Here is a 56932-nt window from a genome sequence, read left to right on the forward strand (position 1 = left end):
ACGCTGATCGTCTGACCTGGTGCTCGCGTCGCACCGAGCGCACCAGCCTGCTGGCTTACGGCAGCCTGCGCGTGTGGGAAGGCAAAGTGGTGCCGGTGGCCAAGAACCTGAAAAACGTCAACATCGCCGCTGTGCCGCAGGAAGTGCTGGAAACCCTGGCCAAGGACATGCCGCGCGTCATCAAGTGGGACGTGATGATCAGCGAAGGCACGATCTTCGTCACTGACGACCGTGGTCAGCACGAAGTCCAGCTGGAATGGCTGGCCGGTGAACGCGGCTGATCCTGCGCCGCTTACTGATTAATCCCACGTATTCAAGAGAAGTTTCCGTTAGCCCATGCGTATTGATCCTCGACCGTTGCCTGCCACGCTGCCGTTTCTCGGTGACCTGCCACCTTTGCTGACCCGTTTGTACGCGGCGCGGGGCGTGCAATCCGAGGCGGAGCTGGATAAAAGTCTGGCGCGGCTGATTCCGTTCCAGCAGCTCAAGGGCATCGAGGCGGCGGTGGATCTGTTGGTGACGGCGCTGGAGCAGCGTCAGCGGATTCTGATCGTCGGTGACTTCGACGCCGATGGCGCGACGGCCAGTACGGTCGGCGTGCTCGGCTTGCGTCTGCTGGGCGCGGCGCATGTCGATTATCTGGTGCCGAACCGCTTCGAATACGGCTATGGCCTGACCCCGGAAATCGTCGAGGTTGCCCTGACCCGCGAGCCGCAGTTGCTGATCACCGTCGACAACGGCATCTCCAGCGTCGAAGGCGTGGCGGCGGCGAAGAAGGCCGGGCTCAAGGTGTTGATCACCGACCACCACTTGCCCGGCGATGAACTGCCGCTGGCCGATGCGTTGGTCAACCCGAACCAGCCCGGCTGCGAGTTTCCGAGCAAGGCGCTGGCCGGGGTCGGGGTGATTTTCTACGTGTTGATGGCCTTGCGTGCACGCCTGCGCAGCCTCGGCTGGTACGAGAGCAAGCCGCAGCCGAACATCGGCGAACTGCTGGACCTGGTGGCGCTGGGCAGCGTTGCCGACGTGGTGCCGCTGGACGCCAACAACCGGATTCTGGTGCATCAGGGCCTCGAGCGGATTCGCGCCGGGCGCGCACGACCGGGGATCAAGGCAATTCTTGAAGTGGCCAAGCGTGACGCGGCGCGAATCACTTCCACCGACCTTGGATTTATCGTCGGCCCGCGCCTGAACGCGGCGGGGCGCCTGGATGACATGAGCCTCGGCATTGAATGCCTGCTCACCGCCGATGCCAATCTGGCCCGGGAAATGGCCGCGCAACTGGACGGCATGAATCAGGATCGCAAATCCATCGAGCAGGGCATGCAGCGCGAGGCGCTGGCCCAGCTCAAGGACTTGCCGGTGGAATCGATGCCGTTCGGCCTGTGTCTGTTCGATCCAGAGTGGCACCAGGGGGTGATCGGCATTCTCGCTTCGCGGATGAAAGAACGTTATTTCCGTCCGACGATTGCCTTCGCCGATGCCGGTGACGGTTTACTCAAGGGCTCGGGGCGTTCGGTGCAGGGTTTCCACATTCGCGATGCCCTGAGCGTGGTGGCGGCGCAGCATCCGAACCTGATTGCCAAGTACGGTGGCCACGCGATGGCGGCCGGTCTGACCTTGCCGCAAGAGAATTTTCCGCTGTTCGCCGAGGCTTTCGATGCCGAAGTGCGTCGGCAACTTCGTGAGGAAGACCTGACCGGGCGCATGCTTTCGGATGGCACGCTGGCGGTCGAGGAATTCCATCTGGAGCTGGCCCGCGCCCTGCGCCATGCCGGGCCTTGGGGCCAGCACTTCCCGGAGCCGCTGTTCCATGGCGTGTTCCAGTTGGTCGAGCAACGGGTGGTCGGCGAGCGGCACCTCAAAGTGGTGCTGAAAAGCGAGTGCGGGTCGGTGAAGCTGGATGGCATCGCTTTCGGCATCGACCGTGATGTTTGGCCGAACCCGACCATTCAGTGGGTCGAGCTGGCCTATAAGCTCGACGTCAACGAGTTCCGGGGCAACGAGACGGTGCAACTGATGATTGCCCACATCGAACCGCGCTGACGCCATTCGCGAGCAGGCTCGCTCCCACAGGCACGGTGTTGACTTTGTGGGAGCGAGCCTGCTCGCGAAAGCACCCTTTCACACACTGAATCACTCTGAACCCTCCCTCATCCCCGGTTGTCGACTAGGCTCTAAGCACTGCTTGATTGGCCTTGTGACGTCTTGTCGATTTTTTTGCCCGCGGGGGCGGGTGCTGCACCTTTTCCTGTCACTCGTCGACTTTTCAAACAGAACCCTGGAGCCTGCCCACTGATTTGAGAGGTGCCCCATGAGTCTGCTGCTCGAACCCTTTACCCTTCGCCAACTGACCCTGCCCAACCGCATCGCCGTCTCGCCGATGTGCCAGTACTCCAGCGTCGACGGTCTGGCCAACGACTGGCATCTGGTGCATCTGGGCAGCCGCGCGGTGGGCGGTGCCGGCCTTATTTTCACCGAGGCCACGGCGGTCACCGCCGACGGGCGGATCACCGCCGAAGACCTCGGTTTGTGGAACGACGAACAGATCGAACCGCTGCAACGCATCACCCGTTTCATTACGGCTCAGGGCGCTGTCGCCGGCATTCAACTGGCCCACGCCGGGCGCAAGGCCAGCACCCATCGGCCATGGATCGGCAAACACGGCAGCGTCAAACCGGAGGATGGCGGCTGGATTCCGGTCGGGCCGTCACCGATTGCCTTCGACCCGCAACACACGCAACCCAAGCAGCTGGATGAAGGGCAAATCGCCGAAGTCATCCAGGCCTTCGTTGCTGCGGCCAAACGTGCGTTGACCGCAGGTTTCAGCGTGGTCGAGGTGCATGCCGCCCATGGTTATCTGCTGCATCAGTTTCTGTCGCCATTGAGCAATCAGCGCCGCGATCAATACGGTGGTTCGTTCGAAAACCGTATTCGGCTGGTGTTGCAAGTCACCGAGGCCGTGCGCGAGGTCTGGCCACAAGAGTTGCCGGTGTTTGTCCGGGTTTCGGCCACCGACTGGGTGGAAGACGGCTGGAACCCGGATGAAACCGTGGAACTGGCGCGCCGCCTCAAGGCACTGGGAGCGGACCTGATCGACGTCTCCTCCGGTGGTACCGCCGCCAACGCCGAGATTCCGGTGGGGCCGGGTTATCAGACGCGCTTCGCCGAACGGGTGCGTAAGGAGTCGGGCATCGCCACCGGCACCGTCGGCATGATTACCGAGCCGGCGCAGGCCGAGCACATTTTGCGCACCTGTCAGGCCGACATCATCTTCCTCGCCCGCGAGCTGCTGCGTGACCCGTACTGGCCGCTGCATGCCGACGATGATCTGGGTGGGCGTAAAGCGGTGTGGCCGGCGCAGTATCAGCGCGCGACGCATCGTGATCAGCCGATTCACGAATCCGATCTGCGCGATTGATTTCAAACCGGCGCAACGTCTATAAACCCGCCATTGAACCGGCGGGTTTTTTCTTGCCTGCCATTTGCCAAGGAAGTCGAGCATGTTGATCGAGCGAGAACTGACCGAACACGACTTGCCGCTGCTGGCGCAGATCGACCGCAGTGAGCTGGTGGAGGAATGTTATCGGCTGGAAAAAGGTGAGCTGATTCTGTACCCGGTACATTTCGACATGCGCGGATGGCCGGAAGGCGAAGCCGAAGAAAATGCGCTGGCGCTGGAGAAGTGCTTGCGGCGCGGTGGCTGGTTGTACGGGGTTTTCGATGGGCAGGCGCTGGTCGCGGCGGTGGTTGTGGATAACCGGGTTATTCACAATCAGGGGTTGAGCATGCGCCAGTTGAAGTTTCTGCACATCAGCCGTGATTACCGCGGGCAAGGGCTGGGGGCGAAGTTGTTTGCGCTGGCTTGTAAGCAGGGTCGGCGATTCGGTGCCCAGGCGTTATATGTTTCAGCGACTGAATCTCGCAACACTGTGGAGTTTTATCAGAGACAGGGTTGCCGGTTGGTTGATCAGGCGGATCCAGAGTTGTTTGATCAAGAACCCAGAGACATTCATCTGTATTGCCCACTGACCTGAAGCAGTTTCTTCAATATCCGATGTTGAATGTTCTGACGCATTCGCGAGCAAGCCCGCTCCCACCCTGGTTTTGTGTCGGTCGCAAACTGTGTGATCGACCGGGATCCAGTGTGGGAGCGGGCTTGCTCGCGAAGAGGCCCTTACAGGCGCCTCAAATCATCAAGGATACTTGCGCTTGTCCAGTGCCGGCGGGAAGTACTGGTACAGCCAGGTCTCGCTCAGTGTGCGGTCATTGGTGCGGATGAACAGGCGCAGTTCCACCGGGTCGACGCTGTCGCTGGTCGGGTACCAGTCGAACAGGATCCGGTAACCCTTGATGTCATCGAGCACCAGCACGCTAAAGTCCTGCACCTTGCCGCTGGAGCAGGTGACCACCGGTTCGATCCCGGTGCCCTGTGGCAGGCGATCCAGGCCGCCACCGGTGAAGTCCACGGCAAAGCGTCGCGCCCAGACCGGCGGGTAATGCTCGCCCGGTGCCCAGCCTTCGACGAAGCCACCCATGCCCGAACGGGTCGCATGCACTCGCGCCAGCGGCGTGCCGACCGGTGGCAGGGCGCTCCAGTAGAGCTTGTAGCCATAGTTCAGCGAGTCGCCGGCGGCCACTGGCTTCTTCGGCGTCCAGAACGCGACGATGTTGTCGAGGGTTTCGCCGGTGGTAGGAATTTCCAGCAGATCAATCGAGCCTTCGCCCCACGCGGTGGTCGGTTCAACCCACAGGCTCGGGCGCTTGCTGTACCAGTCCACGGTGTCCTGATAGTTGGCGAACTCGTGGTCGGTCTGCACCAGACCGAAGCCTTTCGGATCGGTGTCGGCGAACGCGTTGAACTGCAGGGTCGCCGGGTTGTTCAGCGGACGGCAGATCCACTCGCCGTTGCCGCGCCACATCGCCAGGCGATCGGAGTCGTGAATCTGCGGGTGGATGGTGTCGCACATGCGGCGTTCGTGGGTGCCGCAGCTGAACATGCTGGTCATCGGCGCGATGCCCAGTTGTTCGATGGCGGTACGCGCGTTGATGTGGGCGTCGATCTCCATCACCACGCGCTCGGCCTGGCAATCGATGTCGAAGCGGTAGGCACCGGTGGCGCTCGGCGAGTCGAGCAGGGCGTAGACCACAAAACGGGTGGCGTTCTGCTCTGGAGTCTCGAACCAGAACTTGGTGAAGTCAGGGAATTCTTCGCGCTTTTTCGCGTAGGTGTCGACGGCCAGACCGCGAGCGGAGAGGCCATATTGGCCAGTGGCATCGACCGCGCGGAAATAACTGGCGCCGAGGAACGACACCACGTCATGGCGATCCAGCTCCGGCGCCTTGAACAGCTTGAAGCCGGCAAACCCCAGGTCGCCCTTGAGCTGCTGGGTGTCGACTGAGGTGTTCTCGTAATTGAACAGCGTCGGGCGGAAATGCACTTCGCGGGCGGTGCGGGTCTTCGGATCGACGCTGTACATGCGCACCGGTTGACGGAAACCCATGCCGACGTGGAAGAACTGCACGTCCAGCTGACCCTTGTTCTCCTTCCACAGCGAATGATCACCGTCGTAGCGGATCGCGTTGAAGTTCTGCGGGGTCATGGTCGCCAAAGTCGGCGGCAGCACCTGTTTGCTGTCCTGATAGGCCGTTCCGGCCAATTGCTTGGCTTGGCGCTTCAGCGCTTCGAAGTCGAAAGCCTGGGCCTCGCCATCGGCGGCGCCACCATTGGCGGCCCAGGCACGGGCGGCCAGCAGGCCGGAAGCCGAGAGACCGGTGTAAGCCGCAATGGCCATCGACGCTTTGAGCAAATTCCTGCGGTGCATAAATACAACCTGTCGTGAGCAATCCCGCGCCTTTCCTGGCACGTGCTGGATCAGAAATTACGGTTCGGACAAGCCTTCGGCCAAACGCAACGGACTATAAACAGATGCCGGCTAGCTTAAACGGTTCGCTCGCCGAGCAAAATTCGTTGATTCACAGTGACAGAGTGTCAATGAAACAAGACATGTCGGTTAAAAATCTGACAGGGCGTTCTGATTTATGCGGCATATCTGCTTTTTTCGACTAATTACTCTAAAAACCGCTTTTCAGCGCCGATTTAATTTCTATTCTATGGGCATGACCGGTGTTGACCGGTAGGGCACACGGCGCTGCTGTAAGGGGCAGGGCGATGTGGTGGTTTAGCAATTCTTTGAAGTATTGAAGGACATCGTCCATGGCAAAAATACAAGGTATCGCCGAAATGCTCGGCATCTTCCCCTGCCTCGGCAGCGGCCGTAGAAGGCGTCGTTTGAGTTCTGAAGAGCTGAAGCTGGTGGAGCGTTATCGCGAGTTGTCGGAGAGTGACCGGATTGCGATGCGGTATCTGGTGGATGCGATGCGGAGTGTTTCGCGGTTTTGAGTGGAAATAAAAAGGGGCGGACTGAAAGGTCCGCCCCTTTTTATCTGGATCAGCTACACGTTCCCAGGACTGGATACGGCCGCTGGCCGCGCATCAACTCCGGCACATCCCGCCATTTGACCCACGCCTGCTGTTGCCAGTGCAGCAGCGGTACGGTAACGCCTGCCCAATGCATTGAGCTCAAGCTCGGGTGGTTTTCCACAGGGCTTGATTGGGCTTCGCGCAGCATCGGGATCACTTCATGACTTAGCCATTGGCGCAGGTTGCGGTTTTCCGGGACGAAGTGGTGGACAAGCAGGGCGTATAGGCCGGACTCGCTGACTATCGCGCAATCGACGATTTCGCCGTCCTTACGCATGGGGACGTTGCGACGCTGATCGGGATCGAGTTTCAGGGTAAGGCGCTCGTTCAGCGGATAGCCCATCAGGCGACCGAGATCCTGAACGCAGAACCAGGCTTCGTGTTCTTGCATGAATGCGTGGAGGAAGCGGTTGTGGCGGGTGAAGACGGTGGGGGTGAAGTGGGTCGACGATGAGTTTTGGATTTGTGCAGACATGTAGTGACTTCCGATTTGAGTAGGAAAGTCGCCATCAACTCTTCGACAAGTTGGGTGGCGAACCGTATGGCGTTCGAAGTCGGGATACTTCCAGTCAAACACGGAAAAGCCAGAAGGCCCGCGCCACACGGCCCGCCATAAAGCAAAACTGAAGCTACGACAGCCACAGTTCAATGGAGGGCATGCAAGCACCGCGTTGACAGTTTCCGGCTTCGACCCCGGGTCGCTGATTTGGCAGCGACGGGATGAAGCCTATCGGTCAGGCGCTTGCGGCGACAAGTCTACTCTGTGGACGCGCAGCGTAGGAAATTGGGCTTTTTGGGGGAGGCTGTGTCTGTAGGAAATGCCTGTTTTTGCATTGCTTGCAGCCAGGCTGCGTCTGAGGCGCGTTTTTTCATTTATTTATGGAGATTCATGCAACGAACTGCAGGTTTTATCCATGCTGATCGAATTTTCCGTTTCCAATTACCGCTCGTTCCGGGACAGGCAAACGCTGTCCATGGTCGCGAGCCCTCGGCTGAGCAAGGCGCGAAACGTCTTCAGCGCCGGCACGAGCACTGAAAAGCTCCCGGACCTGCTCAAGGTCGCCGCCATTTACGGACCCAACGCTTCTGGCAAATCGTCGCTCATTCGCGCAATGGGCATCGTCGGCAGATTGCTGGCGACACCCGCAGGCATCCATGGCGACGTACTACCGGTTGCATCCTTTCGCTTTGACGAGACGCTAAGAGAAGCGCCCAGCGTTTTTGAATACGACTTTGTTCAAAGCGGGTTGCGTTATCGATTTGTGCTCGCGTTGACAGCGCAGCGCATTGTCCATGAACAATTGCTCTGTTATCCAAAAGGAAAGGAAACCTTGCTTTATAACCGTCAAGTTGATTCCCTCGGTGAGCATTACACCTTTGGGAAAGCCCTTGAAGGCGGTAAGGACGTGCATTGTGCGTGGCGGCGTTTGACCAGTCCCAGGATGCTGTTTATTGCACAAGCCGTTACCCACAGCAGCGAAGAGCTGACGCAGTTGCGCGCACCATTTTGCTGGTTTCAAAGAGGTTTGCTGGTAGTCGAGCAGAGCAATATGCAGGGCCTCTCTACGGCGTCGATTCGTTTTCTGCAGATGGTTGAAAGTCATACCAGTGATCTGCGTGATTTTCTCTGCGCTCTGGATATTCCGGTATCTGCGATCCAGCTCAGTTCGGAGCATTCCACTGCGCCTCCAGACAATCGAAAGATGACGTTGAAGGAGTTTATTGCCGCTGCGCAGGGAGACAAGTTGACCCTGACGCATGCCAGTATCTCAGGCGAGGCTGAATTCGATTTTGCCGAGGAATCGTGCGGCACCAAGAACCTGATCGGCTTCTGGTTGCCGTGGTTCATGATGAATCAGGCTGGCGGCAGCGGCGTTCTCTGTGTCGACGAATTGAACAGCAGTCTGCATCCTGAAATCGTCGGGGTCCTGATTGGCAAACATCTGGACAGCGGGCTGAATACTCAGTTGATTTTCACCACTCACGACACGCACTTGATGAATGAAAAAATTCTGCGACGTGATCAGTTCTGGATTTCGGAGCGTGATGCATATGGCGCGACAAGTCTGTTTTCCGTTCACGACTTTGAAGGCCGGGAAAGCGAGGACGTCGAGAAGCGCTATTTCGAGGGACGCTATCGCGGGCTGCCACTGATCAGGCAGGGCTGACCATGGTGAGTTCGAGCAAGTCGTTTGATCGAAAAGCGTCACGCTTCAAACCACAGCCCAAAGTGCTGGTGCTCTGCGAGGACAGTAAGTCGGGAAAGCGTTATCTGGAGGAGGCCGCGTTTCACTTTCGGGCCCGGGCTCAGGTTGAGATCGTCCATTGCGGCGTGACACACCCGAGCGGTATCGTGGAGCGGGCGGTGATGCGGCAGAAACGCTTTGACAAGGTATTTTGTGTGGTGGATCGCGATACACATCTGTGTTTCGAGCGCGCGTTGAATACAGCCAGATCGCATCCAAAAATCTACGTTATCGCATCGTATCCGTGTTTCGAGTTCTGGCTTCTTTTGCACTTTGGTTTCAGTCGCAAGCCATTCCGGGCCGTGGGGAAAAACTCCCCAGGTGACCTGGTGAGCAAGTGCTTGAGGACGAAACCCGACATGGCGGGCTATGAGAAGGGTAGGGACATCAGTTATTTCACTCAGTTGCTGGGTGAGCCGTTCCAGCGGGCGAGAACGCTTGCGCCGAAAGTGCTTGAGGACGTCGCCGTCAGTGGTGAGCCCAATCCCAGTACGGAAATCCATTTGCTGATGGATGAGTTCGAGACCTTATCCAGGCCGCAACTGATCTAGCACCCTGCCCGCCTCCCTGCGGGCAGGTTGCTGATATTTAGCGACTCACCTTCCACGCATCCCCAGCCGGCGCCTTCCCATGGTCATACGGCTTGCCGATCCACATATAAACCAACCCCAATCCAATCACGATGGCCGTGCTCAGCACCATCGCATAGTTCACATACCACGCCGCATCCGGCGTGCGTGGCCAGGCCATGTTGATGATTGCGCCGACGCCATACACCAGCGCGCCGATGTTCACTGGCCAGCCCCACGCGCCGAGGGTGAATTTGCCGCTGGGTTTCCAGCCTTTGCTGCGGGCGTAGAGGGCAGCCAGCACGATCATCTGGAACGCGAGGTAGATGCCGATGGCGGCGAAGCTGACGATGGTGGCCACGGCGTCTTGCAGGAAGAAGCCGAGGGCGATGATCAGGGCGGGCAGGACACCGGACACGAACAGCGCGGCAACGGGCACCTGAGTGGTAGGAGAAATCTTTTTCAGCAGTCGGCTGCCGATGACCATTTCGTCGCGGGCGTAGGAGTACAGCAGACGACTCGCCGCAGCCTGCAGGCTGATGACGCAGGAGATGAAGGAAATCATCACCACGCCCATCACCACTTTCGAGCCGATCGGGCCGAAGGCGTTATTGAGGATGGTGGTGACCGGGTCTTTGTCGGTGCCGTTGATCACCGCTTGCATGTCCGGCACGGCGAGGATCAACGCCAGGCAGGCGAACATCGCCGCGATGCCGCCGATGTAGATGGTCATGCGCATGGCCACCGGGATTTTTGCGCTGGGGTTCGGGGTTTCTTCGGCAACGTCGCCGCATGCCTCGAAACCGTAGTAGAGGAACATTCCCGCCAGCGAAGCGGTGAGGAACGCCGGCAGGTATGAGCCATCAACGCTGATGTCGAAGGTGTTGAACAGCACGCTCAGCGGTTGGTGACGTTCGAAGATCAGCAGGTACACGCCGACGATCACCGCGCCGACCAGTTCGCAGAGGAAGCCGAACATGGCGATACGCGCCAGCACTTTGGTGCCGCTCAGATTGACCAGCGTGGCGAACAGGGTCAGCACCAGCGCGATGACGATGTTGGTGTTGTTGCTCGGCTCAAACCCGAGCATCGCCGCCAGATACGGGCCGGCACCGACGGCCACCGCCGCGATGGTCACGCACAGGGCGATGGAGTAGATCCAGCCGACCATCCACGCCCATTTTTTGCCGACCAGACGTCGCGCCCATGGATAAACGCCGCCGGAAATCGGGAACTGTGAAACCACTTCGCCGAAGATCAGGCACACCAGCAACTGGCCGCAACCGACCAGCAAGTAAGCCCAGAACATCGGTGGCCCGCCGGCCGCGAGGCACAGGCCGAACAGGGTATAAACCCCCACGACCGGTGACAGATAGGTGAACCCTAAAGCGAAGTTTTCCCACAGGCTCATGCTGCGGTTGAAGTTCGAGGTGTAGCCGAGTTTGCGCAGTTGTTCGGCATCGCTGTCGGCAACGGCGGCCGAGAATTCGGGTGAGGCACTCATGGGTGTTTGCTCCGGGAAATCGGCAGATTTCGGATGGCCGAAGCCGTGGCGGGGCTTTGTGGGCGCCGCCCGGGTCGGTAGTTATTGTTTTGGAATCCTGGTGGTGCGTAATGCCGGTTTTCTTCCTGAAACCGGGGTGACGCCTTCGCGAGCAGGCTCGCTCCCACCTTGGAATGCGTCCCCCTGTGGGAGCGGGCTTGCTCGCGAAGCTTTTAAAGGCTTAGTGCTTGAACATCACATGCCGAATCGTGGTGTAGTCCTCCAGCCCGTACATGGACATGTCCTTGCCGTAACCGGATAATTTCTGACCGCCATGGGGCATTTCGCTGACGAGCATGAAGTGTGTGTTGACCCAGGTGCAGCCGTACTGCAACCGCGCCGACAAGCGATGCGCGCGTCCGACATCCGCCGTCCACACCGAGGAGGCGAGGCCGTAGTCGGAGTCGTTGGCCCACTCCAGCGCCTGCGTTTCATCGGTGAACTTGGTTACTGACACCACCGGCCCGAACACTTCGCGGCGCACGATCTCGTCATCCTGTTGCGCGTCGGCCAGCACCGTCGGCTCGAAGAAGAAACCGTCGCCTTCCACAGCCTTGCCACCGGTGATCAAGCGAATGTGCGACTGTGCCACGGCGCGTTCGACGAAAGCGGCCACGCGGTCGCGATGTTGCGCGGTGATCAGCGGCCCCAGCTCGGTCGACGGATCATCCTGCAAGCCGTACTTGATGCTGCTCACCGCCGCGCCGAGCTTCTCGACAAACTTGTCGTAGATGCCCTGCTGCGCGTAGATCCGGCACGCGGCGGTGCAGTCCTGTCCGGCGTTGTAGAAACCGAAGGTGCGGATGCCTTCGACGGCGGCATCGATGTCGGCGTCGTCGAAGATGATCACCGGCGCCTTGCCACCCAGTTCCATGTGCATGCGTTTGACGCTGTCGGCGGTGCTGGAAATGATGTTCGAGCCAGTGACGATGGAGCCAGTCAGCGAGACCATGCGCACTTTAGGATGCGTGACCAACGGGCTGCCGACGGTAGGACCGCGACCGAATACCAGATTGAGTACACCGGCCGGGAAGATTTCCGACGCCAGTTCGGCCAGACGCAACGCGGTCAGCGGGGTTTGTTCCGACGGCTTGAGCACCACGGTATTACCGGCAGCGAGGGCCGGGGCGATTTTCCAGGCGACCATCATCAACGGGTAGTTCCACGGCGCGATGGAGGCGATCACGCCCACCGGATCGCGGCGGATCATCGAGGTGTGGCCGGGCAGGTATTCGCCACCGGCCGAACCGCTCATGCAACGACTGGCGCCGGCGAAGAAACGGAATACGTCGGCAATCGCCGGGATCTCGTCGTTCAGTGCGGCGCTGTAGGGTTTGCCGCAGTTGTCGGATTCGAGTTTCGCCAGTTCCTCGCCGTGGGCTTCGATGGCGTCTGCGAGTTTGAGCAGCAGCAGCGAACGGTCTTTCGGCGTGGTTTGCGACCACTCGGCGAAGGCGTTGTCGGCGGCGCGCACGGCGGCATCGACCTGGGCCTCGGAGGCTTCGTTGATCTCCACCAGTACGCTGCCGAGCGCCGGGTTGAGCACCGGTTGGGCCGGGCCTTCGCCGTTGACCAGGTGGCCATTGATCAAGAGTCTGGTTTGCATGTCTGTTGTCCTCTTCGAAGCAATTGTTATTTTTCTGAAGAAACCGGGTTCCATTGTGGGAGCGGGCTTGCTCGCGAAAGCGGTGGGTCAGCCGACATCAATGCTGAATTTGATTGCCTCTTCGCGAGCAAGCCCGCTCCCACATTTCGATCCGGTTTCTTCAGTTATTCGGTTATTTGCCGCCACTGCCCGCGACACTCTCGCCACCCCGGGTCAGGTAATACGCGCCGAGAATCGGCAGCATGGTCACCATCATCACCAGCATGGCGACGACATTGGTCACCGGCACATCCCGTGGGCGGCTGAGCTGGTTGAGCAGCCACAACGGCAACGTGCGCTCATGCCCGGCGGTGAACGTGGTGACGATGATTTCGTCGAACGACAGCGCAAAGGCGAGCATGCCGCCGGCCAACAGCGCCGAGCCGAGGTTGGGCAGGATGATGTAGCGAAAGGTCTGCCAGCCATCGGCACCGAGGTCCATCGAGGCCTCGATCAGACTGTGCGAAGTACGCCGCAGACGGGCGATGACGTTGTTGTAGACGATCACCACGCAGAACGTCGCGTGACCGACGATGATGGTGAACATCCCCGGCTCGATCCCCAGTGTCTTGAACGTCGCCAGCAGCGCGATCCCGGTGATGATCCCCGGCAGCGCGATCGGCAAAATCAGCATCAGCGAAATGCCCTGCTTGCCGAAGAAGTCGCGGCGGTACAACGCGGCTGAAGCCAGTGTGCCGAGCACCATCGCGATCAACGTGGCGATGGCGGCAATCTGCAGCGAGAGCTTGATCGCCTCCAGCACATCCGGCCGCGAAAACGCCACGCTGAACCAGTGCAGGGTGAAGCCCTTCGGCGGAAAGCTGAACGCGGCTTCCTCGGTGTTGAAGGCGTAAAGAAAGATGATCAGGATCGGAAAGTGCAGAAACACCAACCCGCCCCAGGCCGCGATGCGCAGACCGAGAGATGCTTTTTCAGAGTGCATCGAAGGCCCCCAGTCGTTTGACGATGGACAGGTAAATGGCGATCAACACAATCGGCACCAACGTGAACGCTGCGGCCATCGGCATGTTGCCGATCGCACCTTGCTGCGCGTAGACCATGCTGCCGACGAAGTAACCCGGCGGCCCGACCAATTGCGGCACGATGAAGTCGCCCAGGGTCAGGGAAAAAGTGAAGATCGAACCGGCAGCAATTCCCGGAATCGACAGCGGCAGAATCACCTGCATGAAGGTCTGGCGCGGCTTGGCGCCGAGGTCGGCGGAAGCCTGCAACAGCGATGGCGGCAGACGCTCCAGCGACGCCTGAATCGGCAGGATCATGAACGGCAGCCAGATGTAGACGAACACCATGAAGCGCCCCAAGTGCGAGGTCGACAGGGTGCTGCCGCCCACTCCGGGAATGCCGAGGATGAACTGCAACACCGGCTCCAGTCCCAAATGTTGCACGAACCACTGCGCGACACCGCCCTTGGCCAGCAGCAACGTCCAGGCGTAGGCCTTGACGATGTAACTGGCCCACATCGGCAGCATCACCGCGATGTAGAAAAACGCCTTGGTCTTGCCCGTGGTGTAGCGCGCCATGTAATAGGCAATCGGGAACGCGACGATGGCGCTGGCGATCGACACGACGATGGCCATGCTCAGCGTGCGCAGGATGATGTCGAAGTTCGACGGCTGAAACAGCGCGGCAAAATTCGCCAGGGTCAGGTCAGGAGTGACCGCCATGGTGAAGTCGTCGAAGGTGTAAAAACCCTGCCACAACAGCACCAGCAGCGAGCCGAGGTAGATCGCGCCGAACCACAGCAACGGCGGCACCAGCAGCAGCGACAAATACAGGTTCGGTTTGCGATAGAGCAGGTTGGAGAACCGCCGCAACGGCGGTGCTTGAGTCATCGCGAGCGTGCTCATTTCACACCCCGCTCGCGACGGTGTCGTGCAGCGGGATCATCGCTTCCCGCGCCCAGCGTGCGCTCAGGCGCTGGCCGGTCTGGTGCTGCGCGCTGCTGTCGATCCACTGATTGTTGGCGTGACTGATGCTCAGGGTCTGGCCGTTTTCCAGCGTCAGTTCATAGCGCGTGGCGCTGCCCTGATACTGGATGTCGTGGAGCAGACCACTGACTTCGATTTCATGGCTGGCGAGCGGCCCTTCGGCGAAACGCACGTGCTCGGGGCGGATCGAAAACGGCTGCGGATGGCCGCTGATTTGCCGTGCGAGATCGCCACGAATCACATTCGAAGTACCAACGAATTCGGCGACGAATGTGGTGGTGGGTTTCATGTACAGATTGCGCGGGGTGTCGACCTGTTCGATGCGGCCCTTGTTGAATACAGCGACGCGATCGGACATCGACAGCGCCTCGGTCTGGTCGTGAGTGACGAAGATGAAAGTGATGCCGAGCTGGCGTTGCAGCTTCTTCAGTTCACTCTGCATCTGCTCGCGCAATTTCAGGTCGAGGGCGCCCAATGGCTCATCAAGCAACAGCACGCGCGGACGATTGACCAAGGCGCGGGCGAGGGCGACACGCTGGCGCTGACCGCCGGACAACTGCACCGGTTTGCGTGCGCCGTAGCCACCGAGGGCGACCATGTCCAACGCGTCTTCGGCGCGCTTGTGGCGCTCGGTTTTGCTCACGCCTTTGACCTTCAAACCGTAGGCGACGTTGTCCAGCACGTTCATGTGCGGGAACAGTGCGTAATCCTGGAAGACGGTGTTCACATCACGTTGATACGGCGGCAGACCGGCGGCTTCGGCGCCGTGAATGCGGATCGAGCCGGCACTCGGTTGTTCGAAACCGGCGATCAGGCGCAGGCAGGTGGTCTTGCCCGAGCCGGAAGGGCCGAGCATGGAAAAGAACTCGCCGTCCTGGATGTCGATGGAAACCCGGTCAACGGCCTTCACCTCGCCGAACTGCCGGGAAACGTTGGCGAACTGGACTGCAAGCGTCATGGTGCGGTGCTCCAAAAAGGCGAAAGCCGTCGCAGCGGCCCCGCCTGGACTTCTGAAAAATCTGAATCCTGTTTCTTTTGTGGCGAGGGAGCTTGCTCCCGCTGGAGTGCGCAGCACTCCCAAATTGGCCACATGCGATTTGAATGGCAGACCGCATTGCCAGGTCTTGGGGCGGCTTCGCCACCCAGCGGGAGCAAGCTCCCTCGCCACAGGTGAGCGGCGTGTCAGCGGCCGCCCATGATCGCGATGTAGTCCTGCGTCCAGCGGCTATAAGGCACGAACTTGCCGCCCTCGGCCTGCGGGGTTTTCCAGAAGGCGATCTTGTCGAACTGGTCGAAGCCATTGGTCTTGCAACCCTCGGCGCCGAGCAGTTCGCTCTCCTTGCACGCCGCGGGCACGGCTGGCAGCGAACCAAACCACGCCGCCACGTCACCCTGGACCTTTGGCTGCAGCGACCAATCCATCCACTTGTACGCGCAGTTCGGGTGCTTGGCTTCGGCGTGCAGCATGGTGGTGTCGGCCCAGCCGGTGGCGCCTTCTTTCGGGATGGTCGAAGCAATTGGCTGCTTCTCGTTGATCAGGCCGTTGACCTGATACGGCCACGCGCTCGACGCCACCACACCTTCGTTCTTGAAGTCACTCATCTGTACCGTGGTGTCGTGCCAGTAACGGTGAATCAATGGCTGCTGCGCGCGCAGCAGATCGAGCACGGCCTTGTACTGCGCTTCGGTGAGTTGATACGGATCCTTGATCCCAAGCTCAGGTTTGGCGGTCTTCAGGTACAGCGCCGCGTCGGCGATGTAGATCGGGCCGTCATAGGCCTGCACGCGACCCTTGTTCGGTTTGCCGTCGGGGAAATTCTGCGCGTCGAACAGTACGTTCCAGCTGGTCGGCGGCGTCTTGAACACGTTGGTGTTGTACATCAGCACGTTCGGACCCCACTGATACGGGGTGCCGTAGGTCTGGTTGTTGACCACGTACCACGGCGCATCTTTCAGCCGTGGATCGAGGGTTTTCCAGTTCGGGATCAACGCGGTGTTGATCGGTTGCACACGCTTGCCGACGATCAGGCGCAACGAGGCATCGCCCGAGGCGGTGACCAGATCGTAACCACCCTTGGCCATCAGGCTGACCATCTCGTCGGAGGTCGCGGCGGTCTTCACGTTGACCTTGCAGCCGGTTTCCTTCTCGAAACCGCTCACCCAGTCGTAAGCCTTGTCGCTCTCGCCACGTTCGATGTAGCCCGGCCAGGCCACGATATCCAGCTGACCCTCGCCGGCGCCGACCGCCTTCAGCGGCTCGGCAGCTTGCAGGCTGGCGCTGGCCAGTAAGGCTGTGGTGATTGCACTGAGCAGTGCGGTCTTGTGCACGAACATGGTTGAACCCTCTTCTTTAAATTATGGTCGGGGCAGTTGTGAACGCGGTGCAGCATGCCGTTGGCGGCTTGTTATTAGCGTAGTCAGAGATGCTGGCCGTGGCGGGCCATGATGTGCCGCACCACGCTGTAGTCCTGCAGCGAATCACTGGATAAGTCTTTGCCGTATCCGGAGCGTTTCAGCCCGCCGTGGGGCATTTCGCTGACCAGCATGAAATGGCTATTGATCCACGTGCAGCCGTACTGCAAGCGGGCGGCGACCTGCATTGCCTTGTCCAGATTCTGCGTCCACACCGACGAGGCGAGGCCGTATTCGGAGTCGTTGGCCCAGTCCACGGCTTGCGCGAGTTCGTCGAAGCGGGTCACGGTGACCACCGGGCCGAACACTTCGCGCTGGACGATTTCATCAGTCTGTTTGCAACCGGCCAGCAACGTCGGCTGGTAGAAGAACCCGGCGCCGGAATGCACCGCCGCGCCAGTCACGCGCTCGATGTGCGGCTGGCCGAGGGCGCGCTCGACGAAACTGGCGACGCGGTCGCGCTGGCGGGTGCTGATCAGCGGGCCGATCTCGTTGTCGGCATCGCGCTTGCCGGCGAAGCGCAGGCTGCTGACTGCTGCGCCGAGTTCGGCGATCAGTTTGTCGTGAATCCCGGCCTGGGCGTAGATGCGGCACGCCGCGGTGCAATCCTGCCCGGCGTTGTAGTAACCGTGGGTGCGCACGCCGTCGACCACCGCTTGAATGTCGGCGTCGTTGCAGACGATCACCGGGGCCTTACCGCCAAGCTCCAAGTGTGTGCGTTTCAGGGTTTTCGCTGCAGCCTGGAGAATCTTCTGCCCGGTGACGATATCGCCGGTCAGCGACACCATGCGCACTTTCGGATGGCCAACAAGGTGGCTGCCGACGCCTTCACCGCCACCGCAGATGATGTTGATCACCCCGCGCGGCAGGATCTCGGCGAGTGCTGGCGCCAGTGCGAGGATCGACAGCGGTGTGTGTTCCGACGGCTTGAACACCAGCGTATTGCCGGCGGCGAGGGCCGGGGCGATTTTCCACGCGGCCATCATGATCGGGTAGTTCCACGGCGCAATCGACGCCACCACGCCAATCGGATCGCGACGCACCATGCTGGTGTAACCCGGCAGGTACTCGCCACTGAGCTGACCGGTCTGGCAGCGCACGGCACCAGCGAAGAAGCGGAACACGTCGACGGTGGCGGTCAGATCGTCCTGCCGCGCCAGGTGCAGCGGCTTGCCGCAGTTCAGCGCTTCGAGGCGGGCGAGGTAATCGGCGTGTTTTTCGACGGCGTTGGCGATGTCCAGCAGCAGACTGGAACGTTGTTGCGGCGTGGTGCGCGACCATTCGCCAAAAGCGCGATGGGCGGCGAGGATCGCGGTTTCGACCTGCTCGGTGCTGGCCTCGGCGATGTGGGTGAGGATTTCACCGCTGGCCGGGTTGAGGATCGGTTCGACAAAACCCTGCCCGGCGACCAGTTCGCCGTCGATCAACAACGCGGTACACATCGGGGTCTGCACGCCAGCCATTTTCCGCGATCTCTTTTCTTGTGTGGTCATTGTGGCTCCCGTGCCCGGGAGCCGACCGTCTTATAGATGCAGCAAGACTAGTGCGCGGCTCCGAGGTCGACAAATTCTAAATACTGAAGGTGGCATTCGATTAAATAGATGGCTTGCGTCCACCGTGCGGCTGCTCGCGGGCCACGGTCAGGAATGGATCGACCAGGGCAGGGCGCGCGGTCCCGCGGCGCCAGGCCAGACCGACATCGAGGGTCTGGTTGAGGTCGGCAATCGGCCGCGCTTCGATGATGTCGCCCTCCAGTGACCATGGGCGATAAGTCATGTCGGGCTGGATCGACACACCCAAGCCCGCCGCCACCAGACTTCGCACGGCTTCGGTAGAGGCGGTGCGCAGAGTGATCTTCGGTTGCAGCCCGGCGCCGCGCCAAAGCCTTTGGGCGTTGCGATCCATTTCATCAACATTCAGTTGAATCAGCGGTTCGCGAGCGACGTCGGCGAGGTTGATGCTGTCGTGTTCCAGCAGCGGATGTTGGGCCGGCAGCCACAGACGGTGCGGCGAGTGGGTCAGCACTTCGGTCTGCAGGGCGTGGCGGTCTTCGAGGTTGGAGAGGATCAGCACGCCAACATCGATTTCGCCGCTGACCAGCAAATGCTCGATGTACGGCCGCTCGTCCTCCATCACCCGGATCTCGACGTTGGGATAGGCACGCTGGAACCGGGTGAGCAGATCGGCGAGGTAATAACCGGCGACCAGGCTGGTTACGCCGACAATCAACTGTCCGGCGACCTGATCGGTGCTTTGTTGCAGGCTGCGCTTGGCATTGTCCACGGTGGCCAGAATCAGGTGCGCCTGGCGCAGGAACTGGTGGCCCTGATGGGTCAGGGTCATGCCCTTGGCGTGGCGGCTGAACAGGCTGACGCCGATTTCCTCTTCCAGTTGCTGAATGGCGAGGGTCAGGGTCGATTGGGAAATAAACGCGGTTTGCGCGGCGGCGGAAATCGAGCCGGTCTCGGCCACCGCGATGAAGTGACGGATCTGACGCAGGGTCATCATGAGGAGGGTACCCGGTGGGCGGTTTTTATAGATTGGCCTGAGTGTATATCTATTTTCGCGAAGGGCTGTTGCCAGTGCTTGTACAGGAAAGTGAGCAACATCTGGAAGCACACTCGCCGGCCGCTCGGGGGCACTTTCGAACTAGGCTGAGGGCCTGATAGATCCGGATAACCCCTGTTTTGGAGGCGGAACATGAACACCCGTGGATTGCTCGATCAACTACTCAAGTCTGGCCAGGATCTTTTGCAGAACAAGGCCGGTGGCGCGCAGAACAAACCCGCGGCTGGCGGGCTGGGCGGTTTGCTGGGTGGGTCTTCAGGCTCCGGTGCGCTGGGCGGCCTGCTCTCGGGGGCAGGCGGTGGTGCTCTGGCGGCCGGGGCCATGGGCCTGCTGCTCGGCAGCAAAAAGGCGCGCAAGGTCGGCGGCAAAGTTGCGGTCTACGGTGGCCTCGCTGCCCTTGGTGTGCTGGCCTATAAGGCTTACGGCAACTGGAACGCCCAGAAAGGCACCGCCCCACAAACCGAACCGCAAACCCTGGATCGTCTGCCACCGGCGCAAGCCGAGCAGCACAGCCAGGCGATTCTCAAAGCACTGGTCGCCGCCGCCAAGGCTGACGGCCACATCGATGATCGCGAACGCCAGTTGATCGAGGGCGAGTTCACCAAACTCGACAACGATCAGGAACTGCAACACTGGCTGCACGCCGAACTTAACAAACCCCTCGACCCCACCGACGTCGCCCGTGCTGCGAGTACGCCGGAGATGGCGGCGGAGATGTACATCGCCAGTGTGATGCTGGTGGATGAGGAGAGCTTTATGGAGAAGGCGTATCTGGAGGAGTTGGCCAAGCAACTGAAGCTGGAGCCGGGGTTGAAGGTGGAGCTGGAGAAGCAGGTGCGCCTGGCATCGCAATAGAACTGCCTGAACACGGTACTTATGTAGGAGCTGCGGCACGCTGCGATCTTTTGATGTTGGCTTTAAAAATCAAAAGATCGCAGCGTGCCGCAGCTCCTACAGGGTTTTGGACTGGACGCCGAAATTAGTAGGCGCGAGCCTGCTCACGATTGCGTTTTCAGCCGCGCATCCACATCAATGGCCGATCCAGCGCCCCTTTTTGCCGTTCCATCGCTGGCACGCCAGCCCCGGATTGTCGGACAGTCCCACCCCAGAGCCTTCCCGCGAACCACGTCGGGCCGGCCCGAGGGTTAAAAAGCGTCTTATAAATGAAACACCGCCCTCGGCTATACTCCCCGCATTTCGACTTAGGCACGAGGAATCACTGTGAAGAACTGGACGTTGCGCCAACGCATTTTGGCGAGCTTTGCGGTGATTATCGCGATCATGTTGCTGATGGTCGTTGTCTCGTATTCACGGTTGCTGAAGATCGAGGCCAGTGAAAGCAGCGTGCGTGACGACGCGGTTCCCGGCGTCTATTACAGCTCGATGATCCGCGGGGCGTGGGTTGACAGCTATCTGCAGACCCAGGAACTGCTCGGTCTCAAGGAAGGGCAGGGCATCAGCAGCGAAGATGCGGCGGATTACAAGGCGTTCGAGACGCGCCTGCAAGAGCAGATGGCCAACTACCGCAACACCGTCACCACCGACGAAGACCGGGTCGAGTTCGCCGCGTTCGAGAAGGATCACGACACCTACATGCAGATTCAGGATCAGGTGCTCGACTTGCACAAGCGCAACCTGGAAGCCGACGCGGTCAAGCTGTTCACCGAGAAGCTGACCCCGGCCTGGTACACCGGTCGCATGAAACTCAACGACATCATCGGCGAAAACAAACGGGTCGCTGATCAGGCCATGGCCAACATCGACGAGGCGGTAGCGGCGGCCAAGGTCAGCATGTTCGTCTCGCTGCTGGTGGCCGTGCTCGCAGCCGGTGCCTGCGGTCTGCTGCTGATGCGCGCGATCATGGCGCCGATGAACCGCATCGTGAAGATCCTCGAAATCATGCGTACCGGCGACTTGAGCAGCCGTCTCAATCTGGACCGCAAGGACGAGTTCGGCGCGGTGGAAACCGGCTTCAACGACATGATGACCGAGCTGACTTCGCTGGTGTCCCAGGCCCAACGCTCCTCGGTGCAGGTGACCACTTCGGTGACCGAAATTGCCGCCACCTCCAAGCAGCAACAGGCCACCGCCACCGAAACCGCGGCCACCACCACCGAAATCGGCGCGACCTCACGTGAAATCGCCGCCACCTCGCGGGATCTGGTGCGCACCATGACCGAAGTGTCCACCGCCGCCGATCAGGCCTCGGTACTCGCCGGTTCCGGCCAGCAAGGCCTGGCGCGCATGGAAGACACCATGCACTCGGTGATGGGCGCAGCCGATCTGGTCAATGCCAAACTGGCGATCCTCAACGAGAAGGCCGGCAACATCAATCAGGTGGTGGTGACCATCGTCAAGGTCGCCGATCAGACCAACCTGCTGTCGCTCAACGCTGCCATCGAGGCCGAGAAGGCCGGCGAGTACGGGCGTGGTTTTGCCGTGGTCGCCACCGAAGTACGGCGTCTGGCGGATCAGACCGCCGTCGCCACTTACGACATTGAGCAGATGGTCCGCGAGATCCAGTCGGCGGTGTCTGCCGGCGTGATGGGCATGGACAAGTTTTCCGAAGAAGTGCGCCGCGGCATGGCCGAAGTACAGCAGGTCGGTGAGCAGCTGTCGCAGATCATCCATCAGGTGCAGGCGCTGGCGCCGCGGGTGTTGATGGTCAACGAAGGCATGCAGGCTCAGGCCACTGGTGCCGAACAGATCAACCATGCGCTGGTGCAGTTGGGCGACGCCAGCAGCCAGACCGTCGAGTCGCTGCGTCAGGCCAGTTTCGCCATCGACGAACTGAGCCAGGTGGCCGTCGGGCTGCGCAGCGGCGTTTCGCGATTCAAAGTCTGATGAGTGAAATCACCGCCAAACGCAGCGCTGCGCCGGTGGCGAAGCAGGCGTTGTTCCTGCTGTTTCGCATCGGTAGCGAGCGTTACGCCTTGCGCGCCACCGAGGTGGCGGAAGTGCTGCCGCGCCTGCCGTTGAAGCCGATTGCCCAAGCGCCGAACTGGGTCGCCGGGGTGTTCGCCTATCGCGGTGCGGTGGTACCGGCCATCGACCTCAGCGCGCTGACTTTCGGCCATCCCGCCGAGGCGCGCACCAGTACGCGGCTGGTGCTGGTGCATTACCGTCCGGATGAACAGCAGCCGTCGCGCTGGCTCGGGCTGATCCTTGAGCAGGCGACCGACACCCTGCGCTGCAATCCCGAGGATTTTCAGCCATATGGCCTGGACAATCGTCAGGCGCCGTACCTCGGCCCGGTGCGCGAAGATGCCCAGGGGCTGGTGCAATGGGTGCGGGTCAACGACTTGCTGGATGACGCGGTGCGCAGCCTGCTGTTCCCCGCGCCACTTGAGGCACAGTCATGAGCAGCGACCAGCGTTTTTTCGATTTCCTCAAGGAACGCATCGGCCTGGATGTCACCTCGGTGGGGCCTGCGATCATCGAGCGCGCGGTGCGCCAACGCACCACGCTCTCGCAAGCGGCGCACAGCGATGAATACTGGCAACTGCTGCAAGGTTCGCGTGACGAACAGCAGGCGTTGATCGAGGCGGTGATCGTCCCCGAAACGTGGTTTTTCCGTTATCCGGAATCCTTCGCCACCCTCGGCAAGCTGGCGCGCAAGCGTCTGGACGAATTGAACAACATGCGCGCACTGCGCATCCTCAGCCTGCCGTGCTCCACCGGTGAAGAACCCTATTCGATTGCCATGGCCTTGCTCGATGCCGGGCTTAAGCCGCATCAGTTCAAGGTCGACGGCATGGACGTCAGCCCGCTGTCGGTGGACAAGGCGCGACGGGCGTTGTACGGCAAGAACTCGTTTCGGGGGCAGGATCTGGATTTTCGCGAGCGTCATTTCACCGCCGAGCAGGACGGCCATCGGGTCAGCGAAGCGGTGCGTGAGCAGGTGCGCCTGCAGGCCGGCAATGTGCTGGATCCGACGCTGCTGGCGGGTGAGCCGCCGTTCGATTTTGTGTTCTGCCGCAACCTGCTGATCTATTTCGACCAGCCGACGCAGAAGCAAGTCTTCGAAGTGCTCAAGCGTCTGACGCACGTTGATGGCGTGTTGTTCATCGGCCCGGCCGAGGGCAGTCTGCTCGGGCGCCTGGGCATGCGCTCGATCGGCATCCCGCAGTCGTTTGCCTTCAGTCGACACGCTGAACCCATGCCCGAACCTGTGGCATTGCCGACCCCGACCCCTTTGCCCGTGCGCCAACCGTTGCGCAGTCCGCCGCCGCTGCTACCGCCGGTGCGTCCGCGGCCGTTTGCCAGCGTTGCACCGTTGCCCGTCAGCAGCAAAAGCACCAACCCGGACGCGGCGACCTTGCTCGCCAACATCGCCGCGCTGGCCAACGAAGGCAAAAGCGCCGAGGCCCGCGCGGCATGCGAGCAGTATTTGCGCAGTCACGAACCGGTGGCGCAGGTGTTTTACTGGCTCGGTCTGCTCAGCGATGTTGCCGGTGCCGCGCTCGAAGCCCAGAGTCATTACCGCAAGGCCTTGTACCTTGAACCGCAACACCCCGAAGCGTTGATGCACCTGGCCGCCTTGCTGCAGGCCCAGGGCGACAGCGCCGGTGCCAGACGATTGCAGGAACGCGCCGCCCGCAGCGGTCGCACCGCCGACAGTGAGCGTAAACGATGATCCCGTCCGACACCTTGAACGTCACCCACGAAGACGCCCGGGCCATCGATGATTGCTGGAACCGTATCGGTATTCATGGCGACAAGTCGTGCCCGTTGCTGGCCGAGCATATTCATTGCCGTAACTGCGCGGTGTATTCCGCCGCCGCCACGCGCCTGCTGGACCGTTATGCATTGCAGCAGGACGAACGCGATCCGGTCGCCGTGGCGGTCGAAACCGATGTGAAAACCCGTTCGCTGCTGATGTTCCGCCTCGGCGAGGAATGGCTGGGGCTGGCCACCCGCAGCCTGGTGGAGGTAGCGCCGCTGCAGGCGATTCACTCGTTGCCGCACCAGCGTTCGCGGGCCTTGCTCGGCGTGGCGAACGTGCGCGGCGCGCTGGTCGCGTGCCTGTCGCTGGTCGAGTTGCTCGACCTTGATGGCAACGCCGCACCAGCCACCGGCGCGCGGATCATGCCGCGCATGCTGATCATCGCCGCCCACGGCGGGCCGGTGGTGGTGCCGGTGGACGAGGTCGACGGCATCCACGCCATCGATGAAAAAATTCTCGACGCCGCGTCGCGTGCCGGCGGTGAGCACAACAGCACGGCCAGCGCCAAATACACCCGTGGTGTCCTGCAATTCCGGGGGCGCAGCCTGCGCTGGCTGGATGAAGAACAGCTGCTGTCCGCCGTGACCCGGAGCCTCACATGACCCCCGAGCAAATGCGCGACGCCTCGCTGCTGGAGCTGTTCAGCCTGGAAGCCGAAGCCCAGACCCAGGTGCTCAGCAGCGGGCTGCTGGCGCTGGAGCGCAACCCGACTCAGGCCGACTATCTGGAATCGTGCATGCGTGCGGCGCACTCGCTCAAGGGCGCGGCGCGGATCGTCGGCATCGACAGCGGTGTCAGCGTCGCCCATGTGATGGAAGATTGCCTGGTCAGTGCGCAGGAAGGTCGGCTGTTGTTGCGTCCCGAGCACATCGATGCGCTGTTGCAAGGCACCGATCTGTTGATGCGCATCGCCACGCCGGCCAATGCTCCGCAAGCGCCGGACATCGAAGCGTATGTGGCGTTGATGGGACTCCTGCTCGACCCTTCGGCAGCGCCCACAGTGGCGCCACCGCCGATGGCCGAGTTGCAGATGCAGGCGCCGCCGCCTGCGCCTGCACCGATTGAAACCCCGGCGCAAGTGATCGAGACACCGCTGGAAACCTCCGACCCGGCACCGCGCAAGAACAAGCGCACCACCGAGGGCGGCGAGCGCGTGCTGCGGGTCACCGCCGAACGCCTGAACAGCCTGCTCGACCTGTCGAGTAAATCGCTGGTCGAAACCCAGCGCCTCAAGCCGCATCTGGCGACCATGCAGCGTCTCAAACGCATGCAGAATAATGGCCTGCGGGCACTGGAAAGCCTCAACGTGCATCTCAAGGAACATGCGCTGAGCCTTGAGGCCCAGGAAGCCCTTGAAGATGCGCGGCGCTTGCTGGCCGAGTCTCAGCAATTACTCGCGGAAAAGAACGCCGAGCTCGACGAGTTCGCCTGGCAAGCCAGCCAGCGCGCCCAGGTGCTCTACGACACTGCGCTGGCCTGCCGCATGCGCCCGTTCGCCGACGTGCTCACCGGTCAGGTGCGCATGGTTCGAGACCTGGGGCGCAGCCTCGGCAAACAGGTGCGGCTGGAGATCGAGGGCGAGAAGACCCAGGTCGATCGCGACGTGCTGGAAAAGCTCGAAGCGCCGCTGACTCATTTGCTGCGCAACGCGGTCGATCACGGCATCGAAACCCCGGAACAACGCTTGCTCAAGGGTAAGTCCGAAGAAGGCCTGATCCGCCTGCGTGCCTCGCATCAGGCCGGTTTGCTGGTGCTGGAGTTGAGCGATGACGGCAATGGCGTCGATCTGGAAAAGGTCCGCCGCAGCATCGTTGAACGCCAATTGTCACCGGCAGAAACTGCCGCGCAGTTGAGCGAAGAAGAACTGCTGACCTTCCTGTTCTTGCCGGGTTTCAGCCTGCGCGACACGGTGACCGAAGTGTCCGGGCGTGGCGTCGGTCTTGATGCGGTGCAGCACATGGTGCGGCAACTGCGCGGCGCGGTGGTGCTGGAGCAGACGGCGGGCGAGGGCAGCCGCTTTCATCTGGAAGTGCCGCTGACCCTGTCGGTGGTGCGCAGTCTGGTGGTCGAAGTCGGCGAGGAGGCTTATGCGTTTCCGCTGGCGCATATCGAACGCATGTGCGATCTGGAGCCACAGGACATCGTGCAGATCGAGGGCCGTCAGCATTTCTGGCACGAAGGTCGGCATGTCGGGCTGGTCGCGGCCAGTCAGTTGCTGAATCGTCCGGCCAGTCAGAGCAGCGGCGAAACCCTCAAGGTCGTGGTGATCCGCGAGCGTGACGCGATCTACGGGGTGGCGGTCGAGCGGTTTATCGGCGAGCGCACGCTGGTGGTGCTACCGCTGGATGAGCGGCTGGGCAAGGTTCAGGATATTTCCGCCGGGGCGCTGCTCGACGACGGTTCGGTGGTGCTGATCGTCGATGTCGAGGACATGCTGCGCTCGGTGGACAAACTGCTCAACACCGGGCGTCTCGAGCGTATTGCCCGCCATGGCAATCAGGCCGCCGAAGTGGCGCGCAAACGGATTCTGGTGGTCGATGACTCGCTGACCGTGCGCGAGTTGCAACGCAAGTTGCTGCTCAATCGCGGCTACGACGTGGCGGTCGCGGTAGACGGCATGGACGGCTGGAACGCGCTGCGTTCGGAGGACTTCGATTTGCTGATCACCGACATCGACATGCCGCGCATGGATGGCATCGAACTGGTCACCCTGTTGCGCCGCGACAACCGCCTGCAATCGCTGCCGGTGATGGTGGTCTCGTACAAGGATCGTGAAGAGGACCGGCGTCGTGGACTAGACGCTGGCGCCGACTATTATTTAGCCAAGGCCAGTTTTCATGACGACGCCCTGCTTGATGCAGTGGTTGAGCTCATTGGAGGAGCGCGGGCATGAAAATCGCAATCGTCAACGACATGCCCCTGGCGGTGGAGGCTTTGCGCCGTGCGCTGGCCTTCGAGCCGGCGCATCAGGTGGTCTGGGTCGCCAACAACGGCGCCGAGGCGGTGCGTCTGTGCGCCGAAAACACCCCGGATCTGATCCTGATGGACCTGATCATGCCGGTGATGGATGGCGTCGAGGCCACGCGACGGATCATGGCCGAAACCCCGTGCGCGATCGTTATCGTCACGGTCGACCGCCAGCAGAATGTGCACCGGGTCTTCGAAGCTATGGGCCATGGCGCGCTGGACGTGGTCGATACCCCGGCCATTGGTGCGGGGAACGCGCAGGAGGCGGCGGCGCCGTTGCTGCGCAAGATCCTCAACATCGGCTGGCTGATCGGCGAGAAAACCCCGCGCTCGCGCCCGGTGCCGACGCCCCACCGCAGTTCGGCGTCGTGCAAGCGGCTGGTGGCGATCGGCTCGTCCGCCGGCGGACCGGCAGCGCTGGAAGTGCTGCTCAAGGGCCTGCCACGCCATTTCTCGGCCGCCATCGTGCTGGTGCAGCACGTGGATCAGGTGTTTGCCGCGGGCATGGCCGAATGGCTGGCCAGCGCCAGTGGCCTCGATGTACGCCTGGCCCGCGAGGGCGAGCCACCGCAGGCCGGCGCGGTGCTGCTGGCCGGCACCAACCACCATATTCGTTTATTGAAAAACGGCACGCTGGCCTACACCGCCGAGCCGGTCAACGAGATCTACCGGCCTTCGATCGACGTGTTTTTCGAAAGTGTCGCCAGTTATTGGAACGGTGATGCCATCGGGGTTTTATTGACCGGGATGGGACGCGACGGGGCGCAAGGGCTTAAGCTCATGCGCCAGCAGGGTTATCTGACCATCGCGCAGGATCAGCAAAGCAGTGCGGTGTACGGCATGCCCAAGGCAGCAGCGGCGATCGATGCGGCCGTCGAAATCCGTCCACTGGAAAAGATAGCGCCACGATTGCTGGAGGTATTCCCCAAATGAACAGGCTATTCCGCAATCCTGGCCCCCGCAGTACTCAGGTGACCGCCCATGAATGATTTACAGATCGACGACATTAAAACCGACGAAAACGCCGCCATGGTGTTGTTGGTGGACGATCAGGCGATGATCGGCGAAGCCGTGCGCCGTGGGCTGTCGAATGAAGAGAACATCGACTTCCACTTTTGCTCCGACCCGCACCAGGCCATCGCCCAGGCGGTACGGATCAAGCCGACGGTGATTCTGCAGGATCTGGTGATGCCCGGCCTCGACGGCCTGAGCCTGGTGCGCGAATACCGCAATCATCCGGCGACCAAGGACATCCCGATCATCGTCCTGTCGACCAAGGAAGACCCGCTGATCAAGAGCGCGGCGTTCTCGGCCGGGGCCAACGACTATCTGGTGAAACTGCCGGACACCATCGAGTTGGTGGCGCGCATCCGCTATCACTCGCGCTCCTACATGACCCTGCTGCAGCGCGATGCGGCGTACCGTGCGTTGCGCGTCAGCCAGCAGCAGTTGCTCGACACCAACCTGGTGCTGCAACGGCTGATGAACTCTGACGGCCTGACCGGGCTGTCCAACCGCCGGCACTTCGACGAGTACCTGGAGCTGGAATGGCGCCGCTCGCTGCGTGATCAGAGCCAGTTGTCGTTGCTGATGATCGACGTCGATTACTTCAAGTCCTACAACGACAGTTTTGGCCACGTCGAAGGCGATGAGGCGCTGCGCAAGGTCGCCACAGCGATCCGCGACGCCAGCGCCCGACCGTCGGACCTGCCGGCCCGCTACGGCGGTGAAGAGTTCGCCCTGGTGCTGCCGAACACCTCGCCGGGCGGCGCACGACTGGTGGCGGAGAAACTGCGCCAGACCGTGGCGGCGCTGAAGATTCCGCACAACACCCCGGGCGACGGGGCGAGCCTGACCATCAGCATCGGTCTGGCGACAATGGTGCCGCAGGCGGGCAGCGATTGCCGGCTGCTGATTTCGGCGGCGGATCGTGGGTTGTACCTGGCGAAGAACAACGGGCGTAATCAGGTGGGTATCGAATAGCCCACGCAAGCTCCCACAATGGATCGGCGGCATGTCAAGTGAATCGCCTTAACAGCCGCCAGACGGGCTGCCGTGACAGCGTGATTACGTTATACTCGCCGGCTTTCAAAAGTTCGCCAACGAGTGCTGCCCGTCATGGAAATCAACCCGATCCTGAACACCATCAAGGACCTGTCCGAGCGCTCCGAAACTATTCGGGGGTATCTTTGACTACGATCAAAAGCATGAGCGTCTGATCGAAGTCAATCGCGAGCTTGAAGATCCTGCAGTCTGGAACAAACCTGAATACGCCCAGGAACTGGGCCGCGAGCGAGCATCGCTGGCGCAGATCGTCGACACCCTGGATGAGCTGTCCAGCGGTTTGGCCGATTCCCGCGAGCTGCTCGACATGGCCGTTGAAGAAAACGACGAAGGCGCGGTAAACGACGTCGTTGAACTGCTTCAAGGACTTGAAGAGTCACTGGCCAAGCTTGAATTCCGCCGCATGTTCAGCCACGAGATGGACCCGAACAACGCCTACCTGGACATCCAGGCCGGCTCCGGCGGCACCGAGGCCCAGGACTGGGCCAACATCCTGCTGCGCATGTACCTGCGCTGGGCGGACAAACGAGGTTTCGACGCGACCATCATGGAACTGTCGGCCGGTGAAGTCGCCGGTATCAAAGGCGCGACCGTGCACATCAAGGGCGAATACGCCTTTGGCTGGCTGCGTACCGAGATCGGCGTGCACCGTCTGGTGCGCAAGAGCCCGTTCGACTCCGGCAACCGTCGCCACACCTCGTTCTCGGCGGTTTTCGTCTCGCCAGAGATCGACGACAAGGTCGAAATCGAAATCAACCCGGCAGACCTGCGGATCGACACCTATCGTTCCTCCGGTGCCGGTGGTCAGCACGTAAACACCACCGACTCGGCCGTACGTATTACTCACGTACCGACCAACACCGTGGTCAGCTGCCAGAACGAGCGTTCCCAGCACGCCAACAAGGACACCGCCATGAAAATGCTGCGGGCCAAGTTGTACGAGCAGGAAATGCAGAAGCGCAACGCCGCTTCCCAGGCGCTGGAAGACACCAAGTCGGACATCGGCTGGGGTCATCAGATCCGTTCGTACGTGCTCGACGCGTCGCGGATCAAGGACCTGCGCACCAACATTGAACGCAGCGACTGCGACAAGGTGCTCGACGGCGACATCGACGAATACCTGGAAGCCAGCCTGAAATCGGGGCTGTAAAAGACGCACACAGGGTCGCTGATGCAACGCGATCCCTGTAGGAGCCAGCTCAGCTGGCGATTCCCGGGCCGCCAGGCCCGGGGGCAACGAACCTGATGGAATATCTGAAGACATGAGCGACCAACAACTCGACCCGCAAGCCCTGCAACAGGAAGAAAACTCCCTGATCGCCCTGCGCAAGGAAAAGCTGGCTGCCGAGCGCGCCAAGGGCAACGCCTTCCCGAACGACTTCCGCCGCGAAAACTACTGCGAAGATCTGCAGAAGAAATACGCGGACAAGACCAAGGAAGAGCTGGCCGAGGCTGCAATCCCGGTCAAGGTTGCCGGTCGCATCATGCTCAACCGTGGCTCGTTCATGGTGATCCAGGACATGACCGGTCGCATCCAGGTCTACGTCAACCGTAAAACCCTGTCCGAAGACACCCTGGCCGCCGTCAAGACCTGGGACATGGGCGACATCATTGCCGCCGAAGGCACCCTGGCGCGTTCCGGCAAGGGCGACCTGTACGTCGAAATGACCAACGTGCGCCTGCTGACCAAGTCGCTGCGCCCGCTGCCGGACAAGCATCACGGCCTGACCGACACCGAACAGCGCTACCGTCAGCGTTACGTTGACCTGATCGTCAACGAAGACGTGCGCCAGACCTTCCGCGTGCGTTCGCAAGTGATCGCGCACATCCGCAGCTTCCTGATGAAGCGCGACTTCCTCGAAGTCGAGACGCCGATGCTGCAGACCATTCCTGGCGGCGCCGCAGCCAAGCCGTTCGAAACCCACCACAATGCGCTGGACATGGAAATGTTCCTGCGTATCGCGCCTGAGCTGTATCTGAAGCGTCTGGTGGTTGGCGGTTTCGAGAAAGTGTTCGAGATCAACCGCAACTTCCGTAACGAAGGCGTTTCGACGCGTCACAACCCTGAATTCACCATGTTGGAGTTCTACCAGGCTTACGCCGACTACGAAGACAACATGGACCTGACCGAAGAACTGTTCCGTGAACTGGCACAGCTGGTGCTGGGCAGCACCGACGTGCCGTACGGCGACAAGGTGTTCCACTTCGGCGAGCCGTTTGCCCGTTTGTCGGTGTTCGACTCGATCCTCAAGTACAACCCTGAGCTGACCGCCGATGACCTGAACGACATCGACAAGGCGCGCGCCATCGCCAAGAAGGCCGGCGCCAAGGTGCTGGGCTTCGAAGGTCTGGGCAAGCTGCAGGTGATGATTTTCGAAGAGCTGGTCGAGCACAAGCTGGAGCAGCCGCACTTCATCACTCAGTACCCGTTCGAAGTGTCGCCGCTGGCCCGTCGTAACGACGAGAACCCGAACGTCACCGACCGTTTCGAGCTGTTCATCGGCGGCCGTGAAATCGCCAACGCCTACTCCGAGTTGAACGACGCGGAAGACCAGGCCGAGCGTTTCATGGCGCAGGTGGCCGACAAGGACGCCGGCGACGACGAAGCCATGCACTACGACGCCGACTTCGTGCGCGCGCTGGAGTACGGCATGCCGCCAACGGCCGGTGAAGGTATCGGCATCGACCGCCTGGTGATGTTGCTGACCAACTCGCCGTCGATCCGCGATGTGATCCTGTTCCCGCACATGCGACCGCAAGCGTAAACGTTTCAGTTAAAAAGCCGCCTAAAACAGGCGGCTTTTTATTGCCTGTCTGGTACAAATGTATCAATTGGTTAATTTTGCAATAGCAGAGGAAGTCCAGTCGTGATGGTTGCAATCGCTCAAGAAGGTGCAGCGGGTATCGCCACTGCGGTCGCTGAAAGTGTTCAGTACCAAGGCCGCAAGGCCAGCCGACAGGGCAGTGAGCAGCGTCGACAGGACATTCTCGACGCGGCGATGCGCATTGTCGTGCGTGACGGCGTGCGCGCCGTGCGCCACCGGGCCGTGGCGGCCGAGGCCGGCGTGCCCCTGTCGGCCACTACTTATTACTTCAAGGACATCGATGACCTGCTCACCGATACCTTCGCCCAGTACGTCGAACGCAGCGCGGCCTACATGGCCAAGCTGTGGATCAACAACGAAGGCCTGCTGCGCGAGATGGTCGTCAGTGGTGACGGCAGCCCCGAGTCGCGCTCGCAACTGGCGGACGACATCGCGCGGCTGATGGCCGACTATGTGCACCGGCAATTGGTCAATCGCCGCGAACACCTGATGGCCGAGCAGGCGTTCCGCCAGGAAGCGCTGCTCAACCCGCGGCTGGCGGATCTGGTGCGCTCGCATCAGCAGATTCTGCTGCAAGGCACCTGCCAGTTGTTCCAGGTGCTGGGCTCGCGTGAACCGCAGCAGGATGCCAAGGTGTTGACGGCGATTATCGGACGGATGGAATATCAGGGCCTGCTCAACGACGCCGAGCCTTTGGCCGAACAGGACATGCTCGGGATTCTGACGCGGTACATGCATCTGGTCCTGGCGTCGGTCTGATAGCCGACGCAGATCCCCTGTGGGAGCGGGCTTGCTCGCGAATGCGGTATCACATTCAACGCTTCAGTTGACTGACCCACCGCCTTCGCGAGCAAGCCCGCTCCCACAAGGGACTGAGCCGATCATCAGGGCGACGCGTGTTCATAGGGAGTATTGAATGAAAGCCTGGCGTGGCGTGCTGATCGCCTTGTCGTTCCTGCTGCTCAGTGGCTGTCTGGTGACCTTCAAGGACCCGCTGCCTGCCAGTGACCCGGCGCCCAAGGGCCTGCTGGGCACGTGGTCGAGCACCAATGCCTGGGGCGAGCCGATGAACCTTGAACTGACCCGCGTCGGCAATGATCGCTATCAGGCCATCACCTGGTTCAAGGCCCGGCCTCACGAGCGTGAGGCGTACCCGTTCACCGTGTCGCGCCATGGCAGTCGCTGGTACCTGTCGGCGAAAGTGCCGGCGCGTTACGGTGGGCAATACACCATCGCCGGTTTCGAACTCACCGACAAACACGAGCTGGTGGTGTACAACCTCGACCTCGAACAGATCAATCAGGCGATCAAACAGCAAGCCCTCGACGGCAAGGCTTTCCAGACCGAGGACGATGGCGACGGCGTGCAAGTCGACAGTAGCCTCGACAAGGTCTTTGCTTACCTCGACGATCCGGCCAATTCCGATGTATTCGTCGAGGCCGCGCGCTATCAGCGCCAGGCCCGCGCCAAATAATTCAGTTTTCTACAGGAGTTTCGGGTGGACGATTACCAGCAGACGATACGCACGCTGTCCGATCGCATTGTGCTGGCGCAGACGCCGATCCGCGTGCTCGATGCGGTGAAGTGGGACGAGAACATCCGCAAGGGTTTTCTCAAGGCCAAAGGCAAGGAAATGCCGGCGGTGGATCGCGACTACTACCTCAATCGGCCGCTGTCCTTCGATTCGAGCAAGGTCAAACTGGAATTCCAGAACATCGAGCGCGACATCACCCGCCAGCTCGGCCAGTTCAACCCGGTCGGGCAGATCATGCGGCGCATGTGCAAGGAATACCGCATGGTGGTGCGCATGCTCGAAGCGCGCGGCACCGAGGATTTCGGCCTGATCTCCCAGGAACTCTACGGCGCCGCCTCCGATGCGTTCCACGCCGGTGACCCGACCCTGGCCGACCTCGGCCTGATGATGTCCGACTACCTGAACAACATCGATGGCCGTGGCGACCTGAAGGACGAACCGAAGATCCTCACCGCCAAGGATGCCGTGCACCTGCTGCAAACCCGGTTGAACAAGGTGTTCGGCGAGGCCGAGGAAACCATCCGCGTGTTCGAGTCCGACGGCATCGTCGCCGACGCGGCGGCAGGCGCCGACTACATCAAGATCCGCACTGACGCGCTGTTCAACGACCGCGACGTGCGTGCACTGGAAGTCCACGAAGGTCTGGTGCACGTCGGCACCACGCTCAATGGCTTGAACCAGCCGATCTGCACCTTCCTGTCCAAAGGCCCACCGTCGTCGACGGTGACCCAGGAAGGCCTGGCGATCTTGATGGAAATCATCACCTTCGCCTCCTACCCAAGCCGTCTGCGCAAACTGACCAACCGCACCCGCGCCATTCACATGGTCGAGGAGGGCGCGGACTTTTTGCAGGTGTTCGAGTTCTTCCGCGAACAGGGCTTTGAAATGGCCGAAAGCTACGGCAACGCCAGCCGGGTGTTCCGTGGTTCGACCCCGACCGGTCTGCCATTCACCAAAGACTTGTCCTATCTCAAGGGCTTTATCATGGTTTACAACTACATTCAGTTGGCCGTGCGTAAGGGCAAGCTTGAGCAGGTACCGCTGCTATTCTGCGGCAAGACCACGCTGGAGGACATGCGTACCCTGCGTCAACTGGTCGATGAAGGTCTGGTGGTGCCGCCGAAATATTTGCCGGAACAGTTCCGCGACATGAACGCGCTGTCGGCGTGGATGTGCTTCTCCAACTTCCTCAATCACCTGAGCCTGGACCGGATCGAGGCGGATTACTCCAATATCCTCTGAACAACCAATATTTCCTGTGGGAGCTAGCCTGCTCGCGAATGCGATTTAACATTCAACATGATTGTTGGCTGACACACCGCTTTCGCGAGCAGGCTCGCTCCCACATTTGATTGCGTTAATTCCACTTTTTCGCGAGGTTTCACCGGATGAGAATCCTCGGCATCCTTTGCCTGCTCCTAACCCTCAGTGGTTGCAGTTCGTTGTTGTTCTACCCCGAGCCGGGCCAGATCTTCACCCCGGAAAAAGCCAAGCTCGAATACCGCACCGTCACATTGGTCACGGCGGATGGTTTGAAGCTGAACGCCTGGTGGCTACCGGCCAAACCTGGCGTCGAAGTCAAAGGCACAGTCCTGCACCTGCACGGCAACGGCGGCAACCTGCCGATGCACCTCGGCGGCAGTTGGTGGTTGCCGAAAAATGGTTATCAGGTGCTGCTGGTGGACTATCGCGGGTATGGCTTGTCCGAGGGCAAGCCGAGCCTGCCGGCGATCTATCAGGACATCGACGCCGCGTTCGCCTGGCTCGACAAGGCGCCAGAGGTCAAAGGCAAACCGCTGATCCTCCTCGGCCAGAGCCTCGGCGGCTCGATGGCCGTGCATTGGCTGGTGCAGCACCCGGAGCGGCAGAAGCAACTCAAGGCCTTCGTGCTCGACGGTGTGCCCGCCAGTTATCGCAGCGTCGGCCAGTACGCCCTCAGCACTTCATGGCTGACCTGGCCGTTTCAGGTGCCGCTGTCGTGGCTGGTGCCGGATAGCGACAGCGCGATCAACTCGATGCCGCAGCTCAACGGGGTGCCGAAACTGATCTTTCACAGCATCGATGACCCGCTGGTGCCAATGGCCAACGCCATCCGCCTGTATCAGGCTGCACCGCCACCGCGCGTGCTACAGCTGACCCGCGGCGGCCACGTGCAGACCTTCGGCGACCCTGTCTGGCGCCAGGTAATGCTGCGCTATCTGGAAGATCCCGAACATTTCAACGGCCTGCGCCGCCTCGGCGAGATCCCGAATTATCCGCAAGCTCCGAATTCTGAAGATGAGAGTCCGCAATGACTGAAGAACGTAACGCCATCCCGCTGATCATCACCGGTATCTGCAGCATCCTCGGCACCGTCGGGGCGCTGTGGTACTACGGTTACCTGCACTTCGCCAAACCCGAGGATGCGCTGCTGCTCAACGAATTCACCATGCTCAAGACCGTGCCGGGCGAAGACTACAAAGTCTCACTGGACCCGGCGCCGCAAGTGGCGCAGTGCATCGATGGCGTGCTGGTGCTGTTCGACACCGAGCAGAAAGGCCTGACCGGGGTGCTGATCAATGCGCAGAAAAAAGCCGTGCGCTGCATGGGCCAGGAAACCCCACAAAAACTCGAACCATAACCCGATAAAAACTGTGGGAGCGGGCTTGCTCGCGAAAGCGGTGTGTCAGTCACTCTATATTCCGACTGATCCAGCGCTTTCGCGAGCAAGCCCGCTCCCACAAGGGGGGAATGTGTAAGGCCAAAAAAAGCCCCGCCTGATCACTCAGGCGGGGCTTTTACGCTAGCGCGTGTTGCTTAGTTCGAGCTGACCGCCGAACGTGGCATCACTGGCTGGTTGTCGTTGGAAATGGTCACTTCCACACGACGGTTCATCGCACGACCCGAGACGCTGCTGTTATCGGCAACCGGGTATTCCTTGCCATAACCCTGAACCACGATACGCGAAGGATCTACGCCCATCTTGATCAGAGCGACTTGTACCGAGGTGGCACGACGCTCGGACAGCGACTGGTTGTACGAAGCCGCGCCGGTGCTGTCGGTGTAACCCTCGACGATCACTTTGCGATCAGGGTTTTCCTGAAGGAATTGCGCCAGTTTGTTGATGTTCACCAGACCGCTGGATTTCAGGTCAGCCTTGTTGGTGGCGAACAGCACGTCACCGAAGGTCACCAGGGTACCGCGATCGGTCTGCTTGGCGTTCAGGCTCTGCTGCAGTTGTTTGATCTGCTGATCACGAGCGTCCAGACGCGCTTGGGCACGTTGCGCGGCAGCGTTTTTCAGGTTGTTTTCAGCGGTGCGCAGGGCGATGGTCTGCTTGGCCACTTCCACGCGCTGGTTGGTCAGGTAGGCCAGTTGGTCAACCTTGGCTGCGTCTTGCTTGTCCAGATAAGCCTTGTCGGCCTTGTCCAGGTAATCGCTGGCGTCCTTGGTTTCCAGGGCAGCGACTTTGCTCGCCTGTGGGTTGGCCTGCAGGCCGGCGTAGTTGGTCCGCGCCTGTTCCAGGTTAGGGTTAGGCGGAGTGGAGCAGGCAGCCAGGGCAACGCTTGCGGCCAGAAGAGCGGGGATCATCAGTTGCTTACGCATAATTTGTCGTCCTTTCTATCGATAAAAGTTTCAGCTTTGCGATTCGGGATGCGCGCTTACTGCACGGTGCGCTGACTTTCCTGACGCAGTTCCTGAACACCTTTCTGGGAATCCTTCACAGCCTGTTCGGCCTTGGCAGCCTGAGCCTTGCGTTCTGCTACGCGAGCGTCCCATTCGGCTTGCTCGGCGAGGGTACGAGCCTGTTCATACTTCTTGTCGTGCATGGCAATTTCGGCTTGCTTGAGCTTGTCCTGAGCCTGCTTCATTTCCACAGCAGCGAACTCGGTACCACCGGCGCTGACGGCGCTGTTGACGGCCGATTGAGTCACGGCGTACTGCTCGGTCGGCGGGTTACCGGCGCAACCGGCCAGAACGAAGCTGGTACCGATAGCCAGAGCAGCCAGTTTCAGGCCGCGCAGGTGGGAGAACGAGGTTTGGGTCTTCATGGTCTTCAACTCCATTGTTTAACTCCTGATAAAACCGAAAATCCATCCTGGTCGAGGAGCCGCAAGCGTCGTGTAAAAGCGCGTTTTTGAAACGCTCGTTCCAGGCGTGGTTACAGCTTCCGACCGGAGGCGTTTTTCAAAAGTTCAGAAAAGATGGCCTATCGCCAAATTTTTTTTGACCAAACGGACAAGGCTCTAAACCGGGAACTTTGGAGGCGGGGAGAGGTACGCGCGGGGAAAAGTCAGACAACTTTTCAAAAGGAAACACGACCCTGTAGGAGTGAGCCTGCTCGCGATAGCATTGTGTCAGTCAGCATCAAAAACTACAGATACACCGCTATCGCGAGCAGGCTCACTCCTACAGTTTGATCTATGTTGTGTCAATGTTTTTGCTTGCCGGCAGCGGCGGATAAATCCTGCAGATGCCGGCGAGAAAGCGCCAGAAAACGCGGTGTCGGCCCGACGTCTTCATACAGCGGATCACCTTCCTCATCAGTCGCCACCACCGTCGAGCCTTTCACATACGGCAGGCTCGCCTCGAACTCTTCGAGCGCGGCGCCGATCAGTTCGCCGAGCAGTTCTTCCGGGTGGCGTTTGGGGTACATCTCGGCGATCGCCGCCAGCCGCGCAGCGGCCTCGACGTCCAGATGAATCGTGTAGCCGGTGTCGGTCAGGCGACCCTTGGCGTTTTCTTCCCAATGCTGGGCGAGTTCACGAATTTTCATGATGACCTCATTTCGCGCCTGCTCGTGGCAGGCCTGGGTGAGTGTCCGGCGGGGCCGGCGGCAAGCCGTTGTACGGCTTACTGTTGAGACTAGCTTCAAGCCCCAAGGTTTAAAGTCCCTTCGTCGTCTGCTTGTAAGAAGCGCCGTAGAGCGGCACTCTCTGGGCAAAGCATTCGTTTCTGCGCCGTCCCGATTAACGCTGGAGAACTGCTGATGACCGATATTGATGCACGCTTGCGCGAGGACGTTCACCTGTTGGGTGAGCTGTTGGGCAATACCATCCGCGACCAGTACGGCGAGGAATTTCTCGACAAGATCGAGCAGATCCGCAAGGGCGCCAAGGCCGACCGCCGTGGCTCGATGGACGCCGAACTCAGCGCCAGCCTCAATCAGTTGAGCGAAGACGAGCTTTTGCCGGTAGCGCGGGCGTTCAACCAGTTTCTCAACCTGGCGAACATCGCCGAGCAGTATCAATTGATTCATCGCCGCGAAGAGTCGCAACCGGCGCCGTTCGAGTCCCGCGTGCTGCCGGAACTGCTAGCGCGCCTGCGCAATGAAGGCCACAGCGCCGAATCCCTGGCCCGGCAACTGGCGCGACTGGAAATCGAACTGGTGCTGACCGCCCACCCGACCGAGGTGGCGCGGCGCACATTGATTCAGAAGTACGACGCGATCGCTGCGCAACTGGCCGCCCAGGATCATCGCGATCTGACCAGCGCCGAGCGCGAACAGATCCAGAACACCCTGCAGCGGCTGATCGCCGAAGCCTGGCACACTGAAGAAATCCGCCGCACTCGGCCGACCCCGGTCGACGAAGCGAAATGGGGATTTGCGGTGATCGAGCATTCGCTGTGGCAGGCGATTCCCAACCATATGCGCAAGGCCGACAAGGCGCTGTATGAAGCGACGGGCCTGCGCTTGCCACTGGAGGCGGCGCCGATTCGCTTTGCCTCGTGGATGGGTGGCGACCGCGACGGCAACCCGAATGTCACGGCCGCAGTGACCCGCGAAGTGCTGTTGCTGGCGCGCTGGATGGCTGCCGACCTGTATCTGCGCGATGTCGATCACCTAGCGGCCGAGCTGTCGATGCAGCAGGCCAGCGATGCGCTCAAGGCCAAGGCCGGCGACAGCGCCGAACCTTACCGGGCGTTGCTCAAGCAATTGCGCGAACGCCTGCGCGCCACGCGCAACTGGGCGCACGCCTCGCTGAGCGCAACAACGCCAGCGCCAGCCGACGTGTTGCACAACAACCGCGATCTGCTCGATCCGCTGGAGCTGTGCTTCAACTCGCTGCACGAATGTGGCATGGGCGTGATCGCCGATGGGCCGTTGCTCGATTGCCTGCGCCGGGCGGTAACCTTCGGCCTGTTCCTGGTGCGCCTCGACGTGCGCCAGGATTCGACGCGGCACAGTTCGGCAATGACCGAAATCACCGATTACCTCGGCCTCGGTCGCTACGAAGACTGGGACGAAGAGCAGCGCATCAGCTTCCTCACCCGCGAATTGAGCAATCGTCGGCCACTGCTGCCGGCGCATTTCAAACCGTCCGCCGACACCGCTGAAGTGCTCGCCACTTGCAAGGAAATCGCTGCCGCACCGGGCGCCTCGCTGGGTTCCTACGTGATCTCGATGGCGGGCGCCGCCTCCGACGTGCTGGCGGTGCAACTGCTGCTGAAAGAGTCCGGCGTGCTGCGGCCGATGCGCGTGGTGCCGCTGTTCGAAACCCTCGCCGACCTCGACAACGCCGGGCCGGTGATGGAGCGTCTGTTGCTGTTGCCGGGCTACCGCGCAAGGCTGCAAGGCCCGCAGGAAGTGATGATCGGTTATTCCGACTCGGCCAAGGATGCCGGCACCACCGCGGCGGCGTGGGCGCAATATCGCGCGCAGGAGCGGCTGGTGGAAATCTGCCGCGAGCAGCAAGTCGAACTGCTGTTGTTCCACGGTCGCGGTGGCACCGTGGGCCGTGGCGGCGGTCCGGCGCACGCGGCGATCCTGTCGCAGCCGCCGGGGTCGGTGGCGGGGCGCTTCCGCACCACCGAGCAGGGCGAAATGATTCGATTCAAATTCGGCCTGCCGGACATCGCCGAGCAGAACCTCAATCTGTATCTGGCCGCCGTGCTGGAAGCGACGTTGTTGCCACCACCGCCACCGACGCCCGAATGGCGACACCTGATGGATGAACTGGCCGCCGATGGCGTCGCCGCGTACCGCGCCGTGGTGCGTGAAAATCCGCAGTTCGTCGAGTATTTCCGCCAATCGACGCCGGAGCAGGAACTGGGGCGCTTGCCCCTTGGCAGCCGTCCGGCCAAGCGCCGTGCCGGTGGGATCGAGAGCCTGCGGGCGATTCCGTGGATCTTCGGCTGGACGCAAACGCGGCTGATGCTGCCGGCGTGGCTCGGCTGGGAAACTGCGCTGAGCAAGGCGCTGGAGCGCGGCGAAGGCGAACTGCTCGGGCAGATGCGCGAACAGTGGCCGTTCTTCCGAACCCGTATCGACATGCTGGAAATGGTCCTGGCCAAGGCCGACGCCGACATCGCGCTGTCGTACGACCAGCGTCTGGTCGAGCCGGACTTGCTGCCGTTGGGCGCGCAGTTACGCGACCTATTGTCGCAGGCGTGTGCGGTGGTGCTTGGTCTGACCGGGCAGTCGCAGCTGCTGGCACATAGCCCGGACACCCTGGAATTCATCCGTCTGCGCAACACTTATCTTGATCCGCTACATCTATTGCAGGCCGAGCTGTTGGCCCGTTCACGGCAGCAGAATGTCGAGCAGGGCAGCCCGGTGGAGCAGGCGCTGCTGGTGTCTGTGGCGGGGATTGCCGCCGGGTTGCGCAATACCGGCTAAGGTTTTTGCGGTGGCATCAGGCACCCGGTGCACAGGCCGGGTGCCGCTTTGTACACAGGGAGAAAGTGCGGTCAGGCGACAGTTAGTGATGGGGTTGCGACTTGGGTTACCGCGTCGCAAGGTCGCGGCGGGCGCCGGTTTCTCCGACTTTTGGCGTCTTGTGTGGGCGCAGCCTGCTGTGTATCTTGATCAGCCTTTGGCCGTTTGTGCGGCCACGACCCGTTTTTTTGAGATTGGCCCAAAGAGGCGAATCCCGTTGTTTTCTATATAAAAAATTGAGGAGCACATCGATGCGCGTCATTCTGCTGGGAGCTCCCGGGGCCGGTAAAGGTACTCAGGCTAAGTTCATCACCGAGAAATTCGGCATTCCGCAAATCTCCACCGGCGACATGCTGCGTGCAGCGGTCAAGGCTGGCACTCCGCTGGGCGTTCAAGCCAAGAGCATCATGGATGCCGGCGGCCTGGTGTCGGATGACCTGATCATCGCGCTGGTGCAGGATCGCATCGCTCAACCAGACTGCGCCAACGGCTTTCTGTTCGACGGTTTCCCGCGCACCATTCCACAGGCCGAAGCGCTGGTAACTGCCGGTGTCGAGCTGGACGCCGTGGTTGAAATCGCTGTTGAAGACGAAGAAATCGTTCAGCGTATCGCCGGTCGTCGCGTTCACGAGGCCAGTGGCCGCGTTTACCACATCGTCTACAACCCGCCGAAAGTGGCTGGCAAAGACGACGTTACCGGCGACGATCTGGTGCAGCGCAAGGACGACACCGAAGAAACCGTGCGTCATCGCCTGTCGGTCTACCATTCGCAGACCAAGCCGCTGGTGGATTTCTACCAGAAGCTCTCCGCTGCCAACGGCAAGCCGAAGTACAGCCATATTCCGGGCGTAGGTTCGGTTGAAGCGATCACCGCCAAGGTGCTCGAAGCGCTGAGCTGAAAAAGCTGATCGGCTGCATCATCCACGGCCCGCTTGCGGGCCGTAGTTGTTTATACTGACGCACTTTTTCCCCCACCTGTTTTGGATACATCGATGAGCACCTTGCTGGCCCTGGACACCGCGACCGAAGCTTGCTCCGTTGCCTTGCTGCATGACGGCAAGGTCACGAGCCATTACGAGGTGATCCCGCGTCTGCACGCGCAGAAGCTGCTGCCGATGATCCAGCAACTGCTGGCCGATGCCGGCACCACGCTGCAAGCGGTGGACGCCATCGCGTTCGGTCGTGGGCCGGGTGCGTTTACCGGTGTGCGGATTGCCATCGGCGTGGTGCAGGGGCTGGCGTTCGCGCTGGATCGTCCGGTGCTGCCGGTGTCCAACCTCGCCGTCCTGGCGCAACGTGCATATCGCGAACACGGCGTGAGCCAGGTCGCAGCGGCTATCGATGCGCGGATGGATGAAGTGTATTGGGGCTGCTACCGCGAGACGGCTGGCGAGATGCGTCTGGTCGGCGTCGAGGCGGTACTGCCGCCGGAAGTGGCAGCGCTGCCGGGCGATGCCAGCGGTGAGTGGTTCGGTGCAGGTACCGGTTGGGGCTATGGCGAGCGGATCGCGGTCAACCTCACCGGCTCCGATGCCGGCATGCTGCCTCACGCCGAAGACCTGCTGACCCTGGCGCGGTTTGCCTGGGAACGCGGCGAGTCGATCCCTGCCGATGATGCGCAACCGGTTTACCTGCGCGACAAAGTCGCCACCCCCAAGGCTCGCTGAGGCCTGACTTCTGGCGGGGAAGCTTCTGTGGTGAGGGGATTTATCCCCGATGGGTCGCGAAGCGGCCCCAAAATCGGCGACTGCTTCGCAGCCGATCGGGGATAAATCCCCTCACCACAAAAGCCCTCCACAAACTCCGTGTCTTATTCCAAATTCTGCCAATCGTCAGTTTCCAACCCCGCGCTTTAAACCTTTTGCGCTTTATGTGTTCTAGTTATCACTCGGCAATTTGCTAAGTCGGTCAAGTGCCGCTAAATTGCCATCATCGATACCGAGCATGAAATTATGCGTATAGACGGCCTCTCCTCTCAGTCCTACCCCATCAAGCGCAAGCCTCGCAAAGGCAATGTGGCGCTGGATGAATCCGTCGACGATATCGACGGCGAGCTGGAATTCCCGACTGAAGAGCAACTGGCCGCCCGCGCTGCCAAAGCCTCCGCACAACGCCTGGCCAATCTGCCCGCCCGTCAGCAAGACATGATTTATCACCGTGCCATGAGCAAAAGCGTAGCGATGGCCTTGGCCAGCTACCTGAGCACCGCCGGTTTTGTCGATTGGGATGCGGATGTGCTGGGCCTCGACCTGTACATCTGATGGATCTGCCTTACTATCTCGGTTGTCCGTCTTGGAGTGAAAACGCCTGGCGCGAGTATCTGTACCCCGAAGACGCCAAGACTTCCGACTTCCTCGCTCTCTACTCCCAAGTATTCAATGCCGTCGAAGGCAACACGACCTTCTACGCCAGCCCCTCGCCGGCCACCGTGCAGCGCTGGGCCGAGACCATGCCCGAACACTTTCGCTTCACTGCCAAGTTTCCCGGCGACATCAGCCACAGCGGTGATCTGCGCGATCAACTGACCGCCGCCGAAACCTTCGTAAACCTCCTCAGCCCGCTCGGCGAACGTGTTTCGCCGCTGTGGCTGCAATTGTCGAAAAGCTTCACCCCGCATCGACTGCCGGAGCTGACCGCGTTCATCGACGCGCTGGACCGGCCACTGGCGGTGGAAGTGCGCCACGAGCAGTTCTTCGCCAAGGGCGAGAGCGAGCGTCTGCTCAATCGCCTGCTGCTCGACCGTGGCGTGGAGCGCATCTGCCTCGATCCACGGGCGCTGTTCAGTTGCCTGTCGACCGAGTCTTCGGTGATCCACGCGCAATCGAAAAAGCCCCGGGTGCCGACGCGGCCGGCGGCGTTTACCCAGTTCCCGCAGGTGCGCTTCATCGGCCACCCGGAGCTGGAAGCCAACGATCCGTTTCTGGTGCCGTGGGTGGCGAAAATCGCCGAGTGGATCGAAGAGGGCCGCACGCCGTACATCTTCCTGCACACCGCCGACAACGTCATGGCGGCGAAGCTGGCGCAACGTTTTCACGCACAATTGATGCAACGTTTGCCTGGCCTGCCATCCCTGCCTGAGCTATACAGAGAACCCGCCGCCGAGCAACTCGGCTTGCTCTGAAGGCGGATTTTTCCCCTGCCCAGGAGCCTGCCGATGGACGCCCACGCCCTTCAAGAACAAACCCGCAAAGCCCAGGCCTTCAAGGCCCTGCATGAAGGTGCGGGGATTTTCGTGATTCCCAACCCGTGGGATGCCGGCTCGGCGAAGATGCTCGCCAGTCTGGGCTATCAGGCACTGGCAACCACCAGTGCCGGTTACGCGTTTTCCCAGGGCAAGGCCGATGGCGCCTTGAGTCTCGATGACACCCTGGCCAACGTCCGGTCGATTGTCGCGGCGACCGATCTGCCAGTGGCGGTGGATCTGGAAAACGGTTTCGCCGATGACCCGGCCGAGTGCGCCAAAAGCTTGCTGCGTGCGGCCGAGGCCGGCGCGGTGGGTGGTTCGATCGAGGACGCCACGGGCCGTGCCGACGCACCGATCTACTGCTTCGAACACGCCGTGGCACGCATCGAAGCCGCCGTCGCTGCGGTGCGCACGCTGCCATTTCCCTTCATCTTGACCGCCCGCGCGGAAAACTACCTGCACGGCAATCCCGATCTCAACGACACCATTCGCCGCCTGCAAGCCTTTGCCGAGGCGGGCGCCGACGTGCTGTATGCGCCGGGTTTGCGTAGCGCCGAAGAGGTGTTGGCGGTGGTGCGCGCGGTGGCGCCAAAACCGGTCAACGTGCTCATGTCCGGCGGTTTGAAACTGACCGTACAGGAGTTGGAAGAAATGGGTGTACGCAGGATCAGCACCGGCTCGGCGCTGGCCTTGGCAGCGTTCGGCGAGTTCTTCCGCGCGGCTGAAGAGATCCAGCAGCACGGCACCTTCGGCTTCACTGCGCAATCGATGCCGTACGCCAAGGCCAATCAGTTTTTCAAAGGCTGAGCATGGGTCGCTGGATCGCGCTGTCGTTACTGCTGATCATCGCGGGTGCCGTGCTCAGCGTCTGGCGCGGCTGGCTCGACGTCCCGGCCGAGTGGAACCCGTGGGCGCCGCTGGACGTGAAGGCCGCGCCGAACTGGTTGACCGGTTTCAAGCTGATGCGCCTGCGCGGCAATCCCGAATTATGCTCACAAGTCCTGAGCAACTCGGGTCTGCGCGTCACCGCGCAAGCCGACAGTCCCGATGCCAAGTGCCCGCTGATCGGCACCGTGCGCGTGCAGGGCGGCGAGGTGGCGCTGAGCAGCAGCTTCCTCGCCAGTTGCCCGCTGGCGGTGGCTTACGCGATGTTTGAACGGCATAGCCTGCAACCCGCCGCGCAATCTGTTTACGGGCAGAGGGTGGCGCGGCTTGATCACCTCGGCAGCTTTGCCTGTCGCAATGTCTATAACCGCGAGAGCGGGGCGCTTAGCCGGCATGCCAGTGCCGATGCGCTGGACATCAGCGGTTTTCGGCTGGCGGACGGGCGCAGCATCAGCGTGCTCAAGGACTGGCCGAAGCAGAATCAGGATGCGCAGTTTCTGCGGCAGGTGCGCGATGGCGCCTGTGAGGCGTTCAGTGTGGTCTTGAGTCCGGATTACAACGCCGCCCACCGCAATCACTTTCATGTCGATGTCGGGCGCTGGAGCGTGTGTCGCTGAGGGATCAGGCGGCGAGGCGCAGGTTCTGCAACACGATCGGGCGCGCCCAACCGTTATCGAAGTCCAAAGCCTTCTGCTGCTCGACGATTTCTTCCGGCGGGAACGGCGGATAAGGTTTTTGCAGCAGATCGAGGTCGAATTCGGCAATTGGCAGGTACAGCGGCTTCTTCTGCGGCGCCGGGCCAGGCTCGGGAAGCGGCTGACCATTGTTGATCACGATTGGACGGACCCAGCTGCTGTCGAAGTCCTGCTGCTCTTGCTGAGCCTTGAGTTCTTCTGGCGGGAACGGTGGGAACGGCTTGTCCAGCAGATCGGTTTCGAACTCGGCGATCGGCAGGAACAGCGGCTCCGGCGGACGCACTTCGGTGTCGACCACGTCGCACTGACGCTGCTCGACGATGTGCGCGTGCAGCTCGCTGCCCAGGGTAGGTTCTTCCGGGCTGTTCAGGTCAACCGGTGGAAAGGTGCCACAGGCCGGCACCACATCACTCGTCTGTTCGGCCAGAGCCTGGGCAAAGAAATCCTGCCACAGGTGACTGACGCCGCCCAATGCTTGAGTGTTATGACGGCTGAAGTCGCCCTTGGGCGAAATGTAGCCAATCGATGTGGGAAGAATGCCTGACATTTTTTTCGGTTGACGCTCAGCTCTGGCAAAATGCGCGTTGATTGGTTTATCGGCCACTTTTTGCCGATCCTTAACTTTTTTGAGCGTGTTTTCATGATTGAGCAACCCGCGGCCTGCCGCATCCATGTCCAGGCCCTCGGCCCGACGTTTGAAGCGCAAGCCGAGCAGTGGGCCGAGCGTCTGGGCCTGCCGCTGCAGGTGGACGGCGGCGAGTTCGCCTTGCAGGTCGGCGAGCAGGGTTTGCAGCTGCAGCAGCTCGGCCCGGATGCACCAGGGCCGGTGCGGGTGGACTTTGTCGAGGGTGGCGCGGCGCATCGGCGTCTGTACGGTGGCGGCAGCGGGCAGATGATCGCCAAGGCGGTCGGCATCGCTCAAGGCGTGCGCCCACGGGTGCTGGACGCCACGGCGGGGCTGGGCAAGGATGCGTTCGTGCTGGCCAGTCTGGGTTGCGAGATGAGCCTGATCGAGCGTCAGCCGTTGATCGGCGCGTTGCTGGAGGATGGTCTGGCGCGGGCGGCGGAAGATTTCGATGTGGCGCCGATTGTCGCGCGGATGAAGCTGCTCAAGGGCAACTCGATCGAGGTCATGCGCAACTGGGAGGGCGAGCCGCCGCAGGTGATCTACCTCGACCCGATGTTCCCGCACCGCGAGAAAACCGCGCTGGTGAAGAAGGAAATGCGCCTGTTCCGGCCACTGGTCGGGGATGATCCGGATGCGCCGGCATTGCTCGAAGCGGCGCTGGCGTTGGCGACGCACCGGGTGGTGGTCAAGCGCCCACGCAAGGCACCGTGCATCGAGGGGCCGAAGCCGAGCCATGCGCTGGATGGCAAGTCGAGCCGGTATGACATCTACCCGAAGAAAGCACTCAAACCCTGAGACCGCGTCGCCGCCTTCGCGAGCAGGCTCGCTCCCACATTGGAATGCATTTCAAATGTGGGAGCGAGCCTGCTCGCGAAGGGGGGTAGACCAATCACCAGGTCTCTAGGGTCTGTAAGCCCGCATGAACAACCCCACTACCTCCTGCACATGACTCTCTGAGGCCTCTTCGCTCAGCGGCTCACCGCAGCAATACAGCAAACGAAAATTCCCTGCGCCCTTGATCAGGCAGAAGAAATGCTCGGCCGCATTACGCGGCAGGTCGATGCTCAGCGCGCCGGTCTCGTCGATGCGTTTCAGCAGCCGCTCCATGCCTTGCACCATGCGCTCGGGGCCGGCCTCGAAGAAAATCTGTGACAGCTTCGGATCCTGCGTGCCCAGCGCCATCATCAAACGGTGCAGATTCACCGACTCGTCGCTGTTGATCAGCTGATGAAAGCCTCGGGCAATGTTCAGCAACACATTTTCCACGGGGATTCCGGCGGGCAATTCGAAGAACAGCGGCGGCAACTGCTCCTCGCATTTGGCCATCACTGCGGAGGAGAACAGCGTCTCCTTGTCGTTGAAGTGGCTGTAAACCGTCAGTTTCGACACGCCAGCCTCAGCGGCGACTGCGTCCATGCTGGTGTTGGCGTAGCCGTGACTCAGAAACAGGGTTTTCGCCGCGTCGAGGATCGCCCGGCGCTTGGCCGGATCCTTCGGACGGCCCGGGCCGTTTGGAGCTGCAAGATTGTTCGACATTCTTCGCTTTTAATACTGGACTGGTGAGTTTGCTATTAATACCATACCGGCCAGTATAAATATTCCAAGCACCATTAGCGAAAGGTCCGTCACCATGTTCCGCCATGCGTTGTCGTTTGCCGTGCCAGTCAGCCTGGCTGTTTTATTGTCCGCATGCGGTCAGGAAGAGGCGACGCAAGTCAGCATTCGACCGGCCATGGTGGTGCAGCCAGAGCCTTCAGCGCAGGCGATGGAAAGTTATCCGGGCGAGGTGCGCGCCCGTTACGAACCGGATCTGGCATTCCGCATTGGCGGCAAAGTCAGCCGACGACTGGTCGAGGAAGGCCAGCGCGTCAAGGCCGATCAGCCACTGGCCGAGCTCGATCCGCAGGATGTGCGCCTGCAACTGGAAGCCACCCGCGCACAGGTCGCCGCCGCTGAAGCCAATCTGAATCTGGTACGCGCCGAGCGTGACCGCTACAAAACCTTGATGGAGCGGCAGATGGTCAGTCGTTCGGCCTACGACAACGCAGAAAACCTCTACCGTTCCGGCGAGGCGCGCCTCAAGCAGATCAAGGCCGAATTCAACGTCTCGACCAACCAGGCCAGTTACGCCGTGTTGCGCGCGCCGCAGGACGGCGTGGTGGCCAAGCGTTCGGTGGAAGTCGGGCAAGTGGTTGCCGCCGGGCAAACCGTGTTCACCCTCGCCACCGATGGCGAGCGTGAAGTGTCGATCAGCCTGCCGGAGCAGAGCTTCGGACGGTTCAAGGTCGGCCAGCCAGTCACCGTTGAACTGTGGACCCAACAGAACCAGCGCTTCGCCGGGCAGATTCGTGAACTGTCGCCGGCAGCCGACCCGAAATCCCGCACCTTCGCCGCGCGCATCTCGTTCACCAGCGGCAAAGTCCCGGCTGAGCTCGGGCAGAGCGCCCGGGTGTTCGTGCAATTGGCGGATGCTGTGCCGCTGTCGGTGCCGCTTTCGGCCCTGACTGCCGAGAACGGCGCGACCTACGTCTGGGTCGTCAACGCCAACAACACCTTGAAAAAGACCCCGGTGCGCATCGGCCCGTTCGGCGAGAAAAGCGTGCCGGTGCTCGAAGGCCTGAATGCCAGCGACTGGGTGGTGGCCGCCGGTGTTCACGTATTGCTCGAAGGTCAGCAGGTGCGGCCTGTGGATCGCTCCAACCGAGTGGTCAATCTGGCGGACAAGGAGTAAGTCCCGATGCGCTTCAACCTTTCCGAATGGGCGCTGCGTAATCGCCAGATCGTACTGTTCCTGATGCTTTTGCTGGCCATCGTCGGTGCCTTGTCCTACACCAAGCTCGGCCAGAGCGAAGACCCGCCGTTCACCTTCAAGGCCATGGTCATTCAGACCCGCTGGCCGGGGGCGACCGCGCAGGAAGTCTCGCGCCAGGTCACCGAACGCATCGAAAAGAAACTGATGGAAACCGGCGAGTACGAACGCATCGTGTCGTTCTCCCGCCCGGGTGAGTCGCAGGTCACGTTTATTGCCCGCGATTCGATGCATTCCAAGGAAATCCCCGACCTCTGGTACCAGGTGCGCAAGAAGGTCAGTGACATTCGTCAGACCTTGCCGCCGGATATTCAGGGGCCATTCTTCAACGATGAATTCGGCACTACGTTCGGCAACATCTATGCGCTGACCGGCGACGGTTTTGACTACGCGGTGCTCAAGGATTACGCCGACCGTATCCAGATTCAGCTGCAACGAGTCAAAGATGTCGGCAAGGTCGATCTGCTCGGTTTGCAGGACGAGAAGATTTGGGTCGAGTTGTCCAACGTCAAACTCGCCACCCTCGGTTTGCCACTGGCGGCCGTGCAGCAAGCGCTGCAAGAGCAGAACGCGGTGTCCACCGCCGGGTTCTTTGAAACCGGCAACGAGCGTGTGCAACTGCGGGTCTCGGGGAATTTTCAGACGGTCGAGGAGATCAAGAACTTCCCGATCCGCGTCGGTGACCGGACGTTCCGCATCTCCGATGTCGCCGATGTGCATCGCGGTTTCAACGATCCACCGGCGCCGCGCATGCGCTTCATGGGTGAAGATGCCATTGGCCTCGCAGTAGCGATGAAGGACGGCGGCGACATTCTGGTGCTGGGCAAAGCGCTGGAAGGCGAGTTCTCGCGCCTGCAGAAAAACCTCCCGGCCGGCATGCAACTGCGCAAGGTGTCCGACCAACCGGCGGCGGTGAAAACCGGTGTGGGCGAGTTTGTCCAGGTGCTGGTCGAGGCGCTGGCAATCGTGTTGCTGGTGAGCTTCTTCTCCCTTGGCGTGCGCACCGGGATGGTGGTCGCGCTGACCATTCCGCTGGTGCTGGCGATGACCTTCGCCTGCATGTATTACCTGGGTATCGGTCTGCACAAGATCTCGCTCGGCGCGCTGGTGCTGGCGCTGGGCTTGCTGGTGGACGACGCAATCATCGCCGTGGAAATGATGGCGATCAAAATGGAACAGGGCTTCGACAGGATCAAGGCCGCGAGCTACGCCTGGACCAGCACTGCGTTCCCGATGCTTACCGGTACGCTGATTACCGCCGCGGGTTTTCTACCGATCGCCACCGCGCAGTCCGGTACCGGCGAATACACCCGTTCGATCTTTCAGGTGGTGACCATCGCGTTGCTCGCCTCATGGGTGGCGGCGGTGATGTTTGTGCCGTATCTGGGGGAAAAACTCCTGCCGGATCTGGCGAAAATTCATGCGGCCAAACACGGCACAACTGACGGCCAGGCCGACCCGTATGGCACGCCGTTTTATCAACGGGTTCGACGTCTGGTGGAGTGGTGCGTGGCGCACCGCAAAACCGTGATTGTGCTGACAGTGGGGCTGTTTATTGCGTCGGTGATGCTGTTCCGTTTCGTCCCGCAGCAGTTCTTCCCTGCCTCCAATCGACTGGAATTGATGGTCGATCTGAAACTCGCTGAAGGGGCGTCGCTGGCCAACACCACGGCCGAGGTCAAACGCCTGGAGGCGATGCTCAAGGATCACGCCGGCATCGATAACTATGTGGCGTATGTCGGCACCGGTTCGCCGCGCTTCTACCTGCCGCTGGATCAACAACTGCCGGCGGCGAGCTTCGCTCAGTTTGTGGTATTGGCGAAAAACATCGAAGAGCGCGAGACCCTGCGCACCTGGTTGATCGAGACCCTTAACGAGCAATTCCCGACCCTGCGTTCGCGGGTCACGCGTCTGGAAAACGGTCCGCCGGTTGGCTATCCGGTGCAGTTCCGCGTCACCGGTGAGCACATCGAGGAAGTCCGTGCGCTGGCGCGTAAAGTGGCAGCCAAGGTTCGCGAAAACCCGCATGTGGTCAACGTGCACCTGGATTGGGAAGAGCCGAGCAAAGTGGTGTACCTGAACATCGATCAGGATCGTGCGCGGGCGCTCGGTGTGAGCACGGCCAATCTGGCGAAATTCCTCCAGAGTTCGCTGACCGGCTCGAGTGTCAGCCAGTACCGCGAGGACAACGAGTTGATCGAGATTCTGCTGCGCGGCACGGTGCATGAGCGCACCGAGTTGACGTTGCTGCCGAGTCTGGCGGTGCCGACCGATAACGGTCGCAGTGTGGCGCTGTCGCAGATTGCCACGCTGGAATACGGGTTTGAGGAAGGGATCATCTGGCACCGTAATCGTCTGCCGACCGTGACTGTGCGTGCCGACATTTATGGCAAGGAGCAGCCGGCGACGCTGGTCAAGCAGATCGAGCCGACGCTGGATCCGATCCGTGCCGAATTGCCTGACGGGTATCTGCTGGATGTTGGCGGTACGGTTGAAGATTCGGAGCGTGGACAGAAGTCAGTGAATGCCGGGGTGCCGATGTTCATTGTGGTGGTGCTGACGTTGCTGATGGTGCAATTGCGCAGTTTCTCGCGTACGGCGATGGTGTTTCTGACGGCGCCGCTGGGGTTGATCGGGGTGGTGTTGTTTCTGATGGTGTTCCGCCAGCCGTTCGGGTTTGTGGCGATGCTGGGGACGATCGCGCTGTCGGGGATGATCATGCGCAACTCGGTGATTCTGGTGGATCAGATCGAGCAGGATATTGCCTCTGGTCTCAAGCCTTGGCAGGCGATTATCGAGGCGACGGTGCGGCGGTTTCGGCCTATTGTCTTGACGGCTTTGGCGGCGGTGCTGGCGATGATTCCTTTGTCGCGCAGTGTGTTTTTCGGGCCGATGGCGGTGGCGATCATGGGGGGGTTGATTGTGGCTACGGCTTTGACGCTTTTGTTTTTGCCTGCTTTGTATGCGGCCTGGTTCCGAGTGCGTCGCGACGCTTGATGGTTTTGGACTTGGCGGCCTTTGGGCCGACCAGGTTCTTGGGGTTTTGGGTTTATATCCGTTGCTTCGGGTGCTGCGGCTGGCGGTTTCGCCCTTACGGCGAGTCACTTTTGCAGACGCCCAAAAGTAACCAAAACGCTGGGCCCCGGCGTACGGCCCTCGCTTAGGCTCGGGTTCCTTCGTTGCGTGGTTCATCCGGGCGCATCGCCTCCGGTTTGCTTCGCTGCACCTCCTCTCGATGCATTTGGCTACGCCAAACGGTCGCTGCGCTCCCACCCCCGGATAAACCCCTCCACTCAGCCTGCCGAAGGGGCCGGCACGGCAAGATCAAGAGCTGCAGCCGAGCTTGCGCTCATCCTGTTGAGTGGTGAAAAGCATGTGGTCTGTCTGGACTGCTTTGCTTTTCTGTGGGAGCTGGCTTGCCAGCGATGGCGGCCTGACAGCCGACCAGGCTCTAACTGACTCACCCAACCCACTGTAGGAGTGAGCCTGCTCACGATGGCGGCCTGACAGCCGACCAATCTCCAACTGACCGTCCCCAATCCCACTGTGGGAGCTGGCTTGCCAGCGATGGCGGCCTAGTAGCCGACCAATCTCCAACTGCCTGCACCCAATCCAAATGTGGGAGCGGGCTTGCTCGCGAAGGCGGCCTGACAGTCGACCAATCTCCAACTACCTGCACCCAATCCCACTGTAGGAGTGAGCCTGCTCGCGATGGCGGCCTGACAGCCGACCAGTTTCCAACTGCCCACACCCAATCCCACTGTAGGAGTGAGCCTGCTCGCGATGGCGGCCTAGTAGCCGACCACTCTCCAACTGCCTGCACTCAATCCAACTGTGGGAGCGGGCTTGCTCGCGAAGAGGCCCGCCCAGCCACCCAACCTCTCTGGTCTGTTTAAAAATGTTCCAGATAACCAGAACCTTCCCACAAGGTTTTCAGGTTGCCCGTCGGAAGCGCGATCTCTAGCCTGAGTCTGTCGTTGCCAATTCAGCGACCGGGTCTGCAAGCCCGCCGATAGTTTGTTAGGTACTGATCAGCGCCCCTATAATCGTGGCGCTTTTTAGCGGCCATCGTTTTATGGTGGCTGTGTGCGGGATACCTTCGGGTATGCCGAGGGCCTAACAACTCGGTCTTGCAGACCCGTGCACAGCTGCCACCCGTCATCTGCAAGTGATGGTGGTAGCTCCACTTGAATAGTTAGGAGTTCCACCATGTTCAAACACACCCCGAATCCTCCCGAATCCGCACCAGAAGCCACCCCTGGCCGATCAACCGACCCCGTCTCCCCCTACGCCTTCCTCGATTCGCGCAAGCTCCACGACGCAGCCCTGCGTGCGCTCGATCACTACCTCCTGCCCCAGCCTGAAAAACAGCCCAAACCCGTCACTCAGCCCAGCACAATCTTCACTGTTCTCCCCGAAGTCGATTCCGAAACCCTGCTGGCCCATGCCTGTGAAACGCTGGCCTCGGCCAATGTCATGGCCAGTGAGTTGGCGTTTACCCTGAGCGGCCCGACGTGCAGTCAGCTGCTTGGCATTCAGCAGATGATTTCGCTCGCGGAGCTGTCGGTTAACCGCGTCCTCGATCAGGTGGATCCGCAAGGCTGACCCACAATAAAAAGCCCGCTGACCTTCACCGGTTCAGCGGGCTTTTTCGTGCCGCGGCAAAAATTACAAGGTGCCGAACACTTTCTTCGCCAGCCCCGTCGCTGCAGCAGCCGGATTCTTGCGGATGGTTTGTTCCTGTTTGCCGATCATTTCGAACAGGCCATTGAGCGCTTGTTCAGTGACGTAGTTTTCGACGTTGGCGCTTTTCGCATCCACCACGCCCAGGGTCGCGGCCTGGCCGGCGAAGGCGTTGTACTTTTGTGCGACGCCGACTTTGTCGGTGGCTTGTTTGACGATGGGCAGGAACTTGGCGCGGATCTGTTCGCGGCTGGTTTTGTCCAGGTATTGGGTGGCCGAGTCAGTGCCGCCGCTGAGGATGCCTTTGGCGTCGGCCACGGTCATTTTCTTCACGGCGTCGACGAGGATCGGCTGGGCCTGGGTCACGGCGCTTTCTGCGGCCTTGTTCATCGCGGTTTCGAGTTCGTCGACCTGGGCGCCCATGCCGAAGGCTTTCATCTTGCCGGCGACTTTGCCGAGTTTGCCCGGCAGTTCGATTTTCACTTCCGGGTTGTTGCTGAAGCCGCCCGGGGTGCCGAGTTGTTTGACGGCGATTTGCGCGCCTTGGGTCAGGGCGTCCTTGAGGCCGCCGGTGGCGTCTTGTTGCGAGAGGTCGCTGAGCGACAGTGCCAGAGCGCTGGCAGAGATCATCAAGCCCGCGCATAGGCCGGCGAAGCGAAGGGTAGGGCGGAGCATGGCAGCTTCCTTGAAAGACAATTAGCGAATGGCGTCGACGCGGATTTTCAGCGGCTGCGGATCGTTGCCGTCCAGTTGCACGGCGTGGTTTTCGGTGGTAATGAACATCAACTCGCCGTTGACTTCGATGCGCGCGCTGACCGAGTAGCGGTGGCCGGGTTTGACCTGGGCCGGATCGTAACTCAAGTGGAACGGCAGCGGCACCTGGCCTTTGACCGGGCCTTTCTGTTCGTCGAGAACCACCGCCGGTGCGTCGGCCAGCGACACGTCCTGCAGGCTCACGCTCAGGGTCGCGCTTGGTGGCAGGGCGATGCGTTGCAGGTAGAACACTTCGCCGTCGAGGCCGACTTTGCCGGCGGGGGTGGTCGACTGGCAGGCGCTCAACAGGGTGGCTGCGGCGAGAAGGGTGAGTTTTTTCATCGGGACCTCTGAGACGGTTGCGCCGGAAGAATCCCGGCGCCGAAGGAAATCTAGCGGATTTTGGTGCCAGCGTCAGTGAACAAACGTAAGGGTTTTTCCAGCCACTGCATTAATTTCTGAAACGACAGCGCGCGGGTACTGGGCACCGCGGGAGCCAGTTCGACTTGTTCAGGCGAGATCACAAGACGTTGATGGTAGCGGTTTTCAATACCCGTCAGTGCATAGCGTTTACCGGGTATAACGCTGTCAGGATCATATTTCAGATAAAACCCGGAGACTGACTGTTCGTCCTGTTTGACACTTACCAGCTCAACTTCGGGAGACTCTGCTTCATGCAGACTGATGGTGACCGCTTCTTCTGGCGCAACAATTTCGGCTTCTTGAGCCTCGACATATAGAAAACCGATCGGGCTCAGGTGCAGGGTTTGGCGATGGGGAGTGTTGTTGACAGTGACGAAGTAGTCCTGCTCGATCAGCAAGGGTATTTGGTCATGAAGGATCTGCACATTGACTTGGTACCTGACGCCTACATCGCCGTAGTGATGAGGGAAGTCAAATTTCCAGCCGGCGTCGAAGATCGCAGCACGGTGCCAGTCCTTGATGTTTACAGGCGATTGGGAATTGAAAACTTTGACGCTGACAATGGTTTCATTGACACCATCGGCAGGCGCGTGGAATTCGGGCGGTAGACGGAAGTCCAGGATTACTGCGCAAGTTTCTTCGGTTAACAGGCTCATCTCGATATCCGTATCGTGATTGGTGGAGTGAGCCTATTAATCCATGAATCAACTAACGGGGCCATTGAAGTGCGCGCCCGTTAGTTGTCAGCAAGTTTCAGACTTGTGGTGTATCCGCTGTTTCGGCGGCATCTTCACTGCGATGCAAAGCCACCTGACGAATCGACAGACGAATCTCCGCCGGCAACACGCGTTTGGCAGCGCCTTCGGCCAGTTCGCCGAGCAGTTCGTGGTAGCTCAACTTCCCGGCTTCGTCGCGACGCAGCACGTCGAGGTCGAGCAGGGTCTGGATGAAGTGGCGGAACAGGCTCTTGTCGAAGAACTCCGGGGCGTTCAAACCGTGGAGGATCGACAGGCGCTGGGCCATGACCGTGCACAGGTCCTCCAGCTCTTCGGCGCTGATGCTGTTCTGGCCGCTGTTGAGCAGCAGGGACACGGTCATGTAGAAGCGCTGCAGGGTCTGCGCGATGCTTTTCGACAGCAGGGTCAGCAACACAAAGTGCCGCGAACTTGGCGCCGGGCGCATGTACACGTCCTTCTCGAAACGCAGCAGGCCTTGCTCGACGAACGCTTCCAGCCATTGATCGACCACGCCGTCCAGTTCCTCCAGCGACCAGCGAATGAACAGCTCCGCCTGCAGGTACGGATACAGCGCGCGGGTGTAACGCAGGATCTGTTCGCGGCTCATGCGCGAGGTGCTCTGGAAGAAGCTCGCCAGCAGCGCCGGCAAGGCGAAGATGTGCAGCACGTTGTTGCGGTAGTAGGTCATCAGGACAGCGTTCTGCTCGTCCAGATAGAGAATCTTGCCCAGCGCATCGTTCTGCTCGGACAGCAGATCCATGTCCTTCACATGCTCGATCAGCGCGCGACCATCGCCTTCCGGCAGGGTCGTGTGCGGCGAGTAAGGGACTTTGCGCAGCAGCGCCAGATACAGATCCAGCACCCGCGCCATGGCCCGATCGTCCAGTGCCAGGCGGGTGGTCGAGAGCAGCGCCAGCGCCACCAGATTGACCGGGTTGATCGCCGCTGCTTCGTTCAAGTGCTG

Annotated in this window: 52 protein-coding genes (2 of these 52 cut by a window edge); 33 read left to right on the top strand and 19 right to left on the bottom strand. The window is 61.0% G+C overall.

The features are described from left to right. The 4 genes from AC3WMV_RS01065 to AC3WMV_RS01080 all read left to right on the top strand — a co-directional run. Nucleotides 1-281 carry the 3' portion of a YaeQ family protein gene (locus tag AC3WMV_RS01065; protein WP_003222001.1) on the top strand. The gene continues 262 nt to the left of window position 1, outside the view, so the window shows 281 of its 543 coding nt (coding positions 263-543); the start codon falls outside the window, past its left edge; it ends in the stop codon at nucleotides 279-281. A 55-nt stretch (nucleotides 282-336) separates the two neighbouring features. Further along, a complete protein-coding gene (gene recJ, locus AC3WMV_RS01070) occupies nucleotides 337-2046 on the top strand; it encodes a single-stranded-DNA-specific exonuclease RecJ (RefSeq protein WP_097086375.1) in 1710 nt (569 codons plus the stop codon). Between the two features lie 268 nt (nucleotides 2047-2314). After that, nucleotides 2315-3421, top strand: a complete 1107-nt coding sequence (locus tag AC3WMV_RS01075) for an NADH:flavin oxidoreductase/NADH oxidase (protein ID WP_095138300.1) — start codon at nucleotides 2315-2317, stop codon at nucleotides 3419-3421. 82 nt (nucleotides 3422-3503) lie between these two features. Beyond that, nucleotides 3504-4037 (top strand): GNAT family N-acetyltransferase, encoded by a 534-nt coding sequence (locus AC3WMV_RS01080; protein WP_103368451.1) that lies wholly within the window; start codon nucleotides 3504-3506, stop codon nucleotides 4035-4037. A 159-nt stretch (nucleotides 4038-4196) separates the two neighbouring features. On the opposite strand, the gene AC3WMV_RS01085 is transcribed toward AC3WMV_RS01080, so the two are convergent. After that, a complete protein-coding gene (locus tag AC3WMV_RS01085) occupies nucleotides 4197-5825 on the bottom strand; it encodes a glucan biosynthesis protein D (RefSeq protein ID WP_103368450.1) in 1629 nt (542 codons plus the stop codon). Between the two features lie 392 nt (nucleotides 5826-6217). Between AC3WMV_RS01085 and AC3WMV_RS01090 the strand changes: the two genes are divergently transcribed. Beyond that, complete coding sequence (locus tag AC3WMV_RS01090) at nucleotides 6218-6403, top strand: hypothetical protein (protein WP_003222012.1); 186 nt, start codon at nucleotides 6218-6220, stop codon at nucleotides 6401-6403. Nucleotides 6404-6452: 49 nt separating this feature from the next. Here AC3WMV_RS01090 and AC3WMV_RS01095 read toward each other — a convergent pair whose 3' ends face one another. Continuing rightward, complete coding sequence (locus tag AC3WMV_RS01095) at nucleotides 6453-6959, bottom strand: BRO-N domain-containing protein (protein WP_103368449.1); 507 nt, start codon at nucleotides 6957-6959, stop codon at nucleotides 6453-6455. Between the two features lie 439 nt (nucleotides 6960-7398). On the opposite strand from AC3WMV_RS01095, the gene AC3WMV_RS01100 reads away from it, so the two are divergent. Further along, nucleotides 7399-8652: an AAA family ATPase gene (locus tag AC3WMV_RS01100; protein WP_103368448.1), complete on the top strand. Its 1254-nt coding sequence runs from the start codon at nucleotides 7399-7401 to the stop codon at nucleotides 8650-8652. Nucleotides 8653-8654: 2 nt separating this feature from the next. Then, a complete protein-coding gene (locus AC3WMV_RS01105) occupies nucleotides 8655-9281 on the top strand; it encodes an RloB family protein (protein WP_097086384.1) in 627 nt (208 codons plus the stop codon). 37 nt (nucleotides 9282-9318) lie between these two features. Here AC3WMV_RS01105 and AC3WMV_RS01110 read toward each other — a convergent pair whose 3' ends face one another. From AC3WMV_RS01110 to AC3WMV_RS01145, 8 genes are all read right to left on the bottom strand, one after another. Beyond that, the gene (locus AC3WMV_RS01110) at nucleotides 9319-10803 is read right to left on the bottom strand and encodes an APC family permease (protein WP_103370572.1); all 1485 of its coding nucleotides are present in this window, start codon (nucleotides 10801-10803) and stop codon (nucleotides 9319-9321) included. 220 nt (nucleotides 10804-11023) lie between these two features. Next, entirely contained in the window at nucleotides 11024-12448 is a 1425-nt protein-coding gene (locus AC3WMV_RS01115; RefSeq protein ID WP_103368446.1) for a gamma-aminobutyraldehyde dehydrogenase, read from the bottom strand. Between the two features lie 172 nt (nucleotides 12449-12620). Further along, nucleotides 12621-13430, bottom strand: coding sequence for an ABC transporter permease (locus tag AC3WMV_RS01120; RefSeq protein WP_007967757.1), 810 nt, complete (start codon nucleotides 13428-13430; stop codon nucleotides 12621-12623). Next, nucleotides 13420-14355 (bottom strand): ABC transporter permease, encoded by a 936-nt coding sequence (locus AC3WMV_RS01125; protein ID WP_103368445.1) that lies wholly within the window; start codon nucleotides 14353-14355, stop codon nucleotides 13420-13422. The genes AC3WMV_RS01120 and AC3WMV_RS01125 overlap by 11 nt, the downstream gene beginning before the upstream one ends. A gap of 1 nt (nucleotide 14356) precedes the next feature. Beyond that, nucleotides 14357-15394 (bottom strand): ABC transporter ATP-binding protein, encoded by a 1038-nt coding sequence (locus AC3WMV_RS01130; RefSeq protein WP_103368444.1) that lies wholly within the window; start codon nucleotides 15392-15394, stop codon nucleotides 14357-14359. A gap of 224 nt (nucleotides 15395-15618) precedes the next feature. Beyond that, a complete protein-coding gene (gene ydcS / locus AC3WMV_RS01135) occupies nucleotides 15619-16770 on the bottom strand; it encodes a putative ABC transporter substrate-binding protein YdcS (RefSeq protein WP_096795797.1) in 1152 nt (383 codons plus the stop codon). Nucleotides 16771-16853: 83 nt separating this feature from the next. After that, nucleotides 16854-18311: a gamma-aminobutyraldehyde dehydrogenase gene (locus AC3WMV_RS01140; RefSeq protein ID WP_103368443.1), complete on the bottom strand. Its 1458-nt coding sequence runs from the start codon at nucleotides 18309-18311 to the stop codon at nucleotides 16854-16856. A gap of 130 nt (nucleotides 18312-18441) precedes the next feature. Then, nucleotides 18442-19356: a LysR family transcriptional regulator gene (locus AC3WMV_RS01145; RefSeq protein ID WP_007967749.1), complete on the bottom strand. Its 915-nt coding sequence runs from the start codon at nucleotides 19354-19356 to the stop codon at nucleotides 18442-18444. A 192-nt stretch (nucleotides 19357-19548) separates the two neighbouring features. Here AC3WMV_RS01145 and AC3WMV_RS01150 point away from each other — a divergent pair, with 192 nt between their 5' ends. From AC3WMV_RS01150 to AC3WMV_RS01220, 15 genes are all read left to right on the top strand, one after another. Continuing rightward, nucleotides 19549-20271: a tellurite resistance TerB family protein gene (locus AC3WMV_RS01150; RefSeq protein ID WP_103368442.1), complete on the top strand. Its 723-nt coding sequence runs from the start codon at nucleotides 19549-19551 to the stop codon at nucleotides 20269-20271. Nucleotides 20272-20637: 366 nt separating this feature from the next. Beyond that, entirely contained in the window at nucleotides 20638-22260 is a 1623-nt protein-coding gene (locus tag AC3WMV_RS01155) for a methyl-accepting chemotaxis protein (protein WP_098967409.1), read from the top strand. Then, nucleotides 22260-22778, top strand: a complete 519-nt coding sequence (locus AC3WMV_RS01160; protein WP_103368441.1) for a chemotaxis protein CheW — start codon at nucleotides 22260-22262, stop codon at nucleotides 22776-22778. The genes AC3WMV_RS01155 and AC3WMV_RS01160 overlap by 1 nt, the downstream gene beginning before the upstream one ends. Then, the gene (locus AC3WMV_RS01165; protein ID WP_103368440.1) at nucleotides 22775-24052 is read left to right on the top strand and encodes a CheR family methyltransferase; all 1278 of its coding nucleotides are present in this window, start codon (nucleotides 22775-22777) and stop codon (nucleotides 24050-24052) included. The genes AC3WMV_RS01160 and AC3WMV_RS01165 overlap by 4 nt, the downstream gene beginning before the upstream one ends. Continuing rightward, complete coding sequence (locus AC3WMV_RS01170) at nucleotides 24049-24744, top strand: chemotaxis protein CheW (RefSeq protein WP_007964201.1); 696 nt, start codon at nucleotides 24049-24051, stop codon at nucleotides 24742-24744. The genes AC3WMV_RS01165 and AC3WMV_RS01170 overlap by 4 nt, the downstream gene beginning before the upstream one ends. Continuing rightward, complete coding sequence (locus tag AC3WMV_RS01175) at nucleotides 24741-27035, top strand: hybrid sensor histidine kinase/response regulator (protein ID WP_103368439.1); 2295 nt, start codon at nucleotides 24741-24743, stop codon at nucleotides 27033-27035. The genes AC3WMV_RS01170 and AC3WMV_RS01175 overlap by 4 nt, the downstream gene beginning before the upstream one ends. Continuing rightward, nucleotides 27032-28042 (top strand): chemotaxis response regulator protein-glutamate methylesterase, encoded by a 1011-nt coding sequence (locus tag AC3WMV_RS01180; protein ID WP_007964205.1) that lies wholly within the window; start codon nucleotides 27032-27034, stop codon nucleotides 28040-28042. Before AC3WMV_RS01175 ends, AC3WMV_RS01180 begins: the two co-directional genes overlap by 4 nt. 48 nt (nucleotides 28043-28090) lie before the next feature. Next, complete coding sequence (locus AC3WMV_RS01185; RefSeq protein WP_025112221.1) at nucleotides 28091-29092, top strand: diguanylate cyclase domain-containing protein; 1002 nt, start codon at nucleotides 28091-28093, stop codon at nucleotides 29090-29092. A 135-nt stretch (nucleotides 29093-29227) separates the two neighbouring features. Further along, nucleotides 29228-30323, top strand: a protein-coding gene (gene prfB, locus AC3WMV_RS01190) for a peptide chain release factor 2 (protein WP_096795805.1) whose coding sequence is annotated in 2 segments (ribosomal slippage) — nucleotides 29228-29299 and nucleotides 29301-30323 — 1095 coding nt in all. Because the reading frame shifts where the segments join, the coding sequence is not laid out codon by codon here. 112 nt (nucleotides 30324-30435) lie between these two features. Then, entirely contained in the window at nucleotides 30436-31938 is a 1503-nt protein-coding gene (lysS, locus tag AC3WMV_RS01195; protein ID WP_003222049.1) for a lysine--tRNA ligase, read from the top strand. 105 nt (nucleotides 31939-32043) lie between these two features. After that, nucleotides 32044-32757: a TetR/AcrR family transcriptional regulator gene (locus tag AC3WMV_RS01200; RefSeq protein WP_007964212.1), complete on the top strand. Its 714-nt coding sequence runs from the start codon at nucleotides 32044-32046 to the stop codon at nucleotides 32755-32757. 157 nt (nucleotides 32758-32914) lie between these two features. Next, entirely contained in the window at nucleotides 32915-33472 is a 558-nt protein-coding gene (locus AC3WMV_RS01205) for a hypothetical protein (protein ID WP_103368437.1), read from the top strand. Between the two features lie 24 nt (nucleotides 33473-33496). After that, nucleotides 33497-34774, top strand: coding sequence for a flavohemoglobin expression-modulating QEGLA motif protein (locus tag AC3WMV_RS01210; RefSeq protein ID WP_003222055.1), 1278 nt, complete (start codon nucleotides 33497-33499; stop codon nucleotides 34772-34774). 146 nt (nucleotides 34775-34920) lie between these two features. Next, the gene (locus AC3WMV_RS01215; RefSeq protein WP_103368435.1) at nucleotides 34921-35826 is read left to right on the top strand and encodes an alpha/beta hydrolase; all 906 of its coding nucleotides are present in this window, start codon (nucleotides 34921-34923) and stop codon (nucleotides 35824-35826) included. Next, complete coding sequence (locus AC3WMV_RS01220; RefSeq protein WP_007964217.1) at nucleotides 35823-36152, top strand: PA3694 family proteiin; 330 nt, start codon at nucleotides 35823-35825, stop codon at nucleotides 36150-36152. Before AC3WMV_RS01215 ends, AC3WMV_RS01220 begins: the two co-directional genes overlap by 4 nt. Nucleotides 36153-36328: 176 nt before the next feature. Here the strand turns inward: AC3WMV_RS01220 and lptF are convergent, their stop codons facing one another. The 3 genes from lptF to AC3WMV_RS01235 form a co-directional block, all read right to left on the bottom strand. Continuing rightward, complete coding sequence (gene lptF, locus AC3WMV_RS01225) at nucleotides 36329-37117, bottom strand: lipotoxin F family OmpA-related lipoprotein LptF (RefSeq protein WP_007964218.1); 789 nt, start codon at nucleotides 37115-37117, stop codon at nucleotides 36329-36331. A gap of 56 nt (nucleotides 37118-37173) precedes the next feature. Continuing rightward, entirely contained in the window at nucleotides 37174-37578 is a 405-nt protein-coding gene (locus AC3WMV_RS01230) for a DUF4398 domain-containing protein (protein ID WP_007964219.1), read from the bottom strand. A gap of 365 nt (nucleotides 37579-37943) precedes the next feature. After that, entirely contained in the window at nucleotides 37944-38288 is a 345-nt protein-coding gene (locus tag AC3WMV_RS01235) for a hypothetical protein (protein ID WP_003222064.1), read from the bottom strand. A gap of 213 nt (nucleotides 38289-38501) precedes the next feature. Here AC3WMV_RS01235 and ppc point away from each other — a divergent pair, with 213 nt between their 5' ends. The 7 genes from ppc to AC3WMV_RS01270 all read left to right on the top strand — a co-directional run bounded on the left by ppc (nucleotide 38502) and on the right by AC3WMV_RS01270 (nucleotide 45857). Continuing rightward, nucleotides 38502-41132 (top strand): phosphoenolpyruvate carboxylase, encoded by a 2631-nt coding sequence (gene ppc, locus AC3WMV_RS01240; protein ID WP_103368434.1) that lies wholly within the window; start codon nucleotides 38502-38504, stop codon nucleotides 41130-41132. Nucleotides 41133-41422: 290 nt separating this feature from the next. Further along, nucleotides 41423-42070 carry an adenylate kinase gene (gene adk, locus AC3WMV_RS01245; RefSeq protein ID WP_003222067.1) on the top strand — a complete coding sequence of 216 codons (648 nt, stop codon included), beginning with the start codon at nucleotides 41423-41425 and terminating at the stop codon, nucleotides 42068-42070. Nucleotides 42071-42163: 93 nt separating this feature from the next. Next, entirely contained in the window at nucleotides 42164-42838 is a 675-nt protein-coding gene (gene tsaB / locus AC3WMV_RS01250; RefSeq protein WP_103368433.1) for a tRNA (adenosine(37)-N6)-threonylcarbamoyltransferase complex dimerization subunit type 1 TsaB, read from the top strand. A gap of 285 nt (nucleotides 42839-43123) precedes the next feature. Continuing rightward, nucleotides 43124-43432, top strand: coding sequence for a hypothetical protein (locus AC3WMV_RS01255; protein ID WP_003222071.1), 309 nt, complete (start codon nucleotides 43124-43126; stop codon nucleotides 43430-43432). Further along, nucleotides 43432-44292: a DUF72 domain-containing protein gene (locus AC3WMV_RS01260; RefSeq protein WP_103368432.1), complete on the top strand. Its 861-nt coding sequence runs from the start codon at nucleotides 43432-43434 to the stop codon at nucleotides 44290-44292. The genes AC3WMV_RS01255 and AC3WMV_RS01260 overlap by 1 nt, the downstream gene beginning before the upstream one ends. Before the next feature lie 33 nt (nucleotides 44293-44325). Next, nucleotides 44326-45162: an isocitrate lyase/PEP mutase family protein gene (locus AC3WMV_RS01265; protein ID WP_103368431.1), complete on the top strand. Its 837-nt coding sequence runs from the start codon at nucleotides 44326-44328 to the stop codon at nucleotides 45160-45162. Between the two features lie 2 nt (nucleotides 45163-45164). Beyond that, the gene (locus AC3WMV_RS01270) at nucleotides 45165-45857 is read left to right on the top strand and encodes an extensin-like domain-containing protein (RefSeq protein ID WP_103368430.1); all 693 of its coding nucleotides are present in this window, start codon (nucleotides 45165-45167) and stop codon (nucleotides 45855-45857) included. Between the two features lie 4 nt (nucleotides 45858-45861). On the opposite strand, the gene AC3WMV_RS01275 is transcribed toward AC3WMV_RS01270, so the two are convergent. Then, the gene (locus tag AC3WMV_RS01275) at nucleotides 45862-46482 is read right to left on the bottom strand and encodes an energy transducer TonB (protein WP_103368459.1); all 621 of its coding nucleotides are present in this window, start codon (nucleotides 46480-46482) and stop codon (nucleotides 45862-45864) included. 93 nt (nucleotides 46483-46575) lie between these two features. Between AC3WMV_RS01275 and AC3WMV_RS01280 the strand changes: the two genes are divergently transcribed. Next, nucleotides 46576-47358: a class I SAM-dependent methyltransferase gene (locus tag AC3WMV_RS01280; RefSeq protein WP_103368429.1), complete on the top strand. Its 783-nt coding sequence runs from the start codon at nucleotides 46576-46578 to the stop codon at nucleotides 47356-47358. Between the two features lie 105 nt (nucleotides 47359-47463). Here the strand turns inward: AC3WMV_RS01280 and AC3WMV_RS01285 are convergent, their stop codons facing one another. Then, complete coding sequence (locus AC3WMV_RS01285; protein ID WP_103368428.1) at nucleotides 47464-48099, bottom strand: TetR/AcrR family transcriptional regulator; 636 nt, start codon at nucleotides 48097-48099, stop codon at nucleotides 47464-47466. Between the two features lie 94 nt (nucleotides 48100-48193). On the opposite strand from AC3WMV_RS01285, the gene AC3WMV_RS01290 reads away from it, so the two are divergent. The 3 genes from AC3WMV_RS01290 (at nucleotide 48194) to AC3WMV_RS01300 (ending at nucleotide 53977) form a co-directional block, all read left to right on the top strand. Then, complete coding sequence (locus AC3WMV_RS01290) at nucleotides 48194-49294, top strand: efflux RND transporter periplasmic adaptor subunit (protein WP_103368427.1); 1101 nt, start codon at nucleotides 48194-48196, stop codon at nucleotides 49292-49294. 6 nt (nucleotides 49295-49300) lie between these two features. Next, on the top strand, nucleotides 49301-52369 hold the full coding sequence (locus AC3WMV_RS01295; RefSeq protein WP_103368426.1) for an efflux RND transporter permease subunit: 3069 nt from the start codon (nucleotides 49301-49303) through the stop codon (nucleotides 52367-52369). 1212 nt (nucleotides 52370-53581) lie between these two features. Continuing rightward, a complete protein-coding gene (locus AC3WMV_RS01300) occupies nucleotides 53582-53977 on the top strand; it encodes a DUF6124 family protein (RefSeq protein ID WP_103368424.1) in 396 nt (131 codons plus the stop codon). 63 nt (nucleotides 53978-54040) lie between these two features. On the opposite strand, the gene AC3WMV_RS01305 is transcribed toward AC3WMV_RS01300, so the two are convergent. From AC3WMV_RS01305 to plsB, 4 genes are all read right to left on the bottom strand, one after another. Continuing rightward, entirely contained in the window at nucleotides 54041-54730 is a 690-nt protein-coding gene (locus AC3WMV_RS01305) for a DUF4197 domain-containing protein (protein ID WP_103368423.1), read from the bottom strand. A gap of 21 nt (nucleotides 54731-54751) precedes the next feature. Beyond that, nucleotides 54752-55150, bottom strand: coding sequence for a YbaY family lipoprotein (locus AC3WMV_RS01310; RefSeq protein ID WP_003222082.1), 399 nt, complete (start codon nucleotides 55148-55150; stop codon nucleotides 54752-54754). A 50-nt stretch (nucleotides 55151-55200) separates the two neighbouring features. Beyond that, nucleotides 55201-55887, bottom strand: a complete 687-nt coding sequence (locus AC3WMV_RS01315; RefSeq protein WP_103368422.1) for a hypothetical protein — start codon at nucleotides 55885-55887, stop codon at nucleotides 55201-55203. A 97-nt stretch (nucleotides 55888-55984) separates the two neighbouring features. Next, on the bottom strand, nucleotides 55985-56932 hold the end of the coding sequence (gene plsB, locus AC3WMV_RS01320; protein WP_097086427.1) for a glycerol-3-phosphate 1-O-acyltransferase PlsB. It continues 1551 nt past the right edge of the window; only the last 948 of its 2499 coding nucleotides appear in the window; its start codon lies beyond the right edge, outside the window; it ends in the stop codon at nucleotides 55985-55987.

The organism is Pseudomonas sp. FW305-3-2-15-E-TSA4 (assembly GCF_058787295.1).

Excerpts from the sequence above, each read along its gene's own strand:
- recJ (WP_097086375.1), top strand. The coding sequence starts at position 337 with ATGCGTATTGATCCTCGACCGTTGCCTGCCACGCTGCCGTTTCTCGGT.
- AC3WMV_RS01075 (WP_095138300.1), top strand. The coding sequence starts at position 2,315 with ATGAGTCTGCTGCTCGAACCCTTTACCCTTCGCCAACTGACCCTGCCC.
- AC3WMV_RS01080 (WP_103368451.1), top strand. The coding sequence starts at position 3,504 with ATGTTGATCGAGCGAGAACTGACCGAACACGACTTGCCGCTGCTGGCG.
- AC3WMV_RS01085 (WP_103368450.1), bottom strand. The coding sequence starts at position 5,825 with ATGCACCGCAGGAATTTGCTCAAAGCGTCGATGGCCATTGCGGCTTAC.
- AC3WMV_RS01090 (WP_003222012.1), top strand. The coding sequence starts at position 6,218 with ATGGCAAAAATACAAGGTATCGCCGAAATGCTCGGCATCTTCCCCTGC.
- AC3WMV_RS01095 (WP_103368449.1), bottom strand. The coding sequence starts at position 6,959 with ATGTCTGCACAAATCCAAAACTCATCGTCGACCCACTTCACCCCCACC.
- AC3WMV_RS01100 (WP_103368448.1), top strand. The coding sequence starts at position 7,399 with ATGCTGATCGAATTTTCCGTTTCCAATTACCGCTCGTTCCGGGACAGG.
- AC3WMV_RS01105 (WP_097086384.1), top strand. The coding sequence starts at position 8,655 with ATGGTGAGTTCGAGCAAGTCGTTTGATCGAAAAGCGTCACGCTTCAAA.
- AC3WMV_RS01110 (WP_103370572.1), bottom strand. The coding sequence starts at position 10,803 with ATGAGTGCCTCACCCGAATTCTCGGCCGCCGTTGCCGACAGCGATGCC.
- AC3WMV_RS01115 (WP_103368446.1), bottom strand. The coding sequence starts at position 12,448 with ATGCAAACCAGACTCTTGATCAATGGCCACCTGGTCAACGGCGAAGGC.
- AC3WMV_RS01120 (WP_007967757.1), bottom strand. The coding sequence starts at position 13,430 with ATGCACTCTGAAAAAGCATCTCTCGGTCTGCGCATCGCGGCCTGGGGC.
- AC3WMV_RS01125 (WP_103368445.1), bottom strand. The coding sequence starts at position 14,355 with ATGAGCACGCTCGCGATGACTCAAGCACCGCCGTTGCGGCGGTTCTCC.
- AC3WMV_RS01130 (WP_103368444.1), bottom strand. The coding sequence starts at position 15,394 with ATGACGCTTGCAGTCCAGTTCGCCAACGTTTCCCGGCAGTTCGGCGAG.
- ydcS (WP_096795797.1), bottom strand. The coding sequence starts at position 16,770 with ATGTTCGTGCACAAGACCGCACTGCTCAGTGCAATCACCACAGCCTTA.
- AC3WMV_RS01140 (WP_103368443.1), bottom strand. The coding sequence starts at position 18,311 with ATGGCTGGCGTGCAGACCCCGATGTGTACCGCGTTGTTGATCGACGGC.
- AC3WMV_RS01145 (WP_007967749.1), bottom strand. The coding sequence starts at position 19,356 with ATGATGACCCTGCGTCAGATCCGTCACTTCATCGCGGTGGCCGAGACC.
- AC3WMV_RS01150 (WP_103368442.1), top strand. The coding sequence starts at position 19,549 with ATGAACACCCGTGGATTGCTCGATCAACTACTCAAGTCTGGCCAGGAT.
- AC3WMV_RS01160 (WP_103368441.1), top strand. The coding sequence starts at position 22,260 with ATGAGTGAAATCACCGCCAAACGCAGCGCTGCGCCGGTGGCGAAGCAG.
- AC3WMV_RS01165 (WP_103368440.1), top strand. The coding sequence starts at position 22,775 with ATGAGCAGCGACCAGCGTTTTTTCGATTTCCTCAAGGAACGCATCGGC.
- AC3WMV_RS01170 (WP_007964201.1), top strand. The coding sequence starts at position 24,049 with ATGATCCCGTCCGACACCTTGAACGTCACCCACGAAGACGCCCGGGCC.
- AC3WMV_RS01175 (WP_103368439.1), top strand. The coding sequence starts at position 24,741 with ATGACCCCCGAGCAAATGCGCGACGCCTCGCTGCTGGAGCTGTTCAGC.
- AC3WMV_RS01180 (WP_007964205.1), top strand. The coding sequence starts at position 27,032 with ATGAAAATCGCAATCGTCAACGACATGCCCCTGGCGGTGGAGGCTTTG.
- AC3WMV_RS01185 (WP_025112221.1), top strand. The coding sequence starts at position 28,091 with ATGAATGATTTACAGATCGACGACATTAAAACCGACGAAAACGCCGCC.
- lysS (WP_003222049.1), top strand. The coding sequence starts at position 30,436 with ATGAGCGACCAACAACTCGACCCGCAAGCCCTGCAACAGGAAGAAAAC.
- AC3WMV_RS01200 (WP_007964212.1), top strand. The coding sequence starts at position 32,044 with ATGGTTGCAATCGCTCAAGAAGGTGCAGCGGGTATCGCCACTGCGGTC.
- AC3WMV_RS01205 (WP_103368437.1), top strand. The coding sequence starts at position 32,915 with ATGAAAGCCTGGCGTGGCGTGCTGATCGCCTTGTCGTTCCTGCTGCTC.
- AC3WMV_RS01215 (WP_103368435.1), top strand. The coding sequence starts at position 34,921 with ATGAGAATCCTCGGCATCCTTTGCCTGCTCCTAACCCTCAGTGGTTGC.
- AC3WMV_RS01220 (WP_007964217.1), top strand. The coding sequence starts at position 35,823 with ATGACTGAAGAACGTAACGCCATCCCGCTGATCATCACCGGTATCTGC.
- lptF (WP_007964218.1), bottom strand. The coding sequence starts at position 37,117 with ATGCGTAAGCAACTGATGATCCCCGCTCTTCTGGCCGCAAGCGTTGCC.
- AC3WMV_RS01230 (WP_007964219.1), bottom strand. The coding sequence starts at position 37,578 with ATGGAGTTGAAGACCATGAAGACCCAAACCTCGTTCTCCCACCTGCGC.
- AC3WMV_RS01235 (WP_003222064.1), bottom strand. The coding sequence starts at position 38,288 with ATGAAAATTCGTGAACTCGCCCAGCATTGGGAAGAAAACGCCAAGGGT.
- ppc (WP_103368434.1), top strand. The coding sequence starts at position 38,502 with ATGACCGATATTGATGCACGCTTGCGCGAGGACGTTCACCTGTTGGGT.
- adk (WP_003222067.1), top strand. The coding sequence starts at position 41,423 with ATGCGCGTCATTCTGCTGGGAGCTCCCGGGGCCGGTAAAGGTACTCAG.
- tsaB (WP_103368433.1), top strand. The coding sequence starts at position 42,164 with ATGAGCACCTTGCTGGCCCTGGACACCGCGACCGAAGCTTGCTCCGTT.
- AC3WMV_RS01255 (WP_003222071.1), top strand. The coding sequence starts at position 43,124 with ATGCGTATAGACGGCCTCTCCTCTCAGTCCTACCCCATCAAGCGCAAG.
- AC3WMV_RS01260 (WP_103368432.1), top strand. The coding sequence starts at position 43,432 with ATGGATCTGCCTTACTATCTCGGTTGTCCGTCTTGGAGTGAAAACGCC.
- AC3WMV_RS01265 (WP_103368431.1), top strand. The coding sequence starts at position 44,326 with ATGGACGCCCACGCCCTTCAAGAACAAACCCGCAAAGCCCAGGCCTTC.
- AC3WMV_RS01270 (WP_103368430.1), top strand. The coding sequence starts at position 45,165 with ATGGGTCGCTGGATCGCGCTGTCGTTACTGCTGATCATCGCGGGTGCC.
- AC3WMV_RS01275 (WP_103368459.1), bottom strand. The coding sequence starts at position 46,482 with ATGTCAGGCATTCTTCCCACATCGATTGGCTACATTTCGCCCAAGGGC.
- AC3WMV_RS01280 (WP_103368429.1), top strand. The coding sequence starts at position 46,576 with ATGATTGAGCAACCCGCGGCCTGCCGCATCCATGTCCAGGCCCTCGGC.
- AC3WMV_RS01285 (WP_103368428.1), bottom strand. The coding sequence starts at position 48,099 with ATGTCGAACAATCTTGCAGCTCCAAACGGCCCGGGCCGTCCGAAGGAT.
- AC3WMV_RS01290 (WP_103368427.1), top strand. The coding sequence starts at position 48,194 with ATGTTCCGCCATGCGTTGTCGTTTGCCGTGCCAGTCAGCCTGGCTGTT.
- AC3WMV_RS01295 (WP_103368426.1), top strand. The coding sequence starts at position 49,301 with ATGCGCTTCAACCTTTCCGAATGGGCGCTGCGTAATCGCCAGATCGTA.
- AC3WMV_RS01300 (WP_103368424.1), top strand. The coding sequence starts at position 53,582 with ATGTTCAAACACACCCCGAATCCTCCCGAATCCGCACCAGAAGCCACC.
- AC3WMV_RS01305 (WP_103368423.1), bottom strand. The coding sequence starts at position 54,730 with ATGCTCCGCCCTACCCTTCGCTTCGCCGGCCTATGCGCGGGCTTGATG.
- AC3WMV_RS01310 (WP_003222082.1), bottom strand. The coding sequence starts at position 55,150 with ATGAAAAAACTCACCCTTCTCGCCGCAGCCACCCTGTTGAGCGCCTGC.
- AC3WMV_RS01315 (WP_103368422.1), bottom strand. The coding sequence starts at position 55,887 with ATGAGCCTGTTAACCGAAGAAACTTGCGCAGTAATCCTGGACTTCCGT.